Annotated in this window: 47 protein-coding genes and 1 tRNA gene; 38 read left to right on the plus strand and 10 right to left on the minus strand. The window is 72.4% G+C overall.

Going from position 1 to position 52,168, the window contains the following annotated elements; all coding sequences use genetic code 11:
• The first annotated feature begins 20 nt into the window (after positions 1-20).
• From eno to AB3X52_RS14925, 8 genes are all read left to right on the plus strand, one after another.
• The gene (gene eno, locus AB3X52_RS14890; protein ID WP_367994881.1) at positions 21-1,295 is read left to right on the plus strand and encodes a phosphopyruvate hydratase; all 1,275 of its coding nucleotides are present in this window, start codon (positions 21-23) and stop codon (positions 1,293-1,295) included.
• 128 nt (positions 1,296-1,423) lie between these two features.
• Positions 1,424-2,002 (plus strand): FtsB family cell division protein, encoded by a 579-nt coding sequence (locus tag AB3X52_RS14895; protein ID WP_367994882.1) that lies wholly within the window; start codon positions 1,424-1,426, stop codon positions 2,000-2,002.
• Positions 2,003-2,014: 12 nt separating this feature from the next.
• Entirely contained in the window at positions 2,015-2,536 is a 522-nt protein-coding gene (locus AB3X52_RS14900; protein WP_367994883.1) for a DUF501 domain-containing protein, read from the plus strand.
• 7 nt (positions 2,537-2,543) lie between these two features.
• Positions 2,544-3,470: a Ppx/GppA phosphatase family protein gene (locus tag AB3X52_RS14905; RefSeq protein WP_367994884.1), complete on the plus strand. Its 927-nt coding sequence runs from the start codon at positions 2,544-2,546 to the stop codon at positions 3,468-3,470.
• A gap of 43 nt (positions 3,471-3,513) precedes the next feature.
• Positions 3,514-4,032 (plus strand): glycine cleavage system transcriptional repressor, encoded by a 519-nt coding sequence (locus AB3X52_RS14910; protein WP_367994885.1) that lies wholly within the window; start codon positions 3,514-3,516, stop codon positions 4,030-4,032.
• Positions 4,033-4,040: 8 nt separating this feature from the next.
• Positions 4,041-4,640, plus strand: coding sequence for a peptide deformylase (locus AB3X52_RS14915; protein ID WP_367994886.1), 600 nt, complete (start codon positions 4,041-4,043; stop codon positions 4,638-4,640).
• A gap of 55 nt (positions 4,641-4,695) precedes the next feature.
• Positions 4,696-4,769, plus strand: a tRNA-Leu gene (locus AB3X52_RS14920).
• Positions 4,770-4,901: 132 nt separating this feature from the next.
• On the plus strand, positions 4,902-5,777 hold the full coding sequence (locus AB3X52_RS14925; protein ID WP_367994887.1) for a Bax inhibitor-1/YccA family protein: 876 nt from the start codon (positions 4,902-4,904) through the stop codon (positions 5,775-5,777).
• A 43-nt stretch (positions 5,778-5,820) separates the two neighbouring features.
• Here the strand turns inward: AB3X52_RS14925 and AB3X52_RS14930 are convergent, their stop codons facing one another.
• Positions 5,821-6,780, minus strand: a complete 960-nt coding sequence (locus AB3X52_RS14930; RefSeq protein WP_367994888.1) for an SGNH/GDSL hydrolase family protein — start codon at positions 6,778-6,780, stop codon at positions 5,821-5,823.
• A 67-nt stretch (positions 6,781-6,847) separates the two neighbouring features.
• Between AB3X52_RS14930 and AB3X52_RS14935 the strand changes: the two genes are divergently transcribed.
• Entirely contained in the window at positions 6,848-8,257 is a 1,410-nt protein-coding gene (locus tag AB3X52_RS14935; protein WP_367994889.1) for a cystathionine beta-synthase, read from the plus strand.
• A gap of 87 nt (positions 8,258-8,344) precedes the next feature.
• Here the strand turns inward: AB3X52_RS14935 and AB3X52_RS14940 are convergent, their stop codons facing one another.
• Positions 8,345-10,888 carry a helix-turn-helix transcriptional regulator gene (locus AB3X52_RS14940; RefSeq protein WP_367994890.1) on the minus strand — a complete coding sequence of 848 codons (2,544 nt, stop codon included), beginning with the start codon at positions 10,886-10,888 and terminating at the stop codon, positions 8,345-8,347.
• A gap of 259 nt (positions 10,889-11,147) precedes the next feature.
• On the opposite strand from AB3X52_RS14940, the gene AB3X52_RS14945 reads away from it, so the two are divergent.
• The 10 genes from AB3X52_RS14945 (at position 11,148) to AB3X52_RS14990 (ending at position 26,632) form a co-directional block, all read left to right on the plus strand.
• Positions 11,148-13,958: an RCC1 domain-containing protein gene (locus AB3X52_RS14945; RefSeq protein WP_367994891.1), complete on the plus strand. Its 2,811-nt coding sequence runs from the start codon at positions 11,148-11,150 to the stop codon at positions 13,956-13,958.
• Between the two features lie 191 nt (positions 13,959-14,149).
• A complete protein-coding gene (locus AB3X52_RS14950) occupies positions 14,150-14,869 on the plus strand; it encodes a TasA family protein (protein ID WP_367994892.1) in 720 nt (239 codons plus the stop codon).
• Between the two features lie 83 nt (positions 14,870-14,952).
• Complete coding sequence (locus tag AB3X52_RS14955) at positions 14,953-15,669, plus strand: hypothetical protein (RefSeq protein ID WP_367994893.1); 717 nt, start codon at positions 14,953-14,955, stop codon at positions 15,667-15,669.
• Entirely contained in the window at positions 15,666-16,967 is a 1,302-nt protein-coding gene (locus AB3X52_RS14960; protein ID WP_367994894.1) for a signal peptidase I, read from the plus strand. The genes AB3X52_RS14955 and AB3X52_RS14960 overlap by 4 nt, the downstream gene beginning before the upstream one ends.
• A 249-nt stretch (positions 16,968-17,216) precedes the next feature.
• Positions 17,217-18,473, plus strand: coding sequence for an HNH endonuclease signature motif containing protein (locus tag AB3X52_RS14965; RefSeq protein ID WP_367994895.1), 1,257 nt, complete (start codon positions 17,217-17,219; stop codon positions 18,471-18,473).
• Positions 18,474-19,111: 638 nt separating this feature from the next.
• Positions 19,112-19,987, plus strand: a complete 876-nt coding sequence (locus AB3X52_RS14970; protein WP_367994896.1) for a universal stress protein — start codon at positions 19,112-19,114, stop codon at positions 19,985-19,987.
• Between the two features lie 92 nt (positions 19,988-20,079).
• The gene (locus AB3X52_RS14975) at positions 20,080-21,531 is read left to right on the plus strand and encodes a cytochrome ubiquinol oxidase subunit I (RefSeq protein ID WP_367994897.1); all 1,452 of its coding nucleotides are present in this window, start codon (positions 20,080-20,082) and stop codon (positions 21,529-21,531) included.
• Positions 21,532-21,544: 13 nt separating this feature from the next.
• Positions 21,545-22,609, plus strand: coding sequence for a cytochrome d ubiquinol oxidase subunit II (gene cydB, locus AB3X52_RS14980; protein ID WP_367994898.1), 1,065 nt, complete (start codon positions 21,545-21,547; stop codon positions 22,607-22,609).
• A 19-nt stretch (positions 22,610-22,628) separates the two neighbouring features.
• Positions 22,629-25,961: a thiol reductant ABC exporter subunit CydD gene (gene cydD, locus AB3X52_RS14985; protein ID WP_367994899.1), complete on the plus strand. Its 3,333-nt coding sequence runs from the start codon at positions 22,629-22,631 to the stop codon at positions 25,959-25,961.
• Complete coding sequence (locus AB3X52_RS14990) at positions 25,958-26,632, plus strand: response regulator (RefSeq protein WP_367994900.1); 675 nt, start codon at positions 25,958-25,960, stop codon at positions 26,630-26,632. Before cydD ends, AB3X52_RS14990 begins: the two co-directional genes overlap by 4 nt.
• A gap of 6 nt (positions 26,633-26,638) precedes the next feature.
• Here the strand turns inward: AB3X52_RS14990 and AB3X52_RS14995 are convergent, their stop codons facing one another.
• A complete protein-coding gene (locus AB3X52_RS14995; protein ID WP_367994901.1) occupies positions 26,639-27,787 on the minus strand; it encodes a sensor histidine kinase in 1,149 nt (382 codons plus the stop codon).
• 57 nt (positions 27,788-27,844) lie between these two features.
• Positions 27,845-28,246, minus strand: a complete 402-nt coding sequence (locus AB3X52_RS15000; protein WP_367994902.1) for a YchJ family protein — start codon at positions 28,244-28,246, stop codon at positions 27,845-27,847.
• 59 nt (positions 28,247-28,305) lie between these two features.
• Between AB3X52_RS15000 and AB3X52_RS15005 the strand changes: the two genes are divergently transcribed.
• The 6 genes from AB3X52_RS15005 (at position 28,306) to AB3X52_RS15030 (ending at position 34,375) form a co-directional block, all read left to right on the plus strand.
• Positions 28,306-29,727: a magnesium chelatase ATPase subunit I gene (locus tag AB3X52_RS15005; RefSeq protein ID WP_437440561.1), complete on the plus strand. Its 1,422-nt coding sequence runs from the start codon at positions 28,306-28,308 to the stop codon at positions 29,725-29,727.
• A 10-nt stretch (positions 29,728-29,737) separates the two neighbouring features.
• Positions 29,738-31,762, plus strand: coding sequence for a vWA domain-containing protein (locus AB3X52_RS15010; protein ID WP_367994903.1), 2,025 nt, complete (start codon positions 29,738-29,740; stop codon positions 31,760-31,762).
• Positions 31,763-31,857: 95 nt separating this feature from the next.
• A complete protein-coding gene (locus AB3X52_RS15015; protein ID WP_367994904.1) occupies positions 31,858-32,640 on the plus strand; it encodes a sulfite exporter TauE/SafE family protein in 783 nt (260 codons plus the stop codon).
• A gap of 4 nt (positions 32,641-32,644) precedes the next feature.
• Positions 32,645-33,337: an IMPACT family protein gene (locus AB3X52_RS15020; RefSeq protein WP_367994905.1), complete on the plus strand. Its 693-nt coding sequence runs from the start codon at positions 32,645-32,647 to the stop codon at positions 33,335-33,337.
• A gap of 10 nt (positions 33,338-33,347) precedes the next feature.
• The gene (locus AB3X52_RS15025; protein ID WP_367994906.1) at positions 33,348-33,776 is read left to right on the plus strand and encodes a pyridoxamine 5'-phosphate oxidase family protein; all 429 of its coding nucleotides are present in this window, start codon (positions 33,348-33,350) and stop codon (positions 33,774-33,776) included.
• A 56-nt stretch (positions 33,777-33,832) separates the two neighbouring features.
• The gene (locus AB3X52_RS15030) at positions 33,833-34,375 is read left to right on the plus strand and encodes a flavin reductase family protein (protein ID WP_367994907.1); all 543 of its coding nucleotides are present in this window, start codon (positions 33,833-33,835) and stop codon (positions 34,373-34,375) included.
• A gap of 49 nt (positions 34,376-34,424) precedes the next feature.
• Here AB3X52_RS15030 and AB3X52_RS15035 read toward each other — a convergent pair whose 3' ends face one another.
• The 3 genes from AB3X52_RS15035 to AB3X52_RS15045 form a co-directional block, all read right to left on the minus strand.
• Positions 34,425-36,143: a sigma-54-dependent Fis family transcriptional regulator gene (locus AB3X52_RS15035; RefSeq protein WP_367994908.1), complete on the minus strand. Its 1,719-nt coding sequence runs from the start codon at positions 36,141-36,143 to the stop codon at positions 34,425-34,427.
• An 81-nt stretch (positions 36,144-36,224) separates the two neighbouring features.
• On the minus strand, positions 36,225-37,946 hold the full coding sequence (locus tag AB3X52_RS15040; RefSeq protein ID WP_367994909.1) for a CocE/NonD family hydrolase: 1,722 nt from the start codon (positions 37,944-37,946) through the stop codon (positions 36,225-36,227).
• A 12-nt stretch (positions 37,947-37,958) separates the two neighbouring features.
• Positions 37,959-39,050 (minus strand): LLM class flavin-dependent oxidoreductase, encoded by a 1,092-nt coding sequence (locus tag AB3X52_RS15045; RefSeq protein ID WP_367994910.1) that lies wholly within the window; start codon positions 39,048-39,050, stop codon positions 37,959-37,961.
• Positions 39,051-39,184: 134 nt separating this feature from the next.
• On the opposite strand from AB3X52_RS15045, the gene AB3X52_RS15050 reads away from it, so the two are divergent.
• The 3 genes from AB3X52_RS15050 (at position 39,185) to AB3X52_RS15060 (ending at position 41,694) form a co-directional block, all read left to right on the plus strand.
• The gene (locus AB3X52_RS15050; protein ID WP_367994911.1) at positions 39,185-40,006 is read left to right on the plus strand and encodes an SDR family NAD(P)-dependent oxidoreductase; all 822 of its coding nucleotides are present in this window, start codon (positions 39,185-39,187) and stop codon (positions 40,004-40,006) included.
• Positions 40,007-40,048: 42 nt separating this feature from the next.
• A complete protein-coding gene (locus AB3X52_RS15055; RefSeq protein ID WP_367994912.1) occupies positions 40,049-40,591 on the plus strand; it encodes a DinB family protein in 543 nt (180 codons plus the stop codon).
• A 62-nt stretch (positions 40,592-40,653) separates the two neighbouring features.
• Positions 40,654-41,694 (plus strand): GNAT family N-acetyltransferase, encoded by a 1,041-nt coding sequence (locus tag AB3X52_RS15060; RefSeq protein ID WP_367994913.1) that lies wholly within the window; start codon positions 40,654-40,656, stop codon positions 41,692-41,694.
• Positions 41,695-41,766: 72 nt separating this feature from the next.
• On the opposite strand, the gene msrA is transcribed toward AB3X52_RS15060, so the two are convergent.
• A complete protein-coding gene (msrA, locus tag AB3X52_RS15065) occupies positions 41,767-42,420 on the minus strand; it encodes a peptide-methionine (S)-S-oxide reductase MsrA (RefSeq protein ID WP_367994914.1) in 654 nt (217 codons plus the stop codon).
• 122 nt (positions 42,421-42,542) lie between these two features.
• Here msrA and AB3X52_RS15070 point away from each other — a divergent pair, with 122 nt between their 5' ends.
• The 7 genes from AB3X52_RS15070 (at position 42,543) to greA (ending at position 48,998) form a co-directional block, all read left to right on the plus strand.
• Complete coding sequence (locus tag AB3X52_RS15070; protein ID WP_367994915.1) at positions 42,543-42,743, plus strand: ribbon-helix-helix domain-containing protein; 201 nt, start codon at positions 42,543-42,545, stop codon at positions 42,741-42,743.
• On the plus strand, positions 42,740-43,114 hold the full coding sequence (locus tag AB3X52_RS15075; RefSeq protein ID WP_367994916.1) for a type II toxin-antitoxin system death-on-curing family toxin: 375 nt from the start codon (positions 42,740-42,742) through the stop codon (positions 43,112-43,114). Before AB3X52_RS15070 ends, AB3X52_RS15075 begins: the two co-directional genes overlap by 4 nt.
• Positions 43,115-43,123: 9 nt before the next feature.
• Positions 43,124-44,287 (plus strand): cystathionine gamma-synthase, encoded by a 1,164-nt coding sequence (locus tag AB3X52_RS15080; protein ID WP_367994917.1) that lies wholly within the window; start codon positions 43,124-43,126, stop codon positions 44,285-44,287.
• The gene (locus AB3X52_RS15085) at positions 44,274-45,674 is read left to right on the plus strand and encodes a glutamate mutase L (protein ID WP_367994918.1); all 1,401 of its coding nucleotides are present in this window, start codon (positions 44,274-44,276) and stop codon (positions 45,672-45,674) included. The genes AB3X52_RS15080 and AB3X52_RS15085 overlap by 14 nt, the downstream gene beginning before the upstream one ends.
• A 9-nt stretch (positions 45,675-45,683) precedes the next feature.
• A complete protein-coding gene (locus tag AB3X52_RS15090; protein ID WP_367994919.1) occupies positions 45,684-47,057 on the plus strand; it encodes an AI-2E family transporter in 1,374 nt (457 codons plus the stop codon).
• On the plus strand, positions 47,050-48,279 hold the full coding sequence (ilvA, locus tag AB3X52_RS15095) for a threonine ammonia-lyase (protein WP_367994920.1): 1,230 nt from the start codon (positions 47,050-47,052) through the stop codon (positions 48,277-48,279). Before AB3X52_RS15090 ends, ilvA begins: the two co-directional genes overlap by 8 nt.
• Positions 48,280-48,485: 206 nt before the next feature.
• Positions 48,486-48,998, plus strand: coding sequence for a transcription elongation factor GreA (gene greA, locus AB3X52_RS15100; RefSeq protein WP_367994921.1), 513 nt, complete (start codon positions 48,486-48,488; stop codon positions 48,996-48,998).
• A gap of 87 nt (positions 48,999-49,085) precedes the next feature.
• On the opposite strand, the gene AB3X52_RS15105 is transcribed toward greA, so the two are convergent.
• Positions 49,086-49,499: a DUF4307 domain-containing protein gene (locus AB3X52_RS15105; protein WP_367994922.1), complete on the minus strand. Its 414-nt coding sequence runs from the start codon at positions 49,497-49,499 to the stop codon at positions 49,086-49,088.
• Between the two features lie 30 nt (positions 49,500-49,529).
• On the opposite strand from AB3X52_RS15105, the gene mca reads away from it, so the two are divergent.
• The gene (gene mca / locus AB3X52_RS15110) at positions 49,530-50,426 is read left to right on the plus strand and encodes a mycothiol conjugate amidase Mca (RefSeq protein WP_437440562.1); all 897 of its coding nucleotides are present in this window, start codon (positions 49,530-49,532) and stop codon (positions 50,424-50,426) included.
• Between the two features lie 12 nt (positions 50,427-50,438).
• A complete protein-coding gene (locus AB3X52_RS15115; RefSeq protein ID WP_367994924.1) occupies positions 50,439-50,747 on the plus strand; it encodes a hypothetical protein in 309 nt (102 codons plus the stop codon).
• A 4-nt stretch (positions 50,748-50,751) separates the two neighbouring features.
• Here AB3X52_RS15115 and AB3X52_RS15120 read toward each other — a convergent pair whose 3' ends face one another.
• A complete protein-coding gene (locus AB3X52_RS15120) occupies positions 50,752-51,378 on the minus strand; it encodes a class I SAM-dependent methyltransferase (RefSeq protein ID WP_367994925.1) in 627 nt (208 codons plus the stop codon).
• A 91-nt stretch (positions 51,379-51,469) separates the two neighbouring features.
• Here AB3X52_RS15120 and AB3X52_RS15125 point away from each other — a divergent pair.
• A partial coding sequence (locus tag AB3X52_RS15125; protein WP_367994926.1) for an HNH endonuclease family protein occupies positions 51,470-52,168 on the plus strand: 699 nt, incomplete at its 3' end.

Consider the following 52,168-nt stretch of genomic DNA (forward strand, 5'->3'; position numbering starts at 1 on the left):
GAGCAGAAGGAGCATCCATCGTGGCAGCGATCGAAGCCGTCGGAGCACGCGAGATCCTCGACTCGCGCGGCAACCCCACAGTCGAGGTGGAGGTCGTCCTGGAGGACGGCAGCTACGCGCGTGCGGCGGTGCCCAGCGGCGCGTCCACCGGCGCCTTCGAGGCCGTCGAGCTGCGTGACGGCGGCGACCGCTACGGCGGCAAGGGCGTGGAGAACGCCGTCGCGGCGGTCGAGGAGTCCCTGGCTCCGGCGATCGAGGGGCTCGACGCCGACGACCAGCGCCTCGTCGACCAGGCGCTGCTCGAGGCCGACGGCACGCCCAACAAGGCCCAGCTCGGCGCCAACGGCATCCTCGGCGTCTCGCTCGCGGTCGCGAAGGCTGCCGCGCTGAGCGCGGGCCTCCCGCTCTACCGCTACGTCGGCGGGCCCAACGCCCACCTGCTGCCGGTGCCGATGATGAACATCCTCAACGGCGGCGCCCACGCCGACACCAACGTCGACATCCAGGAGTTCATGATCGCGCCGATCGGCGCGCCGACCTTCAAAGATGCGCTCCGCTCCGGCGCCGAGGTCTACCACGCGCTCAAGTCGGTGCTGAAGGCGCGCGGTCTCGCGACCGGCGTCGGCGACGAGGGCGGCTTCGCGCCCGACCTGCCCTCCAACCGGGCCGCGCTCGACCTCATCGGCGAGGCCGTCGGCAAGGCGGGCTACGAGCTCGGCAAGGACGTCGCGCTCGCGCTCGACGTCGCTGCCTCGGAGTTCTACGCGGACGGCTCCTACACCTTCGAGGGGGCCGCGAAGAGCGCCGCCGAGATGACCGCCTACTACGCCGAGCTCGTGTCGGCCTACCCCATCGTCTCGATCGAGGATCCGCTCAACGAGGACGACTGGGACGGCTGGAAGACCATCACCGACGAGCTCGGCTCGAAGATCCAGCTCGTCGGCGACGACCTCTTCGTGACCAACGTCGAGCGCCTCGCGAAGGGCATCGCCGGCGGCCAGGCCAACGCGCTGCTGGTGAAGGTCAACCAGATCGGCTCGCTGACCGAGACCCTCGACTCCGTCGAGCTGGCTCACCGCAACGGCTACCGCTGCATGATGAGCCACCGCTCGGGCGAGACCGAGGACACGACCATCGCGGACCTTGCCGTCGCCACCAACTGCGGCCAGATCAAGACCGGCGCCCCGGCCCGGTCGGAGCGGGTCGCGAAGTACAACCAGCTCCTCCGCATCGAGGACGAGCTCGCCGAGGCCGCGCGCTACGCCGGCGCCGGCGCGTTCCCGCGCTTCTCCTGAGCCCCGCTCGGGGCCGCCGGCCCAGACCGATGGCCCAGACCGCCGGCCCAGGCTGACGGCCCCGAGCTTGTCGAGGCGCGCGCGTTTCACTGCCCGGAATCGGGCTCGGTCTCGGCGAGAATCGACGCGTGGCTGATCAGCGTCGCTCCTTCCCGCGCGGCCCGCGCGGGCCCCGCGGCCCCATGCGACCGAAGCGGCCGGTCGCGCGGGCCGACACCGGCGAGCGCGCGGCCGTCGGCGCGCGACGCCCCGGCCTACGCCAGCGCCCCACCGGCCGTGCCGCGATCCTCGTCGTCGTCCTCGCCGTGCTGGTCGTCTCCTACGCCTCGTCGCTGAAGGCCTACCTCCAGCAGCGCCACGACATGGAGACGCTGCAGACCGAGATCGCTCAGCGGCAGAGCAGCATCGACGACCTGCAGGAGCAGAAGAAGCGCTGGCAGGACCCGGCCTACGTCGAACAGCAGGCTCGAGCCCGGTTCGGCTACGTCATGCCCGGCCAGATCGCGTACGTCGCCCTCGACTCCGACGGCCATCGGATCCAGCCGGAGTCGGAGCTCGGCGAGCCCTCCGCGGTGGGCGCCTCGAAGAAGCCGACCGCGTGGTGGGACGATGCGTGGGGTTCGGTGGAGCTGGCCGGCAAGCCGCCCGCGCAGGACACGTCCGGTCCGGCGACCTCCATCGACGGCAGCAAGCAGCACAGCGACTAGAAGGAGTCACACGTGATCGACCCCGCTGACGAGGCGGCGATCGCGGCTCAGCTCGGACGGGCCCCGCGTGGCATCGCGGAGGTCGGCCACCGCTGTCCGTGCTCCCTGCCCGACGTGGTGACGACCGAGCCGCGGCTCCCCGACGGCACGCCGTTCCCGACGACGTACTACCTGACCTGCCCGCGGGCGGCCTCGCGCATCGGCACCCTCGAGGGCAGCGGGCTGATGAAGGAGATGCAGGACCGGCTGGGGGAGGACCCCGAGCTGGCGGGCGCCTATCGGCACGCCCACGAGGCCTATCTGCAGGCACGCGACGCCCTGGCCGCGAAGATCGGGCAGAGCGTGCCCGAGATCGACGGGGTCTCGGCGGGCGGCATGCCCGACCGGGTGAAGTGCCTCCACGTCCTCGCCGGCCAGGCGCTCGCGCAGGGGCGGGGCGTCAACCCGCTCGGCGACGAGGTGCTCGACCGGCTCGGCGCCTGGTGGGAGTCGGGTCCCTGCGTCGACCTCGAGCTCGAGGACGAGGAGCAGTGACCCTGTCATGACCACCCGCCGCGTCGCCGCCATCGACTGCGGCACCAACACGATCAAGCTCCTGATCGGCGCGCGGTCCGAGGACGGCCTCGACGTCGACGTCCGCGAGATGCGGATGGTGCGGCTCGGCCAGGGCGTCGACCGCACCGGCGTCCTCGCCGACGAGGCTCTGGCGCGCACCTTCGCCGCGATCGATGAGTACGCCGCGCTGATCCGCGACCACGGCGTCGAGCGCACCCGCTTCGTGGCCACCTCCGCGACGCGTGACGCCGCCAACGCCGACGTCTTCGTCGCCGGCGTCCGGGAGCGACTCGGGCTCGAGCCGGAGGTCGTCGCGGGGGAGGAGGAGGCGGCGCTGGCGTACGCCGGCGCCGTCCGTCACCTGCGCCATGAGCCCCGGCTGCCGGTTCTCGTGGTCGACATCGGCGGCGGATCCACCGAGCTCATCGACGGCCACACCCTGACCGGCGACCCGGCCGCCGCCCACTCGATGGACATCGGCTCGGTCCGGCTCCACGAGCGCCATCTGCGCTCCGACCCGCCCACGACGGCCGAGATCGACGCCTGTGTCCGTGACATCGAGGAGCACCTCGACGAGTCGCCGGTGACGGTGGAGCAGGCCGCGACGGTGGTCGGCGTTGCCGGCACCGTGACGCAGCTGGCCGTCGGGGTGCTCGGGCTGGCGGCGTACGACCGCGAGGCCGTCGACCAGGCCGAGCTGGCCGTCGGTGACGTCCACGCGCTCGTGGACCGGCTGCTGCGCCTCAGTGTCGCCGAGCGGCGGGCGCTGCCGTGGATGCACCCCGGCCGGGCCGACGTGATCGGAGCCGGTGGGCTCATCCTGTCAAGGGTCCTGCGGCGCGCTCGCGTCGAGCGGCTCGTCGTCTCCGAGTCCGACATCCTGGACGGCATCGCCTGGTCGATCGCGGAGTGAGCCCGCTGCGGCCGGCCACGGGCCGACCCGGCAGAATCACCGCGTGACGACTCACGCCATCACCGTCCTGGGCCACGACCGGCCCGGCATCATCGCCGAGACCACCCGACGCCTCGCCGACCTGGGGCTCAACCTCGAGGACTCCTCGATGACCCGGCTGCGCGGCCACTTCGCGATGACACTGGTCTGCGCCGGCGACGCGACCGACGCCGAGATCGGCGAGCGGCTCGCCCCGCTCGCCGAGGACGGGACGCTCACCGTCACCGTGTTCGCACTGCCTGAGGACGAGCCCGCCGAGGAGCCGGGGACGCCGTACGTCGTCACCGTCCACGGCGGCGACCGTCCGGGGATCGTCTCGTCGGTGACGACCGAGATCGCCGCGGTCGGCGGCAACATCACCGACCTCACGACCCGCCTGACCGGAGAGCTGTACGTCGTGGTCGCGGAGCTCGAGCTGCCGGCGGGTGTCGACGCGGGGGCGCTCGACGCGGCGATCCGGCGCGTGGCCGGCGAGCTCGGCGTCGAGGCGACCCTGCGGCCGGTCGAGGCCGACGAGCTGTGACCGGTCCCGTGAGCGAGCCGGTGGGTGAGGCCGCGGCCGATCCGGTGACCGCGGCCGGCAGTGCCCGCCTCGCGGCCTGGACCGAGGTGGAGCTGGGCGTCGCGGGGCGGGTGCTGGACGTCGTACGCGCCCCGGCGGGTGTGCTCGCCGCCGCCGGGGAGGACGTGGACCCCGCCGCGCCGGAGTCCGTGCAGTTGGCGGCCGACCTGGTCGCCACGATGCGGGTCTCGCCGGGCTGCGTCGGACTGGCCGCCAACCAGGTCGGCGTCGGGGTCCGGATGTTCTGTGTCGACGTCTCGCAGCATCCCAAGACGCGCACCCACCACGGCACCTTCGTGCTCTGCAACGCCGAGGTCGTCGCGGCCAGCCGCAAGGAGCGAGCGCGGGAGGGCTGCATGAGCGTCCCTGACCTCACCGGCGACGTGAAGCGTGCCGGCCGGCTCACCGTCCGGGGCCTGCTGCCGGGGACCGGCGAGGAGGTGACCGTCGCGACGGACGCGTTCGAGGCCCGCTGCCTGCAGCACGAGATCGACCACACCGACGGCCTGCTCTTCCTCGACAGGGTCGCCGGCGCCCACGCGATCCACGCACGGCAGACCTACCTCTGACCCGTCGCCGGCCTGTCTGCCCGACGTCGCGTCGGGTCGGTAGCGTCGGCCTCGCGCCCCGGTATCCCAATCGGCAGAGGAAGCTGCCTTAAAAGCAGCCGAGTGTGGGTTCGAGTCCCACCCGGGGCACCCTCGGGAACGTCTGACGATCGCGCATCGTTGATGCGAATAGCTGACGGACACGAGATGCCTACACTGGCGTCTCTGGCGCGCCGCCAGATCGACGGCCACCAACCCCGGCCTCCAAGGAGGAGACCAACCATGCAGAGCAACAACCCGGTGTTCCGCAACAACGAGGGCTTCAGCAAGGCGTCCTACAACGCCTACGGCAACCCGACGTACGCCGGCAACGGTGCTGCCTACGCCGGCTACGGCCAGGCGCCGGCCTCCGACCCGAGCACCTGGTCCGTCGGTGGGCCGACCGCCCCGGGCTACGCGCCCGCCGAGCCGAGCGCCCCTATGACGATCGACTCGGTCGTGCAGAAGGGCTTCATCACCATCGGCGTGGTGCTCGTCGCGGCCCTCGCCACCTGGCTGCTGACCCCCGACATCCGTGACGGCGTCGACATCGCCCCGCTCTCGGCCGCGCTGGTCGTCGGCGGCGGCGCGGCCTTCGCTCTGTCGCTGGTCAACTCGTTCAAGCGGGTGGTGAGCCCGGCGCTGGTCCTGCTCTTCGCGGTGGCCGAGGGCGTCTCGCTCGGCGCCTTCAGCAAGCTGATCGACGCCTACGCCGGCGGTGGCATCGTCGTCCAGGCCGTGCTCGGCACGTTCGCCGCCTTCGCCGGCACGCTCGCGGCCTACAAGTTCCTCGACATTCGGGTCGGCAACAAGTTCCGCACGTTCGTCGTCGCCGCGATGTTCGGCATGGTCGGGCTCAGCCTGGTCGAGCTCGTCCTCGGGCTGTTCGGTGCCAGCTTCGGACTGTTCGGTCTCGGCGGGATCGGCATCATCACCGCCATCGCCGGCCTCGTGCTCGGCGTCTTCATGCTCATCCTCGACTTCGACATGATCGAGAACGGCATCGCCAACCGGCTGCCCGAGCGGGAGTCGTGGCGCGCGGTGTTCGCCCTCACCGTCAGCCTGGTCTGGATCTACACCAACCTGCTGCGGCTGCTCGCGATCCTCAACGACAACTGACCGGCGTCGCCCCGGCCGGCCCTGCGGCCGGCCCTGCGGCCGGCTAGGGCGTCGCTGGCGTGCGGAAGCGCCGGACGCTGACCCACAGCCGGCGCAGCCGGCCGCGCGGGCGTGGCGCGGGGTCGAGCTCGGTGCCCGGCCGGTTGACGGCGTGGAAGGTCGCGGCGGCGATGGGGATGACCCGGCGGCCGCGGTGGGTCTCGATGACGGCCTCCTCGTCCCCGATGACGCCGAGGATCGAGAGGGCCGGCGGGATGAGGACCTCCGCGAGGGCGGCGTAGCCCGCCGCGGAGGGGTGGAAGCGGTCGGCCCCGAAGAAGAACGCCGGCTCGGCCTTGAACTCCTCGCCGAGGATGTCGGCCAGCGACACGGTGTGGCCGCCGGCGCGGACGACGTGGAAGGTCTGGCCGAGGGCGATGCGGCGCGACCAGGCCCGGACGACCTGGCGCAGCGGCGGCAGGACCGGCTTCACCGTGCCGAGGTCGGGGCAGGTGCCGACGAGGACCGCGACGCCGCTCTCCTGCAGGCGGCGCACCGCCTCGACGAGATGGCTCACGGCCACCGTCGGACGGACCCGGTTGATGACGTCGTTCGCGCCGATGAGGATGACGGCGGCGTCGGCCCCGATGCTGATCGCCTGCTCGACCTGCGGGTGCAGGTCGGCGGACCGGGCACCGACGACGGAGAGATCGTGCAGCTCGACCGGCCGGCCCGCGCGCGCCGAGACGCCGGTCGCGAGGATGGCGCCCGGCGTGTCATCCGGGCGCTCCATGCCGTAGCCCGCGGCGCTCGAGTCACCGAGGAGCGCGAGCGTGATCGGGCGACCGGGCCGGTCCTCGCCGTACGACCCCGACGGGTTGGGGGCGTGGAGGAGCTGGACCTGGTGGACGGCACGGTCGGCCAGGAGTCCCTCGGCCACGAGTACGCCGAAGAGACCGATGCCGCCGAGCACGAGACCCCCACCGGCGTACACCCCGCTGCGCAGCGCGTCTGCCTTCCTCACGGGGCACCACAATACGGACGGCTCGGGGATGCTCGGTCATAACCCCGGCGCGCCTAGTCTGAAGGGCGTGGAGTACGTGAACTCGCTCATCGACCTCATCGGCAACACCCCGCTGCTGCGGCTCTCGCGCTCGCTCGACCGCCCGGACACGGCGCCGGACTCCGGGACGCACGACCAGGGGCCGCTGGTGCTGGCCAAGGTGGAGTACCTCAACCCCGGCGGCTCGGTGAAGGACCGGATCGCGACCCGGATGATCGAGGCGGCGGAGGCGTCGGGCGAGCTCCAGCCGGGCGGCACGATCGTCGAGCCGACCTCCGGCAACACCGGTGTCGGCCTCGCGATGGTGGCCCAGCAGAAGGGCTACAAGTGCATCTTCGTCTGCCCGGACAAGGTGAGCGAGGACAAGCGCAACGTGCTCAAGGCCTACGGCGCCGAGGTGGTCGTCTGCCCGACGGCCGTGCCTCCGGAGCACCCGGACAGCTACTACAACGTCTCCGACCGGCTCGCCTCCCAGCCAGGTGCCTGGAAGCCTAACCAGTACGCCAACGTCAACAACCCGCGCTCCCACTACGAGACCACCGGTCCCGAGATCTGGGCTCAGACCGAGGGCCGGATCACGCACTTCGTCGCGGGCGTCGGCACCGGCGGCACCATCTCCGGGATCGGCCGCTACCTCAAGGAGCAGAACCCGGAGGTCCAGATCATCGGCGCCGACCCGGCGGGCTCGGTCTACTCCGGCGGCACCGGTCGGCCCTACCTGGTCGAGGGCGTCGGGGAGGACTTCTGGCCCGAGACCTACGACCGCGACATCGCGGACCGGATCATCGAGGTCTCCGACGCCGACTCGTTCGCCTTCACGCGCCGGCTCGCCCGCGAGGAGGCGCTGCTGGTCGGCGGCTCGTCCGGCATGGCGGCGTACGCCGCGAAGCAGCTCGCCGAGGAGCTCGCCGCCGAGGGCCGCACCGACGCCGTGATCGTCGTCCTGCTGCCCGACTCCGGGCGTGGCTACCTCACCAAGGTCTTCAACGACGAGTGGCTGGCGCAGTACGGCTTCCCGACCGGGGCCGTCGCCGCCCAGACCGTCGGCGACGTGCTGCGCGGCAAGGGCGGGACCCTGCCAGACCTGGTCCACACGCACCCGTCGGAGACGGTCGCCGAGGCAGTCCACATCCTGCGGGAGTACGGCGTCAGCCAGATGCCCGTCGTCCGTGCGGAGCCGCCGATCGTGGCGGCCGAGGTGGCCGGCTCGGTCTCGGAGCGCAGCCTCCTCGACCTGCTGTTCACCGGCAAGGCGAAGCTCACCGACTCGGTCGAGCAGCACATGTCGCCGCCGCTGCCGACCATCGGCGCGGCCGAGGACGCCCGGTCGGCGGCGCAGGTCCTCGAGGGCTCCGACGCGCTGCTCGTCCACGAGGACGGCAAGCCGGTCGGCGTGCTCACCCGTCAGGACCTCCTCGGGTTCCTCACCGGCGCCTGAGATCGCACGTTTCGGCTCCGGGTTGGCGGGCAGGGTCAGGTCATGACCATCCAGCTCCGCGCATGACGGACGCGGGCTGAGTCCGGCTCATCGCTGAGCGGGCCGCAGCCAGGTGGTGGCGGCCCGCACGAGCTGCTCACGGCCGGAGACGCCGATCTTCCGGCTGATGTTGTGGAGGTGGGTCTCCACCGTCCGCACGCTCATCTGCAGCGTGGTCGCCACCTCCGCCGTGCTCTGCGGCGCGGCCAGGAGCTGGAGGATCTCGACCTCCCGGGCCGAGAGCCCGACGTCGTCGACGAGACGGTAGAACAGCCCCGCGCGCTCGAACCCGGCGACCGCCGACTCCCGCCACGCCCGCTCGGCGGCGGCCACCGCCGCTGCGGCCTCGCCCCGGCGGCGCAGCGCCAGCGCGAGGGTGATGTGGACGCGGGTGGTGTAGAGGCCTGCGCCCGCCTGCGCCAGCTCGGCGGCCACCGCGCGTAGCCGGTCGACGTCATCGACGGCGGCCGCGGCGACGTACTCCCCGAGGGCGCGGAGCAGCGCACTGTCGGACTTATCCGCGCGCGCCCGCACGCTCTCGACCGGTCCACTCGCGCCCGCCCGCTCGACGGTCTCGACCGCGAGGAACAGTGCGCCGGTGACGTACCCCCGCTCGAGGCGCTCCTGCACGAGCTGCCACAGGTCGACCCCGGCCGCGGGAGCGGAGGGGATCATCGGCGCGACGACGGCGGGCTCCATGCCGGGGTAGGGGCCGCGGCCGGAGTCGGCGGCAAGCGCCTGGGCGGCGAGCGTGCGGGCGTACTCCGGCCGGCCCTGAGCGAGCGCGATCTCGGCGCCGAGGGTGAGCAGGCCGGTGTTCCAGACCTGTCGGAAGGCGGAGGCCGAGGAGGACGACAGACTCCGGAACACGACGCGGCCCGCGTCGCCCAGACGGCCGGCGATGCCGAGACCGAGGACCGCCACGTAGGAGTGGGCCTGGATCAGCCCGGGGTCGGCGATCTCGTAGGCACGGCCGAGCTGGTCGAGCGCGTGCGTGGTGCCGTCGTCGAGGTCGCCGGCGAGGACGCGGGCGAGGCCGGTGAGGATCCGGTGGTAGGCCTTGGCCGCGGATGTCTGCGGGCGGAAGTGGGTGAGGATCTCGAGCGCGGGCGCGGTGCTGCCGGCGGCGAGGAGCAGCTCGGCCCGGACCATGGCCATCGCTTCGTGGGCGAAGGCGTCCTCGTCGGCGGACGGCTCGGCCAGTGCGCTCTCGTCGGGGACACGCTCCCGGAGGAACTGCAGGTGGGCACGGGTGGCGCGGAGCAGCCCGGCGAAGTGAGGGAAGCCGGCCTGCTGGTCGTCGAGGGCGGCGTACGCCGCCGCGATGTCGCCGCGATCCTCGGCGAGCCAGGTGGCGTACCACGCCACGAGGCTGGCTGCGGGCGCGCTCTCGCCGCCCAGCGGGGTGCGGTGCACGACCTCCTCGATCCGGTCGGCCGGCGCAGCCGCGGCCCGCAGGGCGACGACCAGCGGCAGCGCCGTCTCGGGGCGTACGTCGTCGCGCCACTGCTCGCGGGCGCGCGTGACGACCTCGGCCGACTGGAGGACGGTGCGCTGGTTGAGCAGCGCAGCGTCGGCGCCGATCGCCTGGCCCGGGTCGAACGCGGGCGGCGGCAGCAGCTGGGCGGCCGCGTGCTCGCGGGCCTCGACCACGCCGAAGGCGGAGCCCTCGCGGGCGAGGTAGTCGCCCAGCAGCGGTGGATAGATCCCGACGACGCCACCGGCGCCGTCGTCGATCAGGCGGGCCAGCCCGGAGGCGAAGAGACGGTCGAGCATGGGGCGGTCGAGCAGCCTCTCCGCCTCGGGGAGCGGGATCGGTCCGGTGACGGCGAGGGCGGTCGCGGCGTCCCAGACGGACTGGTCGGCGCCGGCGAGGAAGGGGTCGAGGGCGGCGCCGTAGGCCTCGGTCCGGCCGCCGGCGAAGGGGATCGTCCAGAGGCCGTCGCGGAGCTGCAGGCGCCCGGCGTGGCGTCCGATCGTGGCGATCGCCCGGACCAGCCCGAGCAGGCCGCCGGACTTCATCGCGAGCCGGGCGAGGGTGGCGCTCTCCACCGGGCCGCCGAGGATCGCGCGACAGACCTCGTGGACCTGGTCGACGTCGAGGATCGGCGCGCGGACACGGACCGCGGGCGCGAGCCCCGGCACCAGCGAGTCGGCGCGCACGGGGTGCTCCGGGCGGCTGGACGTCACCGCGACGACGTGACGCTGCCGGTGGACGGTCAGCAGCGCGCCCACGCTCTGGGCGTCGAGGTCGTCGGCGTCGTCGACCACCACGACGACGTTGCGCCCCCTGAGTTGCTGAGTGAGCGCCGTCGACATCTCGCCGACGGTGCGGCGCGGCGTCGGGGCGGTGGCCGGACCGATGCCGGCGGCCACCAGCGCGCCGAACGGCTCGCCGCGCCACGCCGGGTTGCCGAAGATCCGCAGCACCGTCGCCCCGCCATCCTCCAGCCGGTCGGCGACCAGGCCGAGGAGCTCGCTGCGGCCCGAGGCGTGCGGACCGAGGACGTGCACGCTCAGCCCATCGGCGACGTAGGTCGCGATGTCGTCGACCGTCCCCGCCAGCACACCCTCGCGGTCGTGCACTGCCATGTCCCACCTCCGGCCCGCCCTGTGCTCCGACGATATCGCCCGGTGCGCCGGCATGTCCGGATCGCGGAGCGCCGGGGGATACGCAGAGCCGCCCGGCGGCGTACGTAGTCGGGCCGATCGGGCCCGAAGCGGGGCCGCCGTGGAGGTGGACTGAGGGTGCTGCCCGCCGGCGAGGCGGGCGGCACGCCCCCGCGGCGCGCACCTGACGCCCCCTGGCGCACCGCGGGGTCCCCGCGACGTACCTGGCGAAAGGCTCGAGATGAGGCGCTCACGAACGGTCGGGAGAGCGCAGGTACGCCGCTGGAGCGCGCGCGGGCTGCTCACCCTCCTGGCCGCGGGCGCGCTCGTGCTCTGCGCGAGCCTCGGCAACGTGGCGGCCTACTACTCCGACTCCGTCGCGTCGCGTACGTCGGCCGCGGCCGGCGACATCGGCGTCCGGGTGACCACCACGGTGGCGCCCGCGTCGGTGTGGACCGACGACGTGAGCAGCGAGATCATCGACGAGATCGTCGATGCCGTCCTCGACGAGTACGTGACGTCGGCCCTGCAGAGCACGGCGCGGCCCCTGGTCGAGGCGGCCGTCGAGGCCCAGATCGGCGCGTTGATCTCAACGATGAACGTCTACACACTCACGGTGGAGGTCGACAACACCGGCACCATCAGTGAGGACGTCGACCTCGGGCTCTTCGACTACTTCGACAATGTCGGCACGACCGATACGCCGGAGCAGGGCGGTGTCGTCGTCTCGACGGACGACTCCCCGCTGGACGTCGCCATCGCCTCGTTGGTCGCCAACGTGAGCATCGACGTCTCCATCACTGCGTTGGTGGACATCTCGGTCGACCTCTCGACGCTGTTCCCGGCGCTGCCGGGCACGGTCATCGACGACGACACCCCCGACGACAGCACGATCGCGACCGACGCGGACGGTCCCTACCTGGGGCAGACGGCCGACGTCGCCCCGATCACCCTGGGGCCGGCCGGCTCCGACACCTCGTCAAAGACGCTGACCTACACCGTGCTCGTCCAGGCGAAGGACCTCGTCGACCTCGGGATCGTCACCTCGGCGGACCCCGAGCTCAACCTCACCCTCGGCGCGACCGCCGAGGCGACTGGTGTGAACGCCGGGGTGGACACCGGCTGGACGGCGCAGCACGAGGACTGGGACGGCACGCTCGTGCACGTCGACATCAACAACCCGCCGGTCATCGTCGCCACGACGACCGAGGACCGGACCCCGTTCGTCGGCCAGATCGGCGACACCGCGGCCGGACAGCCGACGGTGAGCGCCTACCTCGCCGGGCTCTTCAGGGCGACCGACACCGAGGACGGCAATACGGCGATCACCCAGGCCATCACCGTCACCAGCGACTTCGTCGCCGACGTCGCCGGCGCCTACACCGCCACGGCGAACGTCACCGACAGCGGGGGGAAGAGCGCCGACCCGGTGACCCAGACCATCCAGGAGTGGAACTTCACCCAGGTCGCGGCGGGGCAGTACTTCGCCCTCGCGCTCGACTCGCGGGGTCGCGCGTGGGGCTGGGGGATGAACACCTACGGCCAGGTCGACGGGTCGGGAAGCACCACCTCGCCGGTCACGGTGCCCCAGGTCATCCAGGGGCTGCCGAGCGGCAAGAAGGTCGTGCAGGTCGCCGGTGGGAGCCAGTCGTCGTACTTCCTGATGGACGACGGCAGCCTCTACGCCCTCGGCTACAACATCGAAGGCGAGCTCGGGAACGGGAAGACGACCAACAGCGCCACCCCCGTGGCGGTCAGCCTGAGCGTTCCCGTGAAGAAGGTCAGCGCCATGCGGACCGCGGTCGCCGCCCTGGGCACCGACGGGTCCGTCTGGACCTGGGGCGCGGGCGAGCTCGGGCAGCTCGGGACCGGAGACGTCCTCAACCGCTCCACACCGAAGGAGATCGTCACCTCGGGTGCGGTCGACGTCGGCCAGGGCTACTACAACGGCGCAGCAGTGCTGGACGACGGCACCATCACCGCGTGGGGCTACAACAGCGTCGGTGAGCTCGGGGCAGGCACGGTGGACGGCCTCTACCACACGCCGGCGCTCGTCGCGGGCGTGAGCAACGCGGCCACGCTCTCGGTGGGTGGCTTCTTCACCGTCTACCTCACCAGCGCGGGCGATGTCTGGGGCTTCGGCAACAACGACAGCAATCACTTCACCGCGGGCACGACCGGTTATCGCGTCCCGACCGAGGTGACGGGCGGTGGCTGGAGCAGCGCCGCCCGGGTGGTGGCGGGCTACGACTTCACGCTGGTCCTCGCGGCGAGCGGCGACGTCTACGGCATCGGCGTCAACGACTTCGACCAGCTGCTGACCGGGGCTCCGGTCTCCCAGCCGGCCTACGTGAAGTCGGCCATGGTCTCCGGCATCGGCGGGTTGGCCGCCGGGATCGACACCTCGGTCCTGCTGAAGGCCGACGGCTCGATGATCTACACGCACGGCTACGGAGCCGACGGCGAGATGGGCAACGGGACCGCGACGTCGCTTACCGGCTCGACGATCGGGAAGATCTCCCTCACGCACGTGTACGACGACGGGACCGTCCCCGACGTCACGGCGGCCGCCACCGGGCTCACGCTCGATCCCGGCTCGGTGCCCTTGTTGCCGTCGTTCGCGACGCCCGAAGCGAGCGAGGAGCCGAGTCCCACCGCTGAGCCGTCGCCGAGCGCGACCGCCAGCCCGAGCGCTGATCCAAGCCCGAGCGCGACGGATGACGAGCTCACGGACGAGAGTCCGCCGCCCTCGGCCGCTGCCGAACCTGGGACCGACGCCGGGCCCGCGGATACCGGCTCCGCGGATACGGGATCGACGGACGCGGACGCGTCGCAGGACGACCAGGCCGAGGCGGACCAGACGGAGTCCGACGAGGCGGCGGCCCAGGCCGGGGGAGCGGCCGAGGAAGAACAGGCGCAGACGGACACGGGGGAGACCGGCAAGCAGGACGCGCCGACCTCGCCTGCGTCGCTCAGCGCCTCGGTCGCCCCGCGACCGGAGGACGGCTCGGAGGCAGCGCCGGTCCCCGTCGTACCGACTCCGTCGTCGTGACCAGCTGCCAGGCACCGAAGCCCACCGTCCGCGGTACGTAGCCGCGGGCGGTGGCTACGTAGAGGGGCCGGAGCGCCCCGCAAGGCCTCCGAGGCGGGCTGATCCTGAGGGTGCGGGAGGCCCCGGGAGGGCGGCCCGGGGGAAGCAAGCGCCGACCCACACGAGTCACACGCAAAGGAGCGATGAGAACGATGACTCGGCAAGAGGAAGACCGTCGCAAGAGCCGCAAGGGCTGGATCGGACTCGGCGCCATCGCCGTCGCCGGTGCGCTCGTGGTCGGGCTCGGCTACGCGTACTTCAGCGACACGATCGCGGGCGAGGGTACGGCTACTGCCGGCACGCTGGACATCACCGGCGAGCTCACGGTCTACCAGAACGGCGTCGCGGACGCCGACGGCACGATCGAGAACTTCAACCCCGGCGACGTCCTGACGATCTCCGGGGACATCGCCAACGAGGGCAACAAGGAGGCCTGGATCCGGACGCTGGTGAGCGGGACGGCCGACGAGGGCATCGCCCCCTACCTCTACGTGTACGCCGGCGAGACGGTGCCGACGCAGACGACTCTGCTCGGCACGGAAACCGATGCGCTGACGGGCGTGGACGGATACATCGGCGACGCTGACGATCTCGCCGACGGTATCGCCGATCCGGCGCTGGTCATCGCCGGCACCGGGAGCGCGGCGGAGACCACCGAGGCCACCACCACCGAGACCGGTGAGTACTCCTCGAACGTCGTCATCTACTTCGACAAGGCAGCGACCAATGAGGCCCAGGACCAGGATCTCAGCGTCACCGTCGACGTCCAGGCGATCCAGTACAAGAACAACACGACGCTCGGGAACGTGAACTGGGACAGCGTCGTCGACACGGCGTTCTCGCTTCCCGCTGACGACGGCGACACCGCGTAGTTCCACGCCCCCGGCGGCCACGGCCTCCCCGTGACCGCCGGGACCCCAACAGCAGAACCCTTCTCCTTCCTAGGCAGGCAGCGATGAGGAACCAGAACCGGATAGCGGTCCTGAGCCTCGTCGCTGTCCTGCTTTCCATGCTGGCCACGGTGCTGGCGCTCGGCGTCGGCGTCGAACCCGCGCATGGTGCCGATGGCTCCGCCGAGCGATCAGCGGTGCTGGTCATCGATGACAACCGGGCCGCGGTGGAGGGGGTCGTCTTCGACGCCCGCAACGTCCACCCCGGCTATCGCCGCAGCTTCGACATCACGGTCCGGAACGACGCGAACGGCGTGGCGACGCTGACCTTCGCCGGCTTCGGGTTCACCGGACGCAACGCGGAGGACCTGCGCGAGACCGCCACCGTCACCCTGACTCACGAGGGCGAGCTCCTCGGCACCGGCGGTGCGGGTTCTCAGCGACTCAACGGCGCAACGGTCGTGATCGGTGCCGGCCGCACCACGCGCCTCACCGCCACGCTGGCGCTCGACAGGAGCGTCGGCAACGAGGCCCAGGGCCAGCGCCTGCACGTGGTCTTCAAGTTCCAGGTGACGGGCGGGACCGCGCCGATCGAGGGAGGCGTGGCGCCCGACGGGCAGCCGTTGACCGGCCCGGCGAGCGTCACCACGCTGCCGCCGACCGGGGAATCGCTGGACGGCTTCCACCTGCTGGTGGCCGCCACGCTGGCGACGCTCGCCGCCATGCTGGGATGCCTCGCGTTCGCCGCGCTGCGACCGCGCCGCGACGAGGACCAGCAGTGAACGGCGTACGCGCCCTGCGGGCGCTCTGGCGGCTGGTTACCTGGCTGCTGCTCGGAGCCTGCCTGGCATGCCTGGCCAGCGCCGTCTGGTGGGTCAGCGTCGGGAAGCACGACGACGGGGCCGACATCGCCGGTTATCGGCCCTACGTGGTGGCCTCCGGATCGATGGCGCCAGCCTTCGAGGTCGACTCGTTCGTCCTCACCCACGACCGGCCCTTCGACGAGGTACGCAAGGGCGACGTGATCGCCTTCCGGGCCGGTGGGATCGGCGGGCGCACCGCGCTGCACCGGGTGACGCACGTGGAGCACGCCGACGGGCGGGTCGCCTGGGTGACCGTCAAGGGCGACAACAACACGCACCCCGACGGCGTGCCGGTGACCCGGAAGGAGTACCTCGGCACCGCGGTCCTGCACACCAACGCCACCGCAGTGGTCATGCAGCAGCTGCACGCGCCGCACGGGGTCCTCCGCGTCGTGGTCGTGCCGCTCGCCGTCGTGGTCCTCGTCTGGGTCGGCGGCCGACTCCTGCTCTCCGGGCGGCGTACCGTCGTCGGGCGCAGCGCGGTCGTCCTCGCGCTCACGCTCGGCCTGCTGGCCTCGGCTACGGCGTCGTACGCGATCTATCTCGACCGAAAGCAAGACTTCGTGACGACGACGCTCGACGGCGTCGCGACCCGCTACGAGACAACGGCGGCCAGCAGCCGGCTGACGCTCGAGTCGACCAGCGTCAACGGCACCATCGACATCCCTCGGATCGAGGTGCACTCACCGATCATCGAGTACGTCGCCGCCAGCTCGCTCAACCTCGCCATCACCCACTACGCAGGCCCGGCGCTCAACCAGCCCGACAACGTCGTCCTCGCCGGACACCACGCGTGGGGCAACCTCTACTTCACTCGGATCGACCGGCTCCGGGCCGGCGACGTCATCTGGGTCACCGACTCGGCGCGCCGCCGCGTGAAGTATCTCGTCACCGGTCACCGCCAGGTGACGCCGGACGACACCTCCGTGCTCCGCCAGCCGAAGGACGGCAAGCGCCACCTCACGCTCATCTCCTGCACCTACGACCTGCGCAACCGTTACATCGTCGATGCGGTTGCGGCCAAGGACCTCGCCGCGGACCAGGCGCCCGCGACGCGCGCGGTCAGCCCGGTCGACGTCGCCGAGGCATCGATCTGGCCGGACTACTCGCTGCCGGCCGCGGTCGGGCTCGGGATGCTCGGGCTGGGTGGCGGTGCTGCCTACCTGGCCGCGCGGGGTGTGCGGCGCACTCACTCGCGGGGTGCTTCCGGCGACTGACTGTCTCGTTGGCTTCCAGCGTGTCTGGCTTGGTCGACGAGTTGGCGTGTTCGGCTTGGGTGCCATTCGGGTGGCTTGCGGACTTCCGGCCTTGGTCCGCCTTGCGTCGGGTGCACTTTCCCGTGTCTGGGTTTTTGGCATGCGGTTTCCACAGGGTCGAATCTTTGCTCGGAAACTGTCGGTGGTCGGGTCTAGTGTCGCTGGTGTGAGGAGCTAGTCCCGTGTACGCCGCCGAGGGGGTGCCCGCTCGTGACCGAGGAGTCGACCACGCCGCTGCTGCTGGCCTGCGTCCAGGTCGCCCGCGACGCCATGGGGAAGGCAGCGGTCGCGGAGCCGGTGTTCTTGAGTGCCGCGCAGAAGCAGGTGGTGCTGCGGGAGCTGGCCGCGCTCGAGGCCCAGGTCGCCGCCGCGCGGTTGCGGGTGCTGGCCGTCGCGGGCGATGTCGCCGAGGAGGTGGGGGCGCGCGATGTCGGGGACTGGTGCGTCCACGAGCTCCAGGTCGATGGGCGCGACGCCCGCGCCGACCTGAACCTGGCCCGCGGACTCGAGCAGCGCTGGGAACACGTCGCCGCCGCGCTGGCGGAGGGCCGCTGCTCACTGCCGCAGGCACGGGTGATCGCCCGCGCTCTGGACGACCTGCCCGACGACCTCGAGCCCGAGACTCGTGCCGCCGCGGAGACCCATCTGGTCGACCTCGCCGGGCGGTTCACACCCCGCCAGCTGCGCCGGCTGGGGGCACGGATCCTGGCCGTGGTCGACCCCGACCGCGCCGAGGACGAGCTCGGCAAACGCCTCCTCGCCGAGGAGGAACGAGCCGCCCGGAAGACCAGCCTGACGATCAGTGACCTGGGCGACGGCACCTGTCTGCTGCGCGGCCGGGTGCCGCACGCCACCGGGACCCGGCTCAAGACCTACCTGGAGGCGTTCACCCAACCCCGACTCGCCCAACTCACCGAGGAAGGACGGGCGGTGTCCTACGACCGGCTCCTCGGCCAGGCCTTCACCCAGTTCCTCGAACGCATCGATCCCGACCGGCTGCCGCACCACGGCGGCGACGCCACGACCGTGATCGTCACGATCCCGATCGACCAGCTGACCAACGACCTCGGCACGGCCGTGATCGACGCCAACGCCAACGCCGCCGACGGTGAGGGCGGAGACCTGTCGGCTGCCGAAGCTCGCCGACTCGCGTGTTGCGCCGGCATCATCCCCGCCGTCCTCGGCACCCACTCCGAAGTCCTCGACCTGGGCCGCACCACCCGCCTGTTCACCCCCGCCCAACGCAAAGCCCTCCGGATCAAGCACGCCACCTGCGCCGCCGAAGGCTGTTCGATCCCCAACACCTGGACCGACGCCCACCACCTCGACCCCTGGGCACAAGGCGGGAACAGCGACCTACGAAACGCCGTCCTGCTCTGCGGCCACCACCACCGACTCGCCCACAACCCCACGTTCACCACGACCCGCCACCCCGACGGCACCATCAGATTCCACCGCCGGACGTGAGCCGCCGAGTGCGGTGCCGATCCGCGTCTGTCGAGATGCGGCAAGAGTGACGAGCCTGCCGCCGCGAACTGTGACGAAGAAGCGCCGGCCAGCGAGTGAAGCGCCCCGGGTTTCGTGGAGGCTCGGTTAGTTGGTTCCGGCCCCTGCTGGCCCGCACCCGCCGTACGCCGGATCGCCGCGATCACGGTGTCGTTCGCGCTCGGCCACTCCATCACCCTCGCCCTGGGGCGCTCGGCGTGCCCGTGCCCCAGCAGTTCGTCGAGGCAGCGATCGCGGTGAGCAGCCAGGTGGTCGCGGCCCGCACCAGCAGCTCACGGCCGGAGACGCCGAGGCGACGACCGGCGCCTACGACGCAAATGTCGTCATCTACGTCGACGAGGCGTCGACCAACGAGGCGTGAGGCCGCGAGGAGCCCTCGGGGAGACCACCCCGGGGGCTCCTCGGCATTCGAGGTAAGGGCATGGCTCAGCCGGTGTCGGGCTGGGTGTGGTGGGTGCCGGGGTCTCGGATGGTCGTGGTGCCGGGGGTGATGCCCGGCGACACGGCGCGAGCCGCGTGACCGACGAGACGCCCCGCTCGGTCGCCCCGGCAGGGCAGGATGAGAAGAGACGATGACACTCCGAGAAGGGAGCACGGTCATGAGCAGGATCCTGGTTGGCGTCGACGGCTCGACGGCGAGCGACGCGGCGGTGAGGTACGCCGCGGATGTGGCCGCCCGGCACGGCGCCGAGCTCCACGTGGTCCACGTCGTCACGGGCTACTCGTCGCTCGTCCCCACGGCGGTGCAGGGGCTCGAGGAGGCCGGGCAGGCCGTCCTCGCGCAGGCCCTCGACCTGGCGAAAACGCTGGTCGACCCGGGCCAGATCCGCGGCGAGTTGCTCCATGGCCAGCGCCAGGCCGCGCTCCTGGAGGCCGCGAAGGGTGCCGACCTCGTCGTCGTCGGCTTCCAGCCGCACTCCACCCTGGAGCGGCTCGTCACCGGCTCCACCACCACGGCGCTCGCGGCGGGCGCGCACTGTCCGGTGACGATCGTCCCCGACGGCTGGGAGGGCAACGGCCGCGGCCGCGTGGGTGTCGGCATCAAGACGGTCGACACCGCCGGCCCGCTGCTCCGCAAGGCGCTCGGGATCGCCCGGAAGCGGGGTGCCCGGCTGGAGATCATGCACACCTGGCACCTGCCGACGACGGCGTACGACGCCCTCATGCTCCCCGACCAGCTCGACACGGAGGGGTGGACCGACGACATGCGCGCCGCGCTCGCCGAGGTGTGCGACCCGGTCTGTGCGGAGTATCCCGAGGTCGAGACGACCACCCGGGTTCTGGAGCGACACCCGGCCGCCGCGCTCGTGGCGCTGGGGGAGCAGGTCGACCTGCTCGTGCTCGCCCGCCGGGCGCGCCTGTTCCCGCGCGGCCACCTCGGCGGTACGGCGAGGGCGATGCTGCGCGAGGCGCCGTGCCCGATCCTCGTCGTACCGCCGCCGGGGGAGGACGAAGAGCCCGACCCGCTGGTCTAGACCGATCTCGCAATGTGAGCAACCAGTCCTGAGCGGACCCCTGGACGACACCCCGCTTCCGAGGGTTGGGAGGGGCCGGGATAGTGGCTGACGTGGACAGCGTTCTGGACCTCGCCCGGTGGCAGTTCGGCATCACCACCGTCTACCACTTCTTCTTCGTGCCTCTGACGATCGGCCTGTCCGTCCTGGTGGCGGTCATGGAGACGATCTGGCTGCGCACCCGCTCGCAGGAGTGGCTGCGGCTCACCAAGTTCTTCGGCAAGCTCTTCCTGATCAACATCGCGATGGGGGTGGCGACCGGCATCGTGCAGGAGTTCCAGTTCGGCATGAACTGGTCGGACTACTCCCGCTTCGTCGGTGACATCTTCGGCGCGCCGCTCGCCGTGGAGGCGCTGCTCGCGTTCTTCCTCGAGTCGACGTTCCTCGGGCTGTGGATCTTCGGCTGGGACAAGCTGCCCCGGCCGCTGCACGCCGCCTGCATGTGGATCGTCCACCTCGGCACCCTGGCGTCGTCGTGGTTCATCCTCGCGGCCAACTCGTGGATGCAGCACCCGGTCGGCTACCACTTCAACCCGACGACCGGGCGCGCCGAGCTCGACGACTTCGGCGCCGTGATGTTCAACAAGGTGCAGCTCGGTGCCTTCCCGCACGTCATCCTGGCGGCGTACATGACGGGGGCGGCGTTCATCCTCGGCATCAGCGCGGTCCTCTACGTGAAGAAGGCCCGGGACGACCGCCCGATGTATCGCAAGGGCATGCGCCTGGCCGCCGTCGTCATGGTCGTCGCCGGCCTCGGCGTCGGCATCTCCGGCGACGTGCAGGGCAAGATCATGACCGACGTCCAGCCGATGAAGATGGCCGCGGCCGAGGCCCTGTGGACCACCTCCGACACCCACGCGCCGTTCTCGATCCTCACCATCGGCACCCGCGACGGCAAGCACAAGAAGTGGGCACTCGAGGTGCCCGGCGTGCTGTCGTTCCTCGCCACCGGCCACTTCGACGAGCGGGTCCAGGGGATCTACAACCTCCAGAAGCAGTACGAGAAGACGTACGGCGCGAAGCCCGGCACGTCGTACTACTCCGGTGGGGACTACACCCCGATCATCCCGCTGACCTACTGGAGCTTCCGCTGGATGATGGGCCTCGGTGTCGTCGGTGCCCTCGTGGGGCTCGCGCTGCTGTGGCTGACCCGGAAGAACAAGGCACCATCCGGCCGCTGGTTCGCCGTGGTCGCGATCTCGTCGCCGATCATGGTGCTGCTGGGCAACTCGCTCGGCTGGATCTTCACCGAGGCGGGCCGTCAGCCCTGGGTGGTGTTCGGGCTGCTCACCACCGACCAGGCGGTCTCGCCGAGCGTGAGCCCGGCCGAGGTGTGGATCTCGCTGCTCGGCTTCACGCTGCTCTATCTCGTCCTCGCGGTCGTCGAGGTCGGCCTGCTCGTCCGCGTCGTCAAGAAGGGCGCCGACAAGTTCGTCGAGCCGCCCTCGCCGAAGTGGCGCGAGCCCGACGACGACCGCGACAAGCCGCTGACCTTCGCCTACTGAGCCGGAGACCGCCATGGAACTCACCACCTTCTGGTTCTGCCTCATCGCCCTGCTGTGGATGGGCTACTTCGTGCTCGAGGGCTTCGACTTCGGCGTCGGCATGCTGCTCCCGGTCCTCGCGAAGGACGACCGCGAGCGCCGGGTCATGATCAACACGATCGGTCCGGTGTGGGACGGCAACGAGGTCTGGGTCCTCACCGCCGGTGGCGCGACCTTCGCCGCCTTCCCGGAGTGGTACGCCACGCTCTTCTCCGGCTTCTACCTGCCGCTCTTCCTCATCCTCATCGCGCTGATCGTGCGCGGGGTGTCGTTCGAATACCGCCACCAGCGCCCGGGCACCAGTTGGGCCGGCTGGTGGGACCGCTGCGTCATCCTCGGCTCGCTGGTGCCGTCGCTGCTGTGGGGCGTCGCCTTCGCCGACATCGTGTACGGCGTCCCGATCGACGAGGACAAGGAGTTCACCGGCAACCTGCTGACCCTGCTCCACCCGTTCGGCATCCTCGGCGGGCTCGTCACCCTCACGCTCTTCCTCACCCACGGCGCGATGTTCGTCGCGCTCAAGACCGACGGCGACATCCGCCACCGCGCCCGGAAGCTGGCGGTGCGCATCGGCCTGGTGGCCGCCGTGCTCGCCGTCGTGTTCCTCGTCTGGACCCAGGTCCACACCGGGAACGTGGGCAGCGGCGTCCTCTTCCTCGTCGCCGCGGTCGCGCTCGTGGCCGGGTTGGCGGCGGCGTACGCCGGACGCGAGGGCTGGGCCTTCCTCGGCACCTTCCTCACCCTGGCGCTCGCCGTGGCCGGGCTCTTCGTCGCGCTCTTCCCCGACGTCATGCCGTCGACGACGGCGGACGCCTTCTCGCTGACGACGACCAACGCGTCGGCGACCGGCTACACGCTCAAGGTGATGACGATCATCGCGTGCATCTTCGCGCCGTGCGTGATCGCCTACCAGGCCTGGACCTACTGGGTCTTCCGCAAGCGGATCGCCGTGCACCACCTGCCGACCGAGGAGCTGGCGCAGGAGGGCCACAAGGACCAGACCGGCATCGACCCCGACCCCGGTGGCGTGGTCGCCTGAGCGTCGTGACAGCACGCGCATGAGACCCTCCGACCCACGGCTGCGGCGCCAGCTCGCGCCGGCGCGCCGTCCCCTCACGGCCGTCCTCGCGAGCGGCGTCGCGGGCAGCGTCCTCCTCGTCGCCCAGGCGTACGTCGTCACCCGGCTGCTCGTCGCGGCCGTGCACGCCGGGAGTGGTGCCGTCTGGCCGTGGGCCGTCGGAGCCCTCGGCGTCTTCGCCGGTCGTGGCCTGGCGGGCTGGATCGGTGACGTCGCGGCGGCGCGGGCGGCCGGGGTCGTGGGGACCGACCTGCGCCGCCGGGTGGTGTGGGCGGTGCTCGGCGGCGTCCCCGGGCGGTCCTCGGGGGCGCTGGCCGCGTTGGCGACGCGTGGGGTGAGTGCGGCCGAGCCCTATCTCACCCGCTACGTCCCCGCGCTCGTCCTCGCCGGCATCCTGCCGTGCCTGGTCCTGGCCGCGATCGCGGTCCTCGACCCGATGAGCGGCCTCATCGTGCTGGTGACGCTGCCGCTGATCCCGGTCTTCGGCATCCTCGTCGGGCTCGCGACCCGCGACCGCGCCGAGACCCAGTGGCGCGCGATGTCGGCGCTGTCGGGGCACTTCCTCGACGTCGTACGCGGCCTGCCGACGCTCGTCGCCTTCCGCCGCGCCGAGGCGCAGTCCGCGACGATCCGGTCCGTCACCGACCGCTACCGGCGCGCCAGTCTCTCGACCCTGCGGATCGCCTTCGCCTCGTCCGCGATCCTCGAGCTCGTCGCCACCATCTCGGTCGCGCTCGTCGCGGTCACGGTCGGAATCCGGCTCGCCGCGGGCCACCTCTCGCTCCAGACCGCGCTCGTCGTGCTGCTGCTCGCGCCCGAGGCCTACTGGCCGCTGCGCCGGGTCGGCACCGAGTTCCACGCCGCCGCCGAGGGGGTCGCGACGTTCGAGGCGACCGCCGACCTCGGCGAGGAGTCACCCGTTCCCGCCGAGGAGTCGGTCGTTCCCGCCGAGGAGTCGGTCGTTCCCGCCGAGAGATCACCGAGCGTCGAGGTGCGTGACCTGTCGGTCACCTATTCGGGCCGCACCTGGCCCGCGCTGGCGCCGGTGACCGCCGAGATCCCGGCGACCGGGGTCACGGCCGTCGTCGGGCCGTCCGGCTGCGGGAAGTCGACGCTGCTCGCGGTCGTCGCCGGCCTCCTGGAGCCGACGGCGGGTTGGGTACGCCGCCCACGACCCGAGCAGATCGCCTACCTGCCCCAGCGGCCGGTGTTCGTGTCCGGCACGGTCGCGGACAACCTCCGCCTCGCCGCGCCGTCCGCCACCGACCAGGAGCTCTGGGCGGCGCTCGGTGAGGTGGCGCTGGCCTCCCGCGTCGCGGAGTTGCCGCACGGCCTGGCGTCCGACCTCGCCGAGGATGGGCACTCGCTCTCCGCGGGGGAGCGTGCCCGGCTCGCGCTCGCGCGCGTGGTGCTCTCCGACCGGCCGTGGGTCCTCCTCGACGAGCCGACGGCCCACCTCGACCCGCTCACCGAACAGGTCATCGCGGACACGGTCGCCGACCTCGGGCGGTCGCGGGGCGTCGTACTCGTGGCGCACCGGTCGGCGCTCGTCGAGCTGGCCGACCGGGTGATCGAGCTCGCCGCTCCCGAGACCTCTCCGTCGGTGACTTCTCGGGCGGAACGGGTGACTTCTCGCGGGGAGTCGGTGACCTCTCGGGCGGAGCGGGTGACCTCTCGCGGGCAGTCGGTGACCTCTCGGGCGGAACGGGTGACCTCGCGGCTGTGGGGCGCGGCGGTGCTGGGCGGCCTGGCGACGGCGAGCGGGGTGGCGTTGACGGCGCTGGCCGGCTGGCTGATCGTGAAGGCGTCCTACCACCCGGTGATCCTGACCCTCACGGTGGCGATGGTGGGGGTGCGCACGTTCGGCCTCGCCCGCCCCGGGCTCAGGTACGTCGAGCGGCTGCGCTCGCACGACGTCGCACTGCGGCTGCTGGCGTCGGCCCGCGTGCGGGTGTACGACGCGCTGGTGCCGCTCGTGCCCGGCGCCCTGCCGCGTCGCCGCGGGGACCTGCTGGCCAGTGTCGTCGACGACGTGGACTGCGTCCTCGACGAGGAACTGCGCGTGCGGCTCCCGGTCCGGAGCTTCGCGCTGGCAGCGGCGCTCGCGACCGCGATAGCGGGGCTGCTGGCCCCGCCCGCGGCGGCGGTCGTCGGTGTCTGCTGTCTCGTCGGTGGCGTGGCCGCGTTCGGGCTCGCCCGGCGCGGCGCGGCCCGCGCCGAGGAGATCTCGGTCGTGACCCGCGGCGAGCTCTCAGCCGCCGTCGTCGAGGCCACCCAGGCGGCGACGGAGCTGCGCATGTGGCAGGCCGAGGGTCGGGTACTTCACGTCATGGATGAGTTGAGCGGCCATACGGCGGCCGCGGCGGTGTCCGCCGCCCGCTGGCTGGGTGCGGCGCGCGCGGTCGTGCTCCTGGTCGCGGGGCTGGGCGTCGCCGGCGTCGTACTCCTCGTCCGTCCCGAGGTGGTGGCCGGGACCGTCTCCGGACCGATCCTCGCCCTGCTGGCGCTGCTGCCGCTGGCGCTCGCCGAGCCGGCGGCCACCCTCGCCGACGCGGGCGCTGCGCGTGCCCGGACCGCCGCCGCGGCGCGCCGCCTCACGGCGCTCACCGAGCGCCGCCCCGTCGTCGCCGACCCGGCCAGCCCCGCGCCGGAGCCCACCGCGGCGACCCTGGTCCTCGCCGGCGTCACCGCCGCCCCCGGCGGACACGAAGTGCTCGACGGGCTGGACCTGCAGGTCGAGCCCGGAGCGCGCGTGGCAGTCGTCGGGCCCTCCGGTGCGGGCAAGAGCACCCTGGCGGCGCTGCTGCTGCGCTTCCTCGACCCGGTGCGGGGCAGCGTCACGCTCGGCGACCGGCCGCTCGACGCGCTCGCGCTCGCCGACGTACGCCGCCGGGTGGGTCTCGTCGACGACGACCCGCACGTCTTCGCCTCGACCCTCGTCGAGAACGTGCGCCTCGCGCGCCCCGAGGCGTCCGACGCGGAGGTCGAGGCCGCGCTGCGGCGCGCTCATCTCGGCGACTGGCTCGACCGGCTGCCCGACGGGCTGCACACCCACCTGGGCGACGGTGCTGCCGCGGTGTCCGGCGGGGAGCGTGCCCGGCTCGCGATCGCACGCTCGCTGCTGGCCGACCAGCCGGTGCTGGTGCTCGACGAGCCGGTGGCCCATCTGGACACGAGTACGGCCGAACAGGTGGCACGCGAGGTGCTGACGGGTCAGGATGAGCGCAGCGTGGTGTGGATCAGCCACGCAGAGACCGGCCTGGAGCTCGCCGATCGGGTGGTGACTCTCGTCAGGAGGGGGACGTCGCGGTGAGTTCGGCGAATGCGAGGAGCCCGGAGGGCACCGCGATCAGCGTCTACCTGCTCGACGACCACGAGGTCGTGCGTGCGGGACTGCGGGCCCTCCTCGACAGCCACGACGGCCTCGAGGTCGTGGGCGAGGGCGGCACGGCCCGCGAGGCCGTCGCCGCGCTGCCGCGGCTCTGCCCCGATGTGGCGGTCCTCGACGCGCGCCTCCCCGACGGCTCCGGGATCGAGGTCTGCCGCGACGTCCGTGCGTCCCACCCAGAGATCGCGGCGCTCATCCTGACGTCGTACGACGACGACGAGGCGCTCTTCGCCGCGATCATGGCGGGCGCCGCCGGCTATGTCCTCAAGGACATCCGCGGCAACGATCTGGTCTCGGCGATCCGCGTGGTCGCCTCCGGCAGTTCGCTCATCGACCCGGCGCTGACGACCCGCGTGCTGGAGCGGGTCCGCAACCCGCAGTCGATGGCGCCCGAGCTGGCCGCGCTCACGCCGCAGGAGCAGCGCCTGCTGGCGCACATCGCCGAGGGGCTCACCAACCGGCAGATCGCCGACCGGATGTTCCTGGCCGAGAAGACGGTCAAGAACTATGTCTCGAGCATCCTCGCCAAGCTCGGCGTCGAGCGGCGCACGCAGGCCGCGCTCATCGCCAGCCGGCTGCTGCGGCGGCCCGACTGAGCCGCGTCAGCGGGTCCGGGCGCGCAGGTCGGCGGGTGTGCGCTGCAGCTCGAAGATCGTGCTGCGGATGTCACGGATGGTGTGGTCGAGCGCGTCGACGGCGGCGCTGAGCCGCTCCTGCACGGCCGGCTCGGCGGTGAGCTGCCCCATCGCCTGGAGTTGGAGGCCGGTGGCGAACACCCGTTGGATGACGACGTCGTGCAGCTCTCGCGCGATCCGCTCGCGGTCGGTGACGACGGCCAGGTCCGCCTGGGTCTCGACGGCGTGGACCCGGTCGAGGGCGAGCGCCACCTGGTCCGCGAACCGGGCGAGCAGGCCCTCCTCGTCCTCGGAGAACACCGAGGAGCCGTCATGGAGCACGCAGATGCCGCCGTGACCGGAGAGCGCGGAGTGGAACGGCACGACCAGGACACAGAGCCCCTCGGCGATCGGCTCGAGGAGCGTCGGCTCGCCGGCCGAGCGTGCGGCCTGCAGGGCGCGCGCGGCGCGGAGCGCGAGCTCCTCGTCGGCCGGGGAGGCGGCGCGCGCGGTGACGGGGCCGTGCCCGTCGTGGGTGACGATCGCGACCGCGCGCGCCTGGGTCATGCAGCAGACCGTGGCGCAGATCCGCTGGAGGGCGGTCTCGTGGTCGAGCGGCGGCTCGAGCGCCTCGGTCAGCTCGGCGGCGGCCTCGAGCCACCGTCGCCGGCGCTCGCTCAGGCCGAAGGCCCGGGCGTTCTCGACCATCGAGCCGGCCGCTCCTGCCAGCGCGGTGACGAGCTGCTCGTCGCGCTCGCTGAAGGGCTCGCCCCCGGGTTTGGCGGCGAGGCGGAGGTGGCCGAAGACGCGATCCCCGATCCGCACGGGAACGCCGAGGACGGTGCGCGCGCCGGGAGCCGTCGGCGTCCGGTCGACGCCGGGCACATGGCCGGGCACATGGCCGGGCTCACCGGCGGGCTCACCGTGGTGGTCGGCGTTCCCGTGGGTCACCAGCTCGCCGGGCGCGCCGTCTGGCCCCAGGACGCGCAGGGCGCCGTAGCCCGCACCGGTCAGCTCGCACGCCGACCGCGTGATGCGGTGGAGGACGCTGCGCAGATCGAGGTTGGTGGACATGGCGAGGACGGCGTCGAGCAGCGCCCGGCTGGGCGGGTCGAGCGGAAGGTTCCGCGTGTGCACCCGGCCATTGTGACCCCCGTCGCAGGCTCACGCCACGGGTTGGGGCGAACAGGTCGGTCAGGAGACCTCGCCGTCGACGTACGTCCAACGCCCGGCACGCCGCTGGAACCGGCTGCGCTCGTGCAGCTCACCAGGGCCGTCCGGCGTGTCGTAGCGGGCCGTGAACTCCACCCAGTCGTCACCGTGGTCGTGCACCGTCAGGCCGGTCCAGACCAGCGTCCGGCTGGTGGCCTCGGTGGCGTCGAGGTCGTCGAGCGCCGGGCGCGTGCGCGGGTGCCAGGTGCGGAACACGTAGTCCCGCCCGGCGGTCCCGCCGACGGCGTACGCCGCATAGCGGCTGCGCATGAGCTCGACCGCCGTCTCGGCCTGCCGCGCCCCGCGATGGAGCGGCTGGCAGCAGGCTGCGTAGGGAAGGCCGGTGCCGCAGGGACAGGAAGACTCGGCGAGATCTCCGAACACGCCGCCGACGTTAACGCGCCCGTGACCTGAGGGTTGGATCGCGGCGTAGCGTGAACCGCGTGACAGACGCTCCCCTCACCGCACCCACCTCGGACATCGCCGCGCCGACCATCGCCACGCTCGGCGAGCTGCGGGCGGCCGGTCACGTCCAGAAGCCGCTGCGGACCGAGATCCGCGACAACCTCCTCGCCAAGCTGCGGGCCGGCGACGACCCGTGGCCGGGGCTCCACGGCCTCGAGGACACCGTCATCCCGCAGCTCGAACGTGCCCTGATCGCCGGCCACGACATCGTCCTGCTCGGCGAACGCGGCCAGGGCAAGACCCGGCTGCTGCGCACCCTGGTCGGACTGCTCGACGAGTGGACCCCCGTCATCGGGGGCTCCGAGCTCGGCGAGCACCCGTACGACCCCGTCACCCACGAGTCGAAACGGCGCGCGCTGGAGCTCGGCGACCACCTGCCGGTGGCGTGGCGTCACCGCAGCGAGCGGTACGCCGAGAAGCTGGCGACCCCCGACACCTCGGTCGCCGACCTGATCGGCGACGTCGACCCCATGAAGGTCGCCGAGGGCCGCTCGCTGGGCGACCCCGAGACGATCCACTTCGGCCTCATCCCGCGCTCCCACCGCGGCATCGTCGCCATCAACGAGCTGCCCGACCTCGCCGAGCGGATCCAGGTCGCGATGCTCAACGTGATGGAGGAGCGCGACATCCAGATCCGCGGCTACATCCTGCGGCTCCCGCTCGACGTGCTCGTCGTCGCCTCCGCCAACCCGGAGGACTACACCAACCGCGGCCGCATCATCACGCCGCTCAAGGACCGCTTCGGTGCGGAGATCCGGACCCACTACCCGCGCGAGCTCGAGGCCGAGATGGCGGTCATCCGGCAGGAGGCGGAGCTGGTCGCCGACGTACCCGACCACCTCCTCGAGATCCTCGCCCGCTTCACCCGCAACCTGCGTGAGTCGAGCGCCGTCGACCAGCGCTCGGGCGTCTCGGCGCGGTTCTCGATCGCCGGCGCCGAGACGGTGGCCGCGGCGGCTCTCCACCGGGCGACCGTCCAGGACGAGCCCGAGGCCGTCGCGCGGGTCGTCGACCTCGACTCGGCGGTCGACGTGCTCGGCGGGAAGATCGAGTTCGAGTCCGGCGAGGAGGGCCGCGAGCAGGAGATCCTCACCCACCTGCTCCGGACGGCGACCGCCGAGACCGTGCGCGCCCGGCTGCGGGGCATCGACCTCGCGCTGCTCGTCGACGCGATCGAGGACGGCCGGATGATCACCACCGGTGCCCAGGTCTCCGGGCGCGAGTTCCTCGCCGGTCTGCCGGTGCTGGGGGAGTCGGAGCTCTACGACGACGTGTGCGAGCGCCTCGGCGCCAGCAACGACGGCCAGCGCGCCGGGGCCATCGAGCTCGCGCTCGAGGGGCTCTACCTGGCCCGCCGGATCGGCAAGGACTCCGCGGGCGGGGAGACGGTCTACGGCTGATGAGGACCAGATGAGCAGATACAAGCGGTATGACGGCGGCGACCCGCTCGCCCCGCCGGTCGACCTGGGTGAGGCCCTCGATGCCATCGGCGAGGACGTGATGGCGGGCTACAGCCCCGAGCGTGCGATGCGGGAGTTCCTGCGACGGGGCGGTCGCGACCAGACCGGTCTCGACGAGCTGGCCCGCCGGGTCGCCGAGCGTCGCCGCGAGCTGCTGTCGCGCCACAACCTGGACGGCACGATGCAGCAGGTCAGGGAGCTGCTCGACAAGGCGGTCCTCGAGGAGCGCAAGCAGCTCGCCCGCGACGTCGACATGGACGACGCCGACCGGGCCTTCCGGGAGATGCGGCTCGACGCTGCGTCGCCTCCGGGTGGCCCGCCCAACACCGCGGCCGCCGTGACCGAGCTGTCGTCGTACGACTGGCAGAGCCGGGACGCCCGTGAGGCCTACGAGGAGATCAAGGACCTCCTCGGTCGCGAGATGCTCGATCAGCGGTTCAAGGGCATGAAGGACGCCCTGGAGAACGCCACCGAGGCCGACCGCGAGGCGGTGCGCAAGATGCTCTCCGACCTCAACGAGCTGCTCGACAAGCATCGCCGCGGTGAGGACACCCCCGAGGACTTCGCCGACTTCATGGCCAAGCACGGCGACTTCTTCCCCGAAGGTCCCGAGAACGTCGACGAGCTCCTCGACTCGCTCGCCCAGCGCGCCGCCGCCGCCCAGCGGATGCTCAACTCGATGAGCCCCGAGCAGCGTCAGGAGCTGATGGAGCTCTCCGCGCAGGCCTTCGGCTCGCCGGACCTGATGGAGCAGCTCGCCCAGCTCGACGCCAACCTCCAGTCGCTGCGGCCCGGGGAGGACTGGGGCGGACAGGAGTCGTTCGATGGCCAGGAAGGTCTCGGTCTGGGCGACGGCACCGGGGTGCTCCAGGACCTCGCCGAGCTCGACCAGCTCTCCGAGCAGCTCTCGCAGTCGTACGCCGGCAGCCGACTCGACGACGTCGACCTGGACGCCCTCGCGCGGCAGCTGGGGGAGCAGGCCGCCGTCGATGCGCGGACGCTCCAGCGGATCGAGCAGGCGCTGCGGGACTCCGGGACCCTCAAGCGCGGCTCGGACGGCGACCTGCGGCTCACCCCGAAGGCCATGCGCCAGCTCGGGAAGTCGCTGCTGCGCGACGTCGCCGAGCGGCTCTCCGGCAGGCAGGGGCAGCGCGAGCTGCAGCGCGCCGGCGCGGCCGGCGACCTCTCCGGCGCCTCCCGGCCGTGGGCCTTCGGCGACACCGAGCCCTGGGACGTGCCTCGGTCGATCACCAACGCCGTGATCCGAGAGGTCGGCGAGGGGCGCGACCCGGCCGGCGGCGTACGCCTGACGGTGGAGGACATCGAGGTCCAGGAGACCGAGGCCCGCACCCAGGCCGCGGTCGCGCTCCTCGTCGACACGTCGTTCTCGATGGCGATGGACGGGCGGTGGGTGCCGATGAAGCGCACCGCCCTCGCGCTGCACACTCTCATCAAGAGCCGCTTCCGCGGCGACGACCTGCAGCTCATCGGCTTCGGCCGGCACGCCGAGGTGATGGAGATCGAGCAACTCACCGCGCTCGACGCGATGTGGGACAAGGGCACGAACCTCCATCACGCCCTGCTGCTCGCCAACCGGCACTTCCGCAAGCACCCCAACGCCCAGCCGGTGCTGCTGATCGTCACCGACGGCGAGCCCACGGCCCACCTCGAGCCGGACGGCGAGGTGTGGTTCTCCTACCCCCCGCACCCGCTCACGATCGCCAACGCCGTCCAGGAGCTCGACAACTCCCGCCGGCTCGGCGCGCAGACGACCTTCTTCCGGCTCGGGGAGGACCCCGGGCTCGCCCGGTTCATCGACTCCATGGCTCGCCGCGTCGAGGGCCGGGTCGTCTCGCCCGAGCTCGACGACCTGGGCGCCGCCGTCGTCGGCTCCTACCTGGGTGACCGCGGCGGCTGGGGCGGCGGCGGGTCGTCGTACTCCGATTTCTTCGGCTCCCGGGGCTGGTGGGCATAGGCGAGGTCACGCGCACGCAGCAGGTGACGCTCGATCGGCAGTCCGGTCATCGGGGCCGAGTCTGAACCCTCGGCCGCGTCCCGGACAATGGCCCGGTGGCCGACCCCTCCCTGACCGTGCTCCTGCTGCTCGGGGTCGCGGCTCTCGCGGCCGGCTTCGTCGACGCCGTCGTCGGTGGCGGCGGGCTCATCCAGCTGCCGGCGTTGCTGCTCGGGCTGCCGAACGCCGCGCCGATCAACGTCCTGGCGACCAACAAGCTGTCGAGCATCTGCGGGACCGCGACCAGCGCTTCGACGTACTACCGCCGTGTGCGGCCCGACCCGCGCACCTTCGTCCCGCTCGCGGTGCTCGCCTTCGGTGGCTCGGCGCTGGGCGCCTTCGTGGCCAGCCACATCCCCTCGTCGGCGTTCTCGCCGATCATCCTGGCGGCGCTGGTGCTGGTCGGCACCTGGGTGGTGTTCCGGCCCTCCCTGGGCGAGCGGACGCTGCTCCGCTTCAGCGGCCATCGCCACACGCTGGCCGCGATGGGCGTGGGCGTCGCGGTCGGCTTCTACGACGGTGCGCTCGGCCCCGGCACCGGCTCGTTCCTCGTCATCGGGCTGGTCGGTCTGCTCGGCTACTCGTTCCTGGAGGCCTCGGCCAAGGCCCGCATCGCCAACGTGGCGACCAACCTGGCGGCCCTCGTCGTCTTCATCCCGCAGGGCGGCGTGATCTGGAAGGTCGGTCTCGTGATGGGCGCCTGCAACCTGGTCGGCGGGTACGCCGGTGCCCGGACCGCCGTCGCGCGCGGAGCCCGCTTCGTCCGGGTGTTCTTCATCCTCGTCGTCTCCGGCTTCGTCATCCGGATCGGCGGCGAACTGCTGGGGCTGTGGGGGTGAGCCGGTGAGCGGCTACGTCACCCTCGCGCGCGACGGCGAGGCGGAGGTCGAGGTGAAGCGGTCCCGGTTCCGCTGCACCCTGCAGCGGGTGGAGGACGAGCCCTCCGCGCGGGCGCTCGTCGAGCGGCTGCGCAAGCAGCACTGGGACGCGCGCCACCACTGCTCCGCCTTCCGGATCGGCCCGGTGGGCGACGGCGTGCAGCCGGTCGAGCGGTCGAACGACGACGGCGAGCCGGCGGGCACGGCGGGCGCGCCGATGCTGGAGGTCCTGCGTGGCTACCCGTCGGAGGGCTCCGGCACGGGCCCGGTCACCGGGGTGTCCGACGTCGTCGCGGTCGTCACCCGCTGGTTCGGCGGCACCCTGCTCGGCGCCGGCGGGCTGGTGCGGGCCTACTCCGACGCCGTACGCGCGGCGTTGGACGAAGTCGGCACCCTGCGGCGCGAGCTCGTCCGGGAGTACACCCTGGTGGCGTCGTACGACGTCGTCGGGCGCCTCGAGACGGACCTGCGCGCCGCCGGCGTCGCCGTGCTCGGCACCGACTACGCCGCGGAGTACGCCGCCGGGGTGACGCTCCACCTGGGCGCGCCGCCCGCGGAGGAGCCGCGCCTGTCCGCACTGGTCGCGGAGCTCACGGCGGGCGCATCGGTGCTCCGACCGGGGACGGAGCGCTGGGCCGACGTGGGCGGCCCGGCGTAGCGTCGGACCCATGAGCATCCCGGTGGACGTCGCGGACCTCGCGCAGACGCTGACGAGCTTCGGCTCGGGCTACCTCCTGACCGTGTCGCCGGCGGGAACGGTCAAGGTGGTGACGGTCGACCCGGTCGTCGAGGACGGCATGCTCCTCGTGCGCGGCCCCGGCCGGGGGACGCTCACCAACCTCGCCGCCAACCCGCAGGTGAGCCTGGCCTTCCCGCCGCCCCAGCCCCACGGCTTCACCCTCCTGGTCGACGGCACCGGCGTCGCGGAGGGCGACGACGTCCGGGTGCAGCCGAGCGGCGCCGTGCTCCACCGCCCGGCGGCGCATGGCGATGGTCCGCCCGCGCCGGTCAGTGCCCCCGCGACCGACTGCGGCAACGACTGCCACCCCGTCGCCGGCCCTGTCGCCGGCCCCGCCTCAGGTTCCGTCTCAGGCTGAGACCCGCGCCCGCCCATCGCGCGGGGGATGCTGAGGGCGATGCGACGGGAGGGCGGATGAGCGAGCGGCACGGCGCGGCCTCCCGGCCCGCGTCGACCCAGGTCCCGGAAGCGGTCGACCCCGGGCGCTTCCGCGCGGTCGTCGGCCGGTTCGCGAGCGGAGTCGCGGTGGTCTCGACACGGTTCGACGACCGCCTGTTCGGGACGACGGTCTCGGCGGTCTCCTCCCTCTCCGCGGAGCCGCCGATGATGCTCGTCTGTCTCAACCGTGCGAGCACGACCCACGACGCGGTCATGCGGTCGGGGCGCTACGCGATCAGCGTGCTCGCCGCCGACCAGGACGACCTGGCCCGCCACTTCTCCCGGGCCGGGACGGACAAGTTCGCCGACGTCGACCACGTCGTCACCGACCACGGGCTGCCGACGCTCACGAACGCGCTCGCCACCCTCGAGTGCCTGGTCGAGGAGGTCGCCGCCGGCGGGAGCCACACCGTCTTCCTCGGCCGCGTCCTCGATGTCGGGGCGCGGGAGGGTGAGCCGCTCGCGTACTACCGCGGCGCCTTCAGCCGCCTGGTGCGGGCAGAGCGTCCTCCGACGTAGCCGTGATGGCGCGGTGTCGGCTCCCGGCTCCCGGCCGCTCGGCTGCGTGCTACCGGCTACCCGGGACCTGGAGGCCGAACTGGCGGATCCGCCGGTAGAGCGTCGCGCGCGAGATCCCCAGCGCGAGCGCGGCCCGGTCCCGGTTCCACCTCGCGTTGCGCAGCGCCTCGTAGACGACGGCGCGCTCCGCCTTCTCGAGCTCGCCCATCAAGCGCGATCGGGTCGTCACCGCGATGTCGCCGGGGAGGTGCTCCACCCTGAGCTCACCGGTCCCGGCCAGGGTCGCCGCGGTGGCGAGCACCCGCCGCAGCTGGCTCACGTTCCCGAGCCACTGGTGCGCCGCGAACAGGCTCATCACCTCGGGCGCGACGCGCATGTCGCCGGCGCCCAGGTCGGCCAGCAACGCCGCGACGAGGTCCGGCAGCTCGGCGGTCCGCTCCCGGAGCGGGGGACAGGCGACCACGGCGGGGAAGACGTCGACGCCGGCGTCGGGCAGGACGCGCGCCGTCGCCGCCACCCAGTGGGGCGCGTCGCGAAGGATGCCGAGCGCGGCCCGCAGGATCGTGGGGTCGAGCGCGTCGACGTCACGCACGAGGACCGGTCCCCGTCGTACGACCCCGGCGAGCTGCGCGACCCAGTCGCTCGGCGCCACCTGCGCGCCGCCGCCGTCCAGCACCGCGACGTCCCCGGTGGCGCGCACGAGGTGGGCGCGGCCGCTGCCGGGCTCTCCGACGACGACCGTCCCGAGCCCCCGGGACCGCGCGCGACGTACGGCACGCTCGCGCAGCACGTCCGGCGCTGCCTGGGTGGCCCTGCCCGGGGCGTCCACGGTCGAGGGCAGACGGGTAAGCGAGGCGATCACGCCCGCCCGCTCGTCCGCGAGCGGCACCGCGCGGCAGTGCACGCGGAAGCGCGCCCCGGCGAGATCCAGGGTGGCGTCGCGCTCGCCGCCGAGCGTCGTCGCGCGAAGCAGGTCGACGTCCTTCGCGTCGCGCAGCAACCGCTGGGCGGCCGCGTTGGCGATGAAGACCCGCTCGCTCAGCGCGACCACCGGCAGCGAGGGCCGGCGGGCGCGGCGCAGGTAGGCCTCGAAGAGGCGGCGGTCGTGGTGGTCCGTGGCGGCGGCGATCCGCTCGGTGATGGCGGTCCCGAGCCCTTCGGCGTACGGCAGCAGCAGCGGACTGGCGGTGCCGACCCGGTGGCAGAGCAGCAGCGTCCCGGCGATCCGCCCGAGGCCGTCGCGGAGCGGCACTCCGGCGGAGACGAGGTTGTGCTCGGACTCGCGGAAGTGCTCGTCGCCGACCACGACGAACGACTCGAGGCGCTCGAGCGAGAGGCCGGCGCCGTTGGTGCCGACCGTGCACTCCTGGTAGACCGCACCGGGCGCACAGCCCCGCCGCTCGCTCTCGCGCACGATCGGCGAGTCGCCGGCGACGGGACACACCTGCACCCCCTCGCGGTCGAGGAGCATCGCCCACACCTCGGTGTCGCGCGCCTGCTCGGTGAACCGGTCCAGGACCGGCCGGGCCGCGGTGACGAGATGTGCGGCCCGACCGCGCTCGAGCTCGAGCACCGGAAGCGTGCCCCCGACCGGGTCGACCGCGCTCGACCGTGACCGGTGCCAGGAGTGCACGATCTCCGGGCGTACGACGCCGAGCTCGGCCTCCTGGGAGGGGCGGTCGAGGAAGAGGGCGCGGGCGTGCGCCACGAGCCGCCGGTAGGCCGGCTCGAACCGGGCGGCCACACTCGGCGGCGCGGGGATCGGCACGCTCCGCACGCTAGCCGCGGCAGGTGGCGGTGACACGGCGCTTCCCACGGCGCGGAAACGTCGCCTCGCCGCCGACCACGCTCACTCCGCGGGCGGGATGACGGGCAGCAGGATGTGCGAGGCGTGAGCGGGGTCGTGGAACACCTGCTGGTGCGCCGGCCTGTTGTCCGCCGCGATCGCGCGCCCGACGTCCACGAGTGCGCCGGAGTTCACGCTCCAGTTCGGGTAGCTCGAGCTGGCGATGTCGACCCGGATCCGGTGGCCGGCGCGGAAGAGCTGGCTCGTGCCCCACAGGTCGATCTCGTAGCGCGTCACCTCGCCGGGCGTGATCGGACGGGCCCGGTCCTGGCCGTCGCGATACTTCGCCCGGACGATCCCATCGACCACGGACATCGCGCGCCCGTCGGGCCACACGTCGACGAGCCGGGCGACGAAGTCGGTGTCGTCGGCCGAGGTCGCGGCGTGCAGCACCACGCGCACCGGCCCGGTCACCTCGACGTCGTCGGCGAGCGGTTCGCTCACGAAGCGCAGCAGGTCGGCCCGGTCGTCCAGCGGTCGCTGGTCGCGCGGACCCGGCGTCCACTCGTCGCCGCCCTCGAGTCCACCGGCGAAGATCCCGGACTGACCGCCCCGCATCGGCACCGGGTCGCTCGGGTCGTGCACGTAGGTGCTCGGCTCGGAGCGCGCTGGCTCGACGGGGGAGAGAGCACCGCCGGCGTGCAGGTACCACGGCGTGTACGCCGTCCGGGCCAGCGGCCACTCCTGCTCGTCGCGCCACTCGTCGGCGCCCATGACGAAGATGCGGACCGGGGCGTCGGGAATCCTCTCGCCCGCCACGGCCGCGGTGAGGAAGCGTGTCACCGCGGCGGTGAGCCCGAAGCCCTCCTCCGAGGCCGAGGGGCCGAAGTCGCGCTCGCCGACCACGCCGTCCCGGTCCCGGTGCGACCACGGTCCGACGATGAGCCGCTGGCCGCGGCGGGCCCGCTCCGTGGCGGCCGAGCCGCTGAGCGTCGTGAAGTTGTCGAGGGTGCCGCCGAGGAAGAGGTCGAACCAGCCGCCGACGTGCAGTCCGGGCACGGCGATCGCGGACCGGCGGTCGCGGTAGCCGACCCGCGACCAGTAGTCGCCCCAGGTCTCCTCCGCGAGCCACCGCCGCCAGGTCGGCAGCACCTCGCTGACCACGGGCGCGTCGGCGAGGGGTCCCTCGGCGACGCTCGCCCACGGATCGGCCGCGTGGGCGGCGAAGCGCGCCAGCTGCTCTCCGACGTCCTCGCCGCGCGCCGCCCGTCGCTGGAGCGCCATCGCGGAGGTCATCGTGTACCAGCCGGTGAGCTGGCCCAGCTGCATCGCACCGCCGCGGTAGGCGACGCCGGTGTGGTAGTCGGCCGGCGTCACGATGGGGACGATGGCCGCCAGCTCCGCGGGTGCATCGACCGCCGCGGCCAGCTGCGTCATGCCGAGATAGGACATCCCGTACGTCGCCACGGTGCCGTTGCCGTAGGGGAGCGCCGCGCACCAGCCGATCGCGTCGAGGGTGTCCTGCTCCTCGTGCTCGAACGGGGCGAAGTCGCCGTCGGAGGTGGCGCAGCCGCGGCAGTCCTGGACCACCACGGCGAAGCCGGCGTCCAGGAAGGCGTCGTACGGCAGGGTGCGGACCAGGTCCTCGCCGTACGGGTTGCGGACGAGGACGACCGGCTGGTCGGTGCGGTCCTCGATCCGGTGGACGACGGCACGCAGGGTCACCCCGTCGCGTGTCGTCATGGGGACGTCGCGCTCGAGGACGCGCGTGGGGGAGGCGGGCATCCGGTGTCTCCCTCAGACCATCGCGGCGCCGAGGCGGGCGTCGTACCGCTCCCGGGCCACGGGCATGACCTCTTCGGCGAAGAGCCGCAGGCTCGCCTCCGCCTGGTCGTAGGGCATCCCGCCGAACAGCGGCGCCACGATGAGCTCGAAGCTGCCCATCACCTCATGGATCCAGTCGAGCTTGGCGAGGATCTGCTCCGGCGTACCGGCGATCGCGGCGTCGGCGTAGTCGCGCCCGGCCTGCTCGACGCCGCGGGCGCGGAGGACCTCGGCGCGCTCGGCGTACCGCTCGTAGCCCTTCTGCGTGGCGAAGTGCGTCCCGGCGAACTCGTAGTGGTCGACGTTCTGCTGCCAGAAGGCGCCGACGTACTGGTAGAAGCGCTCCTGGGCGACCTCGGCGTCGGGGTGGCAGTACATGTTCACGTTGAGGCTGATCGGCGCGGGCTCGCGGTTCCAGGTCTCGCGGTAGCGGTCGTTGTAGACGTTGAACGTCTCCATGAGCTTGTCGACCGGGCGGACGATGAACGACATGACGCGTACGTCGTTGTCGACCGCCGCGATGATCGAGTCGAGCGAGCCGGCGACCGTGTAGACCCGGTCCTTGAACGACGCGATGGGCCCGGGCTTGAGCTGCACACGCGGTTGCGGGTAGTACGGGCCGGAGCCCTCGATGAAGCCGGTCTCGAGGGCGTTGAGGATCATCGGCGCCGCCTCGTCGAAGCGCTCCCGCGACTCGGTGACGGGGATGCGCAGGCCGGTGAACTCGCTGCGTGCGACGCCGCGACCCATGCCGAAGATGACGCGTCCGTCGGAGAGGTTGTCGAGGAGCAGAAGCTTCTCGGCGACCCGGAGAGGGTCGTTCCACGGCAGGATGACCGCGCCGGTCGCGAGCTTGATCCGCTCGGTGCGCGCCGCGATGTGGGAGAGCCACAGCAGGTTGTCCGGACAGAACGAGTAGTCGGTGAAGTGGTGCTCCACCGCCCACAGGCTGTCGAAGCCGAGCTCCTCGGCCTGCAGCGCGAGGCTCGTCTCCTGCTGGATCGTCTGGTGCTCCGTGATCGAGGTGTCGGCGCGGCCGAACCCGAAGTTCACTCCGATGTGCATCGCAGATGCTCCTCTGCTGACGGTGCCGACGACCGGCACGGCGTGCGATGCGACGAACGTAGGCGCGCGTCGGCGCCTCCTCGGGTCTCATTGTGAGACCCGGGGACCCCGTGGACGGCTGTGATCCTGCGGGCATGGGAATCACGGACTTCGAGGGTCGAGTGGTCGTCGTCACCGGCGGTGCCTCGGGCATCGGTCGCGGCATGGTCGAGCGGTTCGGTGCGCGCGGCGCGCAGGTGGTGATCGCCGATCTCGACGGGCCGGCGCTGGAGCGCGCTGCCGCAGAGACGGGATCCACCCCGGTGGCGACCGACGTGGCGGACGCCGCGAGCGTCGCCGCGCTCGCCGACCGCGTCCTCGCCGACCATGGCCGGGTGGACATCGTCTGCAACAACGCCGGCGTCGGACCGCGTGCCGACGTCAGCCGACTGACCCTCGGCGACTGGGAGTGGGTCCTGCGGGTCAACCTCTTCGGGGTGATCCACGGGGTCCACGCGTTCCTGCCTCACCTGCGGGCGAACCCGCGCGGCGGCTGGATCGTCAACACCGCCTCGATGTCCCGCTTCGTCTTCCCGCCCGGCTACGCGCCGTACGTCACGAGCAAGGCGGGCGTGGAGGCGCTCAGCCTCGTGCTCGCCAAGGAGCTCGCCGCCGACGGCGCCGACATCGGCGTCACCGTGCTCCACCCCGGCGCCGTGCACACCGACATCAAGCACAGCCTGCGCAGCCGCCCGGCGGCGCTCGGGCAGGACAGCGGTCTCGTCGACTTCGACCTCGCCCAGCAGCTACCCGCATCGACGCGCTGGTCGACCCCGGCGGAGACCGGCGAGCTCGTGGTCCGGGCCGTCGAGCGCGGCGAGCTCTACGCGCTCACCCACCCCGAGCAGCTGCCCCAGGTCCGGGCGACCCACGCTGCCGTCGAGGAGGCGTTCGAGCAGGCCGCGACCGTCCGCTGATCCGGATGAGGATCGTCCTGTTCAGCGCCTAGGTTGGCGAGCATGACTCAGACAGCAGACCGTATCGACCCGCCGCTGCATGCGGACGAGGCGACGACCGTGAGGGCCTTCCTCGCCTACCAGCGCGACACGTTCCGGTGGAAGACCGCAGGGCTCACCCGGGAGCAGCTCGCCACTCGGCTGCCGTCGTCGGAGATGACGCTCGGCGGGATGATGAAGCACCTCGCGCTGGTGGAGTCGAGCTGGTTCTCCGAGGACCTGCTCGGGCAGCCGCTGATCGCGCCGTTCGACGGCGTCGACTGGAGCGCCGACCGGGACTGGGAATGGCACAGTGCCGCGGACGACAGTCCGGAGGAGCTGCGCGCTCTGTTCGACGCCAGTGCCGCGGCCTCGGACCGGATCATCGACGAGGCGATCGTGTCCGGCGACGGACTAGACACGCTCTCGGTGGTCGAGGCGCGCCGACCCGGGCTCGGGCGCTTCAGCCTGCGCTGGATCCTCCTCCACATGATCGAGGAGTACGCCCGCCACAACGGCCACGCCGACCTGATCCGGGAGTCGATCGACGGGCTGACCGGCGAGTGACCTGAGGGCTCCCGTCGTACGCGCTCGACGGCGGGCGAGGGCGCGTTTGGGAGACTGGCCGAGTGAACGACCTACTCCAGACGCCCGCGAACCTCCCCGACGGCTGGACCGCGAGGGGGCCAGAGCTCGACGACCTGCCCCGGCTCGTCGCGCTCAGATCCGCCGACAAGAACCCCTTCACCGGGTCGTCCGGAGTCGCCGAGGAGACGGTCGAGTCGGAGATCGCCGGGCTCAAGTCCTGGACCCGCCGGCAGCAGGTCGCGGTCGACCCGGACGGCGTCGTACGCGCCTGGGCGACGGTCCACGACCGCGCCGCCGGCCGGACGATGGTGCACCTCTACGTCGACCGCGGTGACTACCCCGGGGTCGACCGCGCCGCCGACGTGGCGGCCTCGCTCTACGCCTGGATGGAGGAGCGGGCGCGGGCGATCGCCCGAATGCGCGGGCTCACCGGCACCCAGCTCGACGCCAGCCCGTACGCCGAGGACACCGTCCAGCGCGGCTGGCTCGAGGCGGCCGGCTACACGAAGGTGCGGACCTGGCTGCAGATGACCCGGCCCGTCGACCCGGATGAGGCGGAGACGCTGCCGGCGCCGCGCCCCGGGGTCACGGTCCGACGGGTCGGCACCCACGACAACGGGCTGCCCGTCGCCGCCGACCTGCGCACCGTGCACCAGATGCTGGAGGAGTCCTTCGCGGACCACTTCAACTCCTACCGGGAGAGCTTCCCGGAGTTCGTCCAGCGGCTGCGCGAGGACCCCGGCCACCGCTGGGACCACTGGTGGCTCGCGTTCGTCGACGACCCCGAGCGTCCCGATGGTCCGCCGCTGCCCGCGGGTGCGCTGGTCGCCTCACTGCTGCAGCCCGGGCCGAACGGCAAGGAGGGCAGCTATGTCGAGTACATCGGCGTCAACCGGCGCGCCCGCGGCCGGGGTGTGGCCAAGGCCCTGCTCTTCGCCGTCATCGGCGACGTCGCCGAGCGGGGCGGCGACCGGGTCGGTCTCGAGGTCGACGCCGACAGCCCCACCGGCGCCGACGGGCTCTACACCTCGCTCGGTTGGACCACCGACTACGTCACCGAGTCCTGGCACAAGGACATCTGAGTCGACTTCCGGGTCGACTTCCGGGTCGACATCCGGGCGGCGCGCGGCGGAGCGTCCGGCGCTCCGCCCGCGTCAGGCGTCAGCGGGGAACGGGATGCCGGTGTTCGCGTGGCAGCGGTAGCCGTTCGGGACGCGGTCGAGGTACTGCTGGTGGTAGGGCTCGGCGACGTAGAACGTCGGGACCGGCCGGATCTCGGTGGTGATCTCGCCGTAGCCGCGACGGGCGACCTCCTCGCCGTACACCTTGGTCAGTTCGCGCGCGGTCTGCTCCTGCGCGGGGGAGGTGTAGTAGAGCGCGGAGCGGTACTGCGTGCCGACGTCATTGCCCTGACGCATGCCCTGGGTCGGGTCGTGCACCTCGAAGAACCGCTTCACGAGGTCGGCGTAGCCGACCGTGCTCGGGTCGAAGACCACGCGGACGGCCTCGGTGTGGTTGGTGAGACCGCTGCAGACCTCTTCGTACGTCGGGTTCGGCGTCGTGCCGCCCTGGTAGCCGACCGAGGTGGAGTAGACCCCCGGAACCTGCCAGAACATCTCCTCCGCGCCCCAGAAGCAGCCGAGGCCGAAGTAGGCGACCTCGTAGCCCTCCGGGGTCTCGCCGTCGCCGGGCTCGGCGAGCAGCGGCGTGCCGAGGACGCGGTGCTTCTCGGGCAGGTCGAAGAGCGCCTCGTCGCGACCCGGCAGGGTGCGGTCGTCGGGCTGGAGCTGGGTGGGTCGGCCGAACATGGTTCCTCCTCGAAGCGGTGACACCAGTCTCCAACAACGGCCCAAGCCGACGCGTTCCCGGTTCTCCGCAGGTCGGCGGAACCCGGTTGTGGTATCACGGTGATACCGTCAACGTTGTGGCTATGACCCTCCGCACCGATGACGAACTCGATGAGGCCCTCGCAACCCTCGCGGAGTCCGAAGGCATCTCCAAGCAGGAGGTCGTGCGCCGCGCCGTCCTCGAGAAGCTGGCCCGCAGTGAGCGCCGAGGCCGTGTTGACGCCATCGCCCAGCAGGTGATGGCCGACTACGCCGACGCGCTCGACCGCTTGGGCAAGTCGTGACCGAGGTCGACTACCTGACCCTTGAGGATCTGCTGCTCTTCACCAAACTGCTCGGTGCCGGCCCGGTCCGGGATGTCGGGCTGCTGGAATCGGCCGTCGCACGCCCGCGGACCTCGCTCTTCGGAGAGGACGCTTATGTCAGCGTGGAGGCCAAGGCGGCGGCGCTGCTTCACTCGATCTGCAAGAACCACGCGCTCGTCGACGGCAACAGGCGGCTTGCGCTGCTCGCGACCATCACCTTCCTTCGGATGAACGGCCGGCGGGCCGAGTTCAGCCAGGACGAGGCGTTCGAACTCGTGATCAGTGTGGCCGAGGGGCGAGCAGATATCGCCGGCATCGCTGACGTGCTGGCTCAGGGCGATGCGCCGTAGGCTCGCGATGTGACCGAGCAACAGCATCGACACAAGAGCGGCTTCGAGACCCGCGCCATCCACGCCGGCTACGAGCCCGACCCGACCACCGGGGCGGTGATCCCGCCCATCTTCGCGACCAGCACCTACAAGCAGGACGGCGTCGGCGGCTTGCGGGGCGGCTATGAATACAGCCGCTCCGGCAACCCGACCCGGACCGCGCTCGAGGGCGCGCTCGCCGCCGTCGAGGAGGGCGAGCGGGCGTTCGCGTTCGCCTCGGGCCTCGCCGCCGAGGACACCCTGGTCCGCAGCCTGCTCAAGCCCGGCGACCACGTCGTGATCCCGAACGACGCCTACGGCGGCACGTTCCGGCTCATCGACAAGGTCGAGCAGCCGTGGGGGATCGAGCACAGCCCGGCGCCGGTCGACGACGTCGAGCGGATCGCGGCCGCGATCCGGCCGGGGCAGACCAAGCTGGTCTGGCTGGAGACGCCCACCAACCCGCTCCTCAACGTCGGCGACATCACCGCCCTCGCGGCCCTCGCCCACGACGCCGGGGCGCTGCTCGTCGTCGACAACACCTTCGCGAGCCCCTACCTCCAGCAGCCGCTCACGCTCGGCGCCGACATCGTCGTCCACTCGACCACGAAGTACGTCGGCGGCCACTCCGACGTCGTCGGCGGCGCGCTCATCGTGCGCGACCTGGAGATCGCCGAGCGGATCGGGTTCCACCAGAACGCCATCGGCGGCATCGCCGGGCCGTTCGACGCCTGGCTGACCCTGCGCGGGCTCAAGACGCTCGCCGTCCGGATGGACCGGCACTGCGACAACGCCGAGCGGGTCGTCGACTTCCTGACCAGCCACCCGGCGGTCGGGGACGTGATCTACCCCGGTCTGGAGACCCACCCCGGCCACGAGGTCGCCCGCCGTCAGATGCGGCGCTTCGGCGGGATGGTCTCCTTCCGACTCCGTGACGGTGAGCAGAAGGCGCTCTCCGTGTGCGAGCGGACCGAGGTCTTCACGCTCGGCGAGTCCCTCGGCGGCGTCGAGAGCCTCATCGAGCATCCCGGCCGGATGACCCACGCCTCGGTCGCCGGCACGGACCTCGAGGTCCCCGCCGACCTGGTCCGGCTCTCCGTCGGGATCGAGAGCGCCGACGACCTGATCGCCGACCTCGAGCGTGCCCTCGGCTGACGGCCCGACCGCGGTCTGCGTCGACATCGGGTCGACGTGGACGAAGGCGCTCCACGTCGACCTGACCACGGGTGATCTGCTCGGCAGCGCGAGCAGTCCCACCACACCGGCCGAGGTCCTCCAGGCGTACGACGCCTGCCGCGCCCACCTCGTCGACCAGGATCCGCGCGCGGCGACGGCCCGCACCCTCGCCTGCAGCTCCGCAGGCGGCGGTCTACGGATCGCCGTGGTCGGCAACGAGGAGCTCGTGACGGCCGAAGCCGGCCGCCGGGTGGCACTCTCGAGCGGCGGCCGGGTGGTCGCGGTCGTCGCCATGGCGCCGGATGAGGCGTCCGGTGATGCGGGATGTGACACCCACGGTGCGCTGGAGCGCACGCTGGGTGTCACATCGCCCGACGTCGTCCTCCTGACCGGCGGGACCGACGGCGGCAACAGCGAGGTGATCGTCGCGGCGGCACGTGCCCTCACGGACGCGGCCGTGGCCGGCACCTGGTCGGGGCCGGTGGTCGTGGCCGGCAACGTCGACGCCCAGCCCGAGGTCGCGGAGATCCTCGCGGCGGCGCCCGCACCGCTGCCCTACGTCCTCGCCCCCAACGTCCTGCCGCGCATCGGGACGCTGGAGCCGGCCGGCGCGCGGGCGGCGGTCCGTCGGGTCTTCCTCGAGCACGTCATCGGCGGCAAGCACCTCAGCGCCCGGCCCGACTTCCTCACCATGGTCCGCGGCGCCACGCCCGACATCGTGCTCACCGGCGTCGAGCTGCTTGGCGACGTCCTCGCGAGCGAGGGCGGCGAGCCGGGCACCGCGGTGACGGGCGACGTCGTCGTCGTGGACGTCGGCGGGGCGACGACGGACGTGCACAGCGTCGTCCGGCCGGATCCGGAGCGTGCTGACCTCGGACACGAGGTGGTCGCCGTGACCGGGGTGACCCGCACCGTCGAGGGCGACCTGGGGCTGCGCTGGTCGGCCCCCGCGACGGTCGAGGCTGCGGGGCTCGACGGCGATCCGGGTCTCGTCGACGCGGCTCGCCGGCGCCACGACGATCCCGGCTGGCTGCCCGACACCGACGCCGCGCGTGACGTCGATGAGACGATCGCCCGGGCGGCCGTCGGGCTCGCGCTGCAGCGCCACGCCGGGCGGCCCGGCCGGGGCGGCGTCGACCTGCGCGGGGTCGGCCTGGTCATCGGCTCGGGCGGCCTGCTCCGCCACGGCCGCCCGGGCGTCGCCGATCGGGTCCTCCGATGGCCCCGCGGCACCGGCCGCCAGCTCCCGGAGGCACCGCAGGTGAGCGTCGACGGGCGCTACCTCCTGGTGGCCATCGGACTCCTGGCCGAGGAGCATCCCGACGTGGCGCGGAGGCTCGCCCGCCGGTTGGTCCCCGGCCGGTAGCCTCGACCTGTGAGCGACGACGGGACGCCGGCCGAGCCCCGGGAGCACGACCCCGACCAGCCGGTCCGCCGGCCCGGGCGGCGCCGCGAGGCCGGGACCGCGCCGGACAACCTGGCACTGCGCCTGGTCCAGCAGTTCAACCAGCTCCGCGAGGAGCGCCAGGAGCAGCTTGCCTCGCCGGTGCCGGTCGCCGCGACGGAGGCGACCCGCGCGACCGTCCCGTACGGCGTCGACCTGGCCGCCTCCTGGGCGTGGCGGTTCCTGGTGATCGTCGCGGCGGGCTACCTCCTGGTGCGGGCGCTCGGGTTCCTCGAGCTCGTCGTCGTCCCGGTCGTCATCGCGCTGCTCGTCTCCGCGCTCGTGATCCCGGTCGTGGGGGCGCTCGAGCGGATCGGGATCCGGCGCAGCCTCTCCGCGCTGCTCGTGGTCCTCGGGGTGATCGCGGTCGTCGGCGCGATGCTGTCGTTCGCCGGACAGCAGGTCGCGTCCGGTGCCAGCGACCTCGCCAACCAGGCGTCCCAGGGGCTCGGCGAGATCCGCGACTGGCTCAAGACCGGCCCCCTGCACGCGAGCGACAACCAGATCGACGACTGGATCAACCGGGCACAGAAGGCGCTGGCCGACTGGGGGAGCGCTCAGGGGAGCAACCCGGTCTCGAAGGTGACCGAGGTCGGTGGCGTCGCCGCCGACGTGCTCGCCGGCATGTTCATCGTGCTCTTCTCGACCTACTTCTTCCTCGCCGAGGGTGACGACATCTGGCGCTGGGTCGTCAAGCTCTCCCCGCGGGCCGCCCGCGCCCGCATCGACAGCTCCGGCCGCGTCGCCTGGGTGTCGCTCACGCAGTTCACTCGGGCCACGGTCATCGTCGCGGCGGTCGACGCGGTCGGGATCATGATCGTGGCGGCGATCCTGCAGGTGCCCTTCGTGGCCGCGATCGGCGTGCTCGTCTTCCTCGGCGCGTTCGTGCCGCTCATCGGCGCCTTCGTCGCCGGCACGGTCGCCGTGCTCGTGGCGCTCGTCGACCAGGGCTTCGTGACCGCGCTCATCATGCTCGGTGGCGTCGTGCTCGTGCAGCAGTTGGAGGCCCACGGCCTCCAGCCGTTCCTGATGGGTCGCTGGGTGCGGGTCCACCCGCTCGCGGTGATCCTCGCGATCGCCACGGGTGTGCTCGTCGCCGGGGTGGCGGGCGCGCTGGTCGCCGTACCCTTCGCGGCCGCGCTCAACGCCGTCGTCCAGCACCTCGCCGCCGAGCGCGCGCTCCCGGAGACGGCGGCCGACGACGCCACCGAGGAGGGCATGGACGCCGAGGTCGGCGATGAGCCGGACCTGGACGACCAGGACCCGCCCACCGCCCTCTCGAAGGAGGACCCGACGGATGACTGAGCCGACGATGGGCCCGACGACCGGTCCGCTGTCGCACCGTGACCTGGAGGACGCGCGCGAGCTGCTGCGCGGACACATCGTCGAGACGCCGATCCAGACGTCGCGGTGGTTGACCGAGGCCGCCGGGAGCCCGGTGGTCCTCAAGTGCGAGAACCTCCAGCGGACCGGCTCGTTCAAGTCCCGCGGCGCCTACGTCCGGATCGCTCGGCTCCCCGAGGAGGAGCGCGCGAAGGGCGTCGTGGCCGCCTCCGCCGGCAATCACGCGCAGGGCGTCGCGCTGGCCGCGAAGATGCTCGGCATCCCCGCCACGGTCTTCATGCCGGAGGGCGCGCCGATCCCGAAGGAGAACGCGACCCGCGGCTATGGCGCGGAGGTCGTCTTCGAGGGGCAGTACGTCGACCAGTGCCTCGACGCGGCGCAGGGGTACGCCGACCGGACCGGTGCCGTCCTGATCCACCCCTACGACCACGTCGACATCGTGGCCGGCCAGGGCACGCTCGGTCTCGAACTCCTCGAGCAGGTGCCGGACGTGCGGACCGTCGTCGTCCCGCTGGGCGGCGGTGGCCTGCTCGCCGGCGTCGCGCTCGCGGTGAAGCAGCGCCGCCCCGACGTCCGCGTCGTCGGCGTCCAGGCGGAGGGCGCGGCGGCGTACCCGGCCTCGCTCGAGGCGGGCGCGCCGGTCGCGCTCACCCAGATGAAGACCATGGCCGACGGCATCGCCGTCGGGCTGCCCGGCACGATCACCTTCCCCATCATCCGCGACCATGTCGACGAGATCCGCACCGTCTCCGAGGACGCCATCTCCCGGGCATTGCTGGCCCTCGTGGAGCGGACCAAGCTCGTCGTCGAGCCGGCAGGGGCGGTCGGCGTCGCAGCGCTGCTCGACGAGCCGTCGGGCTTCGAGGGACCGGTCGCGATCGTGCTCTCGGGCGGCAACATCGACCCGCTCCTGCTCGGCAAGGTGATCCGCCACGGCCTGGCAGCGGCCGGTCGCTACCTGCCGCTCGCGGTGACGATCCCGGACGCGCCGGGGTCGCTCGCCCGGATGCTGGGGGAGATCGGGGCGATGGGCGCGAACGTCCTCGAGGTCGTCCACGCCCGCCACAGCCCGAAGCTCCATCTCGACGAGGTCGAGGTGACCCTCCAGCTCGAGACCCGCGGAGCGGCCCACGCGGCGCGGGTCAGGCAGCGGCTCTACGAGCTCGGGTACGCCGTCGTCTGAGGCCGCCCGCTCGGATCGCTGGGGAAGCGGACGCGACCTTGCTAGACTGAAGATTCTGACGTCTCCGCGAGGCTGTCGAGAGGACGAGGCTCGCGCGAGGCGTTTACGTGCTGAAAGAGCCGGTTTCGCTCCCAGGAGCCGGTTCACCGGCGGGGGCCTCCTCCGCCGGCGCCCCGCACCATCGACCCACCAGGAGTATTTCCGCTATGACGCAGTCGACCGAGTCCAGTGCTGGCACCATCTGGCTCAGCAAGGGTGCCTTCGACAAGCTCACGGCCGAGCTCGAGCACCTCAAGGGCCCCCGCCGTCAGGAGGTCGTCTCTGCGATCAGCGCGGCCCGGGACGAGGGCGACCTCAAGGAGAACGGCGGCTACCACGCCGCCCGCGAGGAGCAGGGCAAGCTCGAGGGCGAGATCGTCAAGCTGGAGCAGGTGCTCCTCAAGGCCGACACCACCGTCCCCTCCGACGACGACGCCGTCGCTCCGGGGAAGGTCGTCACCTACAAGTTCGACGGCGATGACGACGACGAGGCCGAGACGTTCCTGCTCGCCTCGATCGAGATGAAGCCGTACGCCGGCGACCTCGACGTCTACTCGCCGCAGGCCCCGATCGGCGCGGCGCTCACCGGCGCCAAGGTCGGCGACGCGGTCGAGTTCGAGGGGCCGACCGGTCGCGCCATCAAGGTCCACGTCCTCAAGGCGGTCCCGTTCCAGGACTGACCGGCGCCGCACCACAGCACGTCGTACGACGGCCCCGACCGCCACGGTCGGGGCCGTCGGCGTCGGTGATGGGCCGCGCCGTGGGTGCTAACGCGCGTCCTTCTGCCCGGGGGCGGTGCAGCCGTCCCAGGTGACCCGGGCCGCTCGACGCTCGGTCTTGAACGTGATCGTCTGGCGACCGGACTTCGCGGCGAACTCGTGCCGGCCGAGCACGGCGCCGTTCTCGTCGGAGGCCTCGACCGTGCACGTCGGCGTGACGCCGGTGTCGTGGATGCGGACGACCGCGGTGACCCTGACCTCGTTCTGGCTGGTCGCCTCCCAGGTCTCCATGCCGGAGGTCACCTTGGGATGGAGGTTGACCCACAGCGCCCAGCCGAACCAGGCGACCACCACCACGACCACGACCAGGATGCCGACCAGGAGGACCCGGCTCCCACGTCTCGGGCCGGTGCCGTAGCGCTGCGCCAGCCGCTCCGCGGCTCCGGGGTCCTGCGAACTCACGCCCAGATCCTCGCACCTAGGATGAAGCCCATGTCGAACCACCCCCGCCAGGGCATGCGACTGATGCATGTGCACGCCCACCCCGACGACGAGTCCAGCAAGGGGGCGGCGACCACCGCGAAGTACGTCGCCGAGGGCGTCGACGTCCACGTCGCGACGTGCACGGGCGGGGAGCGCGGCTCCATCCTCAACCCCAAGATGGACCGGCCCGGGATCCTGGAGAACATCCACGAGATCCGGCGCCAGGAGATGGAGCGGGCGCGCGACATCCTCGGCATCACCCAGGACTGGCTCGGCTTCGTCGACTCCGGCTGGCCGGAGGGCGACCCCAAGCCCCCGCTGCCGGAGGGCTGCTTCGCGCTGGTGCCGCTGGAGGAGGCGATCGTCCCGCTGGTGCGGCTGATCCGGAGCTTCCGGCCGCACGTGATGACGACGTACGACGAACGCGGCGGCTACCCGCACCCCGACCACATCATGTGCCACCGGGTGAGCATGGCCGCCTTCGAGGCCGCCGCCGACCCCGAGCGGTTCCCGGAGCTCGGCGAGCCGTGGCAGATCCTCAAGGTCTACTACCACCACTCCTTCAACCGGCCCAAGACCCAGGCGCTGCACGACGCGATGCTGGCGCACGGCCTGGAGTCGCCGTACGCCGAGCGCCTCGCCGGCTGGAAGCCCGAGCCGGACTGGGACGCCCGCATCACCACCCGGGTGCCGTGCTCGGAGTACTTCGGCGTGCGCGACCAGGCGCTGCTCGCGCACGCGACCCAGATCGACCCGGACGGGTCCTGGTTCGCGATCCCGCGCGAGCTGCAGGAGAAGGTGTGGCCGACCGAGGACTACGAGCTCGTGACGAGCGCCGTCGAGTCCACACTTCCCGAGGACGACCTGTTCGCCGGCATCGATGAGGCCGGCTCACCGGGCGAGTGAGAGACTGACGCCATGCAGGTCCCCGCAGTCATCCTCCCGTTGCTCCTTCGGCTCGACGGCATCAACCAGCAGCCCCCGAAGGACGACGACGTGGTCGCCGGGTGGATGGCGTTCCTGATCTTCATCCTGCTGATCGTCGCGGTCGCGCTGCTCGGCTGGAGCCTCACCCGGCAGTTCAAGAAGGTCCGCGCCGCACAGGAGGCGGGCGTCTTCGGCGAAGACGAGCGCCCGTCCCGGATCGAGGCCGACCGCCCGGACGACGAGGGCGCCGAGCTGGAGAAGTCCTCCGACGATCCCTCCGAGGAGCAGTCGACCTCCTGAGGCGCTAGCCCTGGCGCACCACCCGGACGAGGCAGTCCCAGGCCGTCCGGGCGGGCGCGTCCTCCTCATGCTGGTGGCCCGGGCCGTCCGGGACACGGCGCGCGACGCGGCCGGCGTGCACGACGCCGTACGACGCCCCGAGCGCGTCCAGGTCGGCGAGCACGTCCTCAGCGGTCATGAGCACGGCGGGGTCGGTCGGGCCGCCCGTGCCCTCGGTGAGGTTCGTCGAGTCGTGGGCGATCCATAGCAACGCCCCGCCGAGCGCGAGGCTGTGCCAGGCGTGCGCGATCGCGGCGGCCCGCTGCGTCGGCTCGAGCTGGAGGTAGGCGACCAGCACGAGGCCGACCGGGACCGGCGAGGTCCACGTCGTCGCGTCGGCGCAGACCCACGTGATCGGCAGGTCGCCCGCGAGCGCGGCGCCCTTGTCGAGGCCGGCCTGGGCGAAGTCGACGGCGGTCACCCGCCAGCCGCGCTTCGCGAGCCAGATGGCGTTGCGTCCCTCACCTGCCGCGAGGTCGACCGCGGTCCCCGGTGTCACGTGGTGGAGCTCGCGCTCGACGAACACGTTGGGCTCGAGGGACCAGACCGGCTCGCTGCCGGCATATCGCGCGTTCCAGGCCTCGGCGTCCATGCGCACAGTGTGCCGTGGACCCGACCCGGCACCGCCTGGCCCCCGGGAGTGTCGGTGCCGTCGGGCACGATGGCCTGCTGTGTGGAGAGTCGTGCGCCGTTGTCCTCGGACCGTCTGGGTCGCCCTGCTGCTGGTCGCCCTGGTGATCGGCGGCTGCGACCTCGCCGGGCCGCAGGACGAGCCCGCGGCCGGACCGTCGACCGCCGCCCCCTCGACCCGGCCGTCGGGCCGTGCCTCGAGCAGCCCGTCGCCGTCGCCGACGCAGTCCCCGTCGGCGTCGCGGACGCCGCCGGCGGCCCGCCCGCCCGCGCTGCGCGCCCTGCAGCGACTGCCGGTGAAGGGTCGGGCGCCGATGACCGGCTACGACCGCGACCTCTTCGGTCAGGCCTGGTCCGACGACAACGACCAGCTCTGGGGACACAACGGCTGCGACACCCGCAACGACGTGCTGCGCCGCGACCTCGACAAGACGGTCATCGACCCCGTCACCCACGGGTGTGTCGTGCTCACGGGCGTGCTCCACGACCCCTACACCGGTCGGACGATCGCGTTCCAGCGCGGGGTCGGCACCAGCATCGCGGTCCAGATCGACCACGTCGTCGCGCTGGCCGACGCTTGGGAGACCGGTGCCCAGCGCTGGTCCGCGGAGCGCCGTCAGGACTTCGCCAACGACCCGCTCGAGCTGATCGCGGTCGACGGCCCCACCAACGAGTCGAAGGGCGCGGGCGACGCCGCGACCTGGCTGCCGCCCCACAAGGCGTTCCGCTGTGCCTACGCCGCGCGTCAGATC

Source organism: Nocardioides eburneus, from assembly GCF_040838215.1.
Taxonomy (GTDB): domain Bacteria; phylum Actinomycetota; class Actinomycetes; order Propionibacteriales; family Nocardioidaceae; genus Nocardioides; species Nocardioides eburneus.

Bases quoted from the DNA above. Each gene is read 5' to 3' on its own strand.
- AB3X52_RS14955 (WP_367994893.1), top strand. From the start codon at position 14,953: ATGAGGAACCAGAACCGGATAGCGGTCCTGAGCCTCGTCGCTGTCCTG.
- AB3X52_RS15120 (WP_367994925.1), bottom strand. From the start codon at position 51,378: ATGGACGCCGAGGCCTGGAACGCGCGATATGCCGGCAGCGAGCCGGTC.
- mca (WP_437440562.1), top strand. From the start codon at position 49,530: ATGTCGAACCACCCCCGCCAGGGCATGCGACTGATGCATGTGCACGCC.
- AB3X52_RS14945 (WP_367994891.1), top strand. From the start codon at position 11,148: ATGAGGCGCTCACGAACGGTCGGGAGAGCGCAGGTACGCCGCTGGAGC.
- cydD (WP_367994899.1), top strand. From the start codon at position 22,629: ATGAGACCCTCCGACCCACGGCTGCGGCGCCAGCTCGCGCCGGCGCGC.
- msrA (WP_367994914.1), bottom strand. From the start codon at position 42,420: ATGTTCGGCCGACCCACCCAGCTCCAGCCCGACGACCGCACCCTGCCG.
- AB3X52_RS15010 (WP_367994903.1), top strand. From the start codon at position 29,738: ATGAGCAGATACAAGCGGTATGACGGCGGCGACCCGCTCGCCCCGCCG.
- cydB (WP_367994898.1), top strand. From the start codon at position 21,545: ATGGAACTCACCACCTTCTGGTTCTGCCTCATCGCCCTGCTGTGGATG.
- AB3X52_RS14925 (WP_367994887.1), top strand. From the start codon at position 4,902: ATGCAGAGCAACAACCCGGTGTTCCGCAACAACGAGGGCTTCAGCAAG.
- greA (WP_367994921.1), top strand. From the start codon at position 48,486: ATGACGCAGTCGACCGAGTCCAGTGCTGGCACCATCTGGCTCAGCAAG.
- AB3X52_RS15055 (WP_367994912.1), top strand. From the start codon at position 40,049: ATGACTCAGACAGCAGACCGTATCGACCCGCCGCTGCATGCGGACGAG.
- AB3X52_RS14905 (WP_367994884.1), top strand. From the start codon at position 2,544: ATGACCACCCGCCGCGTCGCCGCCATCGACTGCGGCACCAACACGATC.
- AB3X52_RS14950 (WP_367994892.1), top strand. From the start codon at position 14,150: ATGACTCGGCAAGAGGAAGACCGTCGCAAGAGCCGCAAGGGCTGGATC.
- AB3X52_RS15050 (WP_367994911.1), top strand. From the start codon at position 39,185: ATGGGAATCACGGACTTCGAGGGTCGAGTGGTCGTCGTCACCGGCGGT.
- ilvA (WP_367994920.1), top strand. From the start codon at position 47,050: ATGACTGAGCCGACGATGGGCCCGACGACCGGTCCGCTGTCGCACCGT.
- AB3X52_RS14940 (WP_367994890.1), bottom strand. From the start codon at position 10,888: ATGGCAGTGCACGACCGCGAGGGTGTGCTGGCGGGGACGGTCGACGAC.
- AB3X52_RS15045 (WP_367994910.1), bottom strand. From the start codon at position 39,050: ATGCACATCGGAGTGAACTTCGGGTTCGGCCGCGCCGACACCTCGATC.
- AB3X52_RS15070 (WP_367994915.1), top strand. From the start codon at position 42,543: ATGACCCTCCGCACCGATGACGAACTCGATGAGGCCCTCGCAACCCTC.
- AB3X52_RS15025 (WP_367994906.1), top strand. From the start codon at position 33,348: ATGAGCATCCCGGTGGACGTCGCGGACCTCGCGCAGACGCTGACGAGC.
- AB3X52_RS15115 (WP_367994924.1), top strand. From the start codon at position 50,439: ATGCAGGTCCCCGCAGTCATCCTCCCGTTGCTCCTTCGGCTCGACGGC.
- AB3X52_RS15040 (WP_367994909.1), bottom strand. From the start codon at position 37,946: ATGCCCGCCTCCCCCACGCGCGTCCTCGAGCGCGACGTCCCCATGACG.
- AB3X52_RS14970 (WP_367994896.1), top strand. From the start codon at position 19,112: ATGAGCAGGATCCTGGTTGGCGTCGACGGCTCGACGGCGAGCGACGCG.
- AB3X52_RS15030 (WP_367994907.1), top strand. From the start codon at position 33,833: ATGAGCGAGCGGCACGGCGCGGCCTCCCGGCCCGCGTCGACCCAGGTC.